The following is a 57,671-nucleotide window of genomic DNA, read 5'->3' as shown; positions in this document are numbered from 1 at the left end:
GGGCCTGATCGAGTGGTGCCGCAAACATCGGGGAACCCTGGAGCAGCATCAGCTGCTGGGTACCGGTACTACCGGGAGCCAGATAGAGGCTGCTACCGGAATGGCGGTGGAGAAGCTGTTCAGCGGCCCCATGGGCGGGGACCAGCAGTTGGGCGCCAAGATCTGTCAGGGAGAAGTGGATATCCTTATCTTCTTCTGGGATCCCTTTGAGCCCATGCCCCATGACCCGGACGTCAAAGCGCTGCTGCGTATCGCAGCGGTGTGGAATATTCCGGTGGCCTGTAATGCCAGTAGTGCGGATATGATGATCCATTCCGAGCTGATGACACGCAGTTTTCCCCGGCAAGTACCTGACTATCAGGGCTATCTGGCCGCCCGGAAAGGGGAATTGGCTGTTTGATTTTTAAGCTTCCTCGCTGAGGCTTAAGTCTAAGTCATTGATTTTTATGGGGTAAATTTGGCGCGAAAAGGTTGCACTTGCATTGATGGCCATTTCCCGGCAATCTTCCCCACCTGATTAGACCGGGTAACCGGCGAATTCGTATTAAAAAACTGTACGGTGTTTTATGAGTAGACGACGCGGTAAGGCCGTAGAAGAAGAAAAGGCCGATATTGATCTGACGCCCATGCTGGACGTCGTGTTCATCATGTTGATCTTCTTCATCGTGACGGCATCCTTCGTAAAAGAGAAGGCGCTGGACGTAAACGTGCCCGATCCTAATGAGACTGAAAACACGCCGCCGAATCCGGACAAGCAGAATATTCTGCTGACCGTGAATTCAGCTGACGAGATCTGGATGGGTGCCAACCGTATCGACAGCCGTGCAGTACGTGCCCGTATTGCCCAGCTCTTTGCGGAAAACCCGCAGGCGATTGTGATTGTACGCGCGCACAACAAGTCCAGCGCGGACACCTATGTCACCATCGCTGACGCCGCGAAAGAAGTGAATCCGAATATTCAGGTTTCACTGGTACCTTACGAAGACAAATAAGTTTTTACAGGTCCCGTTTCTCGCAGAAAAAAGCCAGCTTTATGCTGGCTTTTTTTGTGCCTGATTTTTCGCTCTAGATGTTCGTTCTAAATGTTTGGGCTAGTAGTGCTGTGGCAGGCCCGTCCAGGCCCCGGCCGGCGGAGGTTTCGCCGGCCGGGGCCTGGAGCTGAGGGGAGCTCAGAGTTCTGAGCGAATCGCCCAGAGATCCGGGAATACCGGCTTGAACAGGGTGGTCTGCAGGTAGCCCACGCCGCTGGAGCCGCCGGTGCCCATTTTGCTACCGATGGTACGCTCGACCATCTTCACATGCCGGTAGCGCCATTGCTGCAGGGAGGTATCGATATCCACCAGGGCTTCACAGATATCGCTGACCAAGGGGTCGTTGCGGTAGACGTCGATCAGAACCTTCTGTACGGCGTGGGATGGCGGGGCAACCTGGCTGAAGTCGCGGTTCAGCTCGGCGTCTGGTATCTCGTGCCCCTCGTGGCTGAGGAAGCGCAGGAATGCGTCCCACAGGGTGGGGGCCTCCAAGCGTTTCTGCAGGCGCTGGTAGTGCTCAGAGCCCGGCTCGTAGTTGCTGAGCTTTTTCGCATCCTTGGCACCATACAAGAACTCCAGCTCGCGAAACTGGTAGGACTGGAAGCCGCTGGCCGTGGACAGGCGATCGCGGAAGGACGAGAACTCCAGCGGCGTCAGCGTCTCCAGAATATCGACCTGCTGAATCAGGGTGCGGTAAATGGCATCCACACGCTTGAGGGTGTGTAGCGCCCGGTTGCGTTCGCCAGCGTTGAACAGGCGCACCAGGAAGTCGAGTTCGTGCAGTAATTGCTTGAACCACAGTTCGTAGCTCTGGTGAATAACGATAAACAGCAGTTCATCGTGCTCCGGCCCCTCGGACAGGGGGTGCTGGCATTGCAGCAGTTCATCGACTTTCAGGTAGGAGCTGTATGTGACCGTCATGGCTGGCGTATTCCTGTTTGACACCCCGACCGAAATGTCTGTACCGGTATCAGGGGTTTTGTGAATCTGAATTTGCTTAAAATTGCATAACCTTGGCCACATTATAAGGTCTGGCTGTGCCTTTTTGGAAAAGCAGTTTTTGATCGAATACCTGTACTTGCGTACCCAGGCCCCTTCCAATCCGTAACCCAAAATGATCGATTCGGACCTCGTGCTAGAGGGTAGGGTGGCTACACTAGACACCACTACAGAGATGACCGGCGTGTGCAGCCTTGTTTCATCGCAACAGACGTCACACAGACAGAGATAACGACAGAATACGCGGAGCCCCTTATGCAGAGCACATGTGCAGAAATTCAGGCCCAGGTTACCGATCGGGTACTGGAGATCACCATCAACCGCCCCGAGCGCAAGAATGCACTGACCATGGCGATGTACTCGGCAATGGCAGATCTGCTGAACAGCGCCGCCACTGACCCGGGGATTCGGGTAGTGATCCTGACCGGGACCCACAGTGGCACCGGCGGTATGTTTACCAGCGGCAATGACCTGACGGATTTCCTCGGTGGATCTGCCAGTGGCGAGGAATCTCCGGTTTTCCAGTTTATGAAGGCGCTGTACGAATTCCCCAAACCGGTGATCGCTGCGGTCAGTGGCGTCGCGGTAGGCATCGGTACCACATTGCTGCTGCACTGTGATTTATCCATTGCTGATGACAAGGCGATCTTTCAGATGCCCTTTGTGAATCTGGGGCTCTGCCCTGAGTACGCCTCCAGCTTCCTGCTGCCTCGCATCATGGGGCACGCCAAAGCCTCGGAATTGCTACTGCTGGGTAAAAAATTCGATGCCCAGACGGCGGCCGATGTGAATATTTGCAATGAGGTGGTCTATTCCGGAGAAGCGCTGGGGCGGGCTCGTGAATACGCGCGGGAGCTGGTCACCAAGGCGCCGGAAGCGGTGCGCCTGACCAAAAAGCTGCTGCGCCAAGGTACCTTTGAAAAGGGGATAGAGGTTATCCGCGAAGAGGCGGGTCACTTCCAGGCGCGATTGCAATCCGCGGAATTTCGCGAGGCGGCCACCGCATTCATGGAGAAACGGCCTGCAGATTTCTCCAAGTTTGACTGAATGCGCTCTAGTAACAGGGGGCTATTGGTTGCGTTATGAGCAATAGCGCAATCCGTATTAGTTGGGATTTATAATCTTTAAAAGGTCGCCTTAAGGCGGCCTTTTTTCTTTCTATTGGATGTCAGTGGTATTTATTTCCAATAGTTTGAACTGATTTGGGTTTTTGTGGCTTGTTAATGGCCGGGTAGCTATTTTACTGTTACAAAACGGACATGATTATCAATTCGCGAATCGGGTACACTCCTAGCTGTTTGGCCACAATCCGCCGGTGGCTCCGCTGACGATATGTACAGTAATACGATATGTACGGTAAATAGGTTCAGCAAATAAGATCCAAAACGGTCGGTGCTTCTAATTCGCATTCGCGCAGGTGTTCTGCCGCAACCTGGCTTTCAGGACCATGAATACAGAAATTCGCTTCCCCCTTTCTCTGTCCGCAATACCCCTGATCCTGTGTGTCTCACTGTTCCTGGCTGTGCTGCTCATGCCTGCGGTGACCGTGGGACAAGTGGTTACGGATACCCAGATTGGCGCAGCGCTTACCGACATCCGCACGGTGGAGAACGGCAGCCAGCGCACCGGGCAGGCCGCCATCTGGCATGATGCCAGCGATCAGGCGGGCCTGGAGGACGCGCAGCGGGCTCTGGCGGCAGGCGACTTTCAGCCGTTGAACAGTGCCGGGTCCACTGGGCTGAAAAAGGGGAGTTACTGGTCCTACTTTGTTCTCCGGAACACCACGGCAGAAAGTGTCAATCTGAACCTGGAATATGTGGATCACCAGCTCATTCACCTGCAGGCCTACGCACAGCGTGGGCCAGCTGCGGAAAATTCCAGTTTTGCTGAAATTGCGCGTATGGATATGGGGGCCCCTTTTGCCACGCGACCGGTGTTTCACAATCGTTTTGTGGTACCGGTTACCATGGCCCCTGCGGAATCCGTGGCTTTTCTGGTGCGTTTTGACTCGGAAGAGGCCGGCTTTGTGTTCCCGTCCATGCGAATCTGGACACCGGAGCAGCTGAACAAGGTCCATACCGGAGAAACGGCAATCCTGTCGTTCCTGTTCGGCGGAATTGCCCTGATTTCCATTTTTGCCCTGATCGTAGGTCTCACCACCGGGGAAATCAGCTTCTTTGCTTATTTTGGTTACGGTCTTTCGAAAATCGTCGCCTGGGGCACAATTCTCGGATTTACCCATCAATACCTGATTCAGAATGAATTCCACTGGAGCTATATGTCGGCTGCCGGTGCGGTCAGTATTCTCTGTGGTGTGATTTTTGATCGCCTGTTCCTGCAGACCCGCAAATATACCCCGAAGCTGGATTACATCCCGATCCTGATGATCATCAATGCTGGGGTGCTGCTGGTCAGTGCCTTGCTGCAGATCAAAGCGGTAGCGCTGATCAGTATTACCCTGGCGCTGTTGCTCTACCCTGCGGTTACCGTGATCGCGCTGGTGCGCTGGCGACAGGGCTCCAGTGAAGCGGTGGTTTTTGCTGTGGGCTGGACACTGTTGCTGTCCGGGCTCTTCTACCAGGCCCTGCGGGATCTGGGTTATGTCGAGCACAACCTGGTGAATTACTACCTGCCGCCGCTGAGCTCCTTCATAGAAATGATCACAATCATGGCCGCGATGGGAATCAAGTTACGCCGTTTGCGCATGCAGGGGCTGGAGTCTGAGCGACAGTACCGTCGCCACCTGGAGCAGTCGAAGGTCAAGCTCGAAGGGCTGGTGCGCGCGCGAACGGAGGAGCTGGAAAAAGCCAAGCAGCGGGCGGAGCTGGAAGCGCGCACCGACCCTCTCACGGGGATCCGCAATCGCCGCAGCTTTCTTGAGGACGCCGCACTTTGTGCCAAACGGGCCGTGCGCAAGGGAGAGCCGGTCAGTTTGTTGATGTTTGATATCGATCACTTCAAAGCCATCAACGACAACCACGGCCACGGCATTGGCGATGAGGCCCTGCGGGAGTTCAGCCGTACCATCCAGACCAAAATTCGTGAAACCGATGTCTTTGGTCGTTTGGGCGGGGAGGAGTTTGCCCTGCTGATTACCGAGACCAAGCCGGATTCCCTGCACACCGCGGAGCGTTTGCGGGACAACATCGCCGCCATTCGTCTGGAGTGTCCGGCGGGCAGCCTGCAGTTTACCTCCAGTATCGGCGTGGCCCACGGCGATGGCCTGGAGAGCGGCAAGGCTGACAGTGTGTATAGCATCGAGCAGTTGCTTCGTCAGGCCGATCATGCCCTCTACTGCGCGAAAGAGCGCGGGCGGAACACGGTAGTGGAATATACCCCGGAGAGTGTCGGTACAGTGGAAGAAACGGGGCGTGTGGTGACGGGTGTCGTTCATCCCGAGCCGGCTTGAAAACGCTGCTCGATTAGGCGGGCAATCTTGACAATTACCCGTTTCAAAAAAGGGACAGCCAAATGGCTGCCCCTTTTTTTTGACCAATCGCGGTAGGTAACTTGCTATTGAACAATCTTGATCCACTCACCAGCTTTGGGTTCGCCACGGGGGTAGTAACCATTCAGCAACCGTAATTGCTCTTCCGCGTATTCGCCGATTTCCATATGGCGAGCGAGGGACGAAAAGGTGGTTTTATCATTGGCCTGCACATAGCGCACCCGCTTGATATCCGGTTGCACCACATCCGTTTTGCGCAGTGGACGGAAGCTGCGAATACTGGTCAGGAACAGATTGTCGTATTGCGAGGCCGCCTCGGTATCTTTGGGTTTTTCATTCACCTTGCCCTCCAGAATGTACTGGCGGCTGCCGTAAAACAGAACGGCGACACGGTCCGGTGTGTCGGCATTTTCCAGCGGCAGTTTTCCGGTATGCCCCTCCAGCTGATATTGGTTGAGCGCCTCATCCTGTTCCAGGGTGCGTACATCGTAGACACCGCGCAGGGCCATATCCGCAGGCTGATTGCCATCCCGCTTCGCGACCTTGATGGTGATACTCGCAGACTTATCGGGGGCAGTTCCCACAATTGCACTGCGTTGATTTTCTACCGCCCACCCCTCGGGGAACAGCAACGAGAAGCCAAGGCTCTTGTGATTGAAGCGATTCTTTTCACTCTCCTGCACATTGGTACCGTACACCAGGCCTTCGGTTTTCTCGCGATAGTATTCCACCTTGGTAATTTTCTTGTCTTCCGGCAGGTCTCCTGCGGCCTCGACCACTTCCCGCAGGCGGATGTCATTACGGGGGTGGGAGGAGAAAACGCCGTGGTAGGTCGTCTGTTTTTTACCTTCTACACGTGCGCGGCGGCGGGCAAAGGTTTCCTGATCCTTGAGCAGGGCGATTACATTGATCATGGATTGGGGATCGTAGCCGGCGTTGTACAGATACTGGGCACCGAAGCGGTCTGCTTCCAGTTCCATATCGCGACCGTAGCCCTTGACGGCGGCGGTGCTCCACAGGTTGGTGACATCTCCCACCACACCACTACCGGTCACCAGTACCGAGAGTACCGAAGCAACCCCGGCGCCGGTGGCAGCGGTTTTCTGGCGCACCGCGTGGCGGGCGGTAATATGCCCCACCTCATGGGCCAGAACTGCGGCCATTTCTGCTTCTGACTGCAGATAAGTCAGCAGTCCGCGGTTGATATAGACATAGCCGCCGGGCAGTGCGAAGGCGTTGATGTCCTGGCTGTCGATGATGGTGAAGTGGTAGGTAAGGTCGGGCCTGTCACTGGCCTTGGCAACCTTTTGCCCGACGTGCTCTACGTAGGCCGTAAGAATAGGGTCATTGTAAACCGGGGTGCTGGCGACCAGCTTCTCGTGCATTTCGCGCCCGATCTTGATTTCCTTTTCTTCCGACATCAATACCAGGTCCGGCCGGTTGGTGGCTGGATTAAATGCGCAGCCAGCTGCAGTTGCCAGCAGGATGGCTGCCAGTAGTTTATTGAGTGTGTGCATCTGGGGCTCCTGTCGTTATTGTCTCCAGTGAGGGGGCGCCGCGTTAGCGGCTGGCGGATTGTGGTGGCAGCAAAAATTCCTGCAGCTGTGCCGCCATGCCTTTACAGGCATTGTTCTGTACTCGTGCAATCAGCGGGATAGGTACGACAATGGCAGGCATATAGGAGGTACCCTGGGCATCGGCGCTGATTTTTCCGGACAACTCCTGGTCGCGGAAATCCCAAACCGATGCTTCGTAATCGGACTCCTTGTCCCAGGTACCGAAACCGAAACAGCCGGCGCCGGCAGTACCAATAGAGCAACCGATGGAGCCGGCACTGGACGTGGTCTCGGTGGAACCGTCAATCCAGACAATGTATTTCACCCCGTATTTCTCCATGCGGTCGCGCACATCAGGAATATCCATCAAGCGACTCAGGGATTTGATGTGCATGGGCGCGGTGCGCGGCTCAAACCAGGGGTAGAGCGCGTCCACAAACTGCTGTTCGGGAATGATATTGACCCCGGCCTTGGGGTTGTGGAGGGTATTGCCCACACAGGAAATCAGGTCTGGTTCGGTTTCGTAATCACTGGAATGACGGCGACCGAGAATTACCACGGAATCTCCCAGCGCCAGCTCGCCGGAACTGCGGCGATACTCATCGATTACCACGGTGGTACAACCACTGCTAAACAAAGCCAGCAGGGATAGGGAAAACATCAGGGTCAGAAACTTCACCGGTAGACTCCTTGGAACCTTGCTCCATTTTCGAGTGAGAAGCGGGCCGTTACCGCGCACCTCTCTATATGCCATTACTCGTTAATTTCCGTTTTCATGCTCAGGGCGCGCTGCTTATCGGCAATAAATGCCTGTAGTTCCGGCACCCGGTTAAAGCCCGTGTACAGGGTCGCACCCGCATCGCGCAGGGCTACATTGATGGCCTGAGCCAGTGCAGCCTCCTGTGACTTGAGGAAGGCGGTAGGGGTTTTTCCGTAGGCGGTGATCACCCATTCGGCCACAGAGTCGCCCTGCTGGTTGTAGGCGTGCATGTCGTATTTGATCCACACCTCGAAAATATTGACCCGGGTTTCCCGCGGCATGGTGAATTGCAGTTCGCGCACCTCCGGCACAATGACCAGGTCTAGTCCTTGTGGAAGGTTAGAAGGATACTGGGCGAGATTGATGGTCTCTTTAAACATGGAACCGAGTACGGTTTCGAACAGGTTTTTCTGTGCGCGCCCGGTGTCGATGTTCCACTCATCGCGGTCATCGCGATTTTCGCTATAGGTGAATTTGCGGAAGTCATCGCTCAGGTAGACACCCACCGTCAGTGGGTGTGGGCTGCCGATGGGTGCGGGAAATTCGCCGTCGACGGCAACGGTGTGCGCGCAGGCCGCCAGTAAGGTCGACAGCAGTGCTAGGCTTGCCAGTCGGCCGAGCCGGGTTGTTTTATTGATCGCGCCAAGTCCATTTAACAAGCGATTCATGATGAGCTCCAGGGCTTCTCTCTGGGGTTGCTGGCAACCCCTTTTCAATTGCATCCCGCTAACGGAAGTCGTTCAGTCCTACAAAGGTGCCGCCATTGCGATAGGTCAGCTCACGCATCAGGGCGGCAAATCGCAGGCCGGTGGTTTGCAGGTGTAGCGGCCGTGAAAACTGGATCGGGAAACCGATGGCGTGAATGCGCACCATACGTTCGTTTTCGCCTCGCTGCGCATTCACCCGGTCTACCGCCATCATCACGTTGCGGATCGATTTACCGGTAAACTCGTCACCCAATACATAGATGCTGATTTTCTTGTTGGGGTCGTAAAAGGTTCTGACCGCTTTCTGGATGCCTTCCACCGGGCTGGAATTACTGAAAGGGTTCCAGGAGCGCAGGCGATCTAGTACCGCCTTGCGACGTCCGGGTGTATCCGGAATCCACTTGTTGCGATAGTTGGAGAACATATAGTCCCCCATATCGTTCATCACCTGGATGCCCTTGACGTTGGGGTAGAGGTTCAGGGTGTTGACCATCTCCTCGATCATGCGGTCCCAGCCGTAGTTGAACATACTGCCGGAGGTGTCGATGATGAACAGCACATACTCGCTATCCACCGGGATACCACCGATGACATTGTTCTTGCGCTGGTAGTTCTCTCCCAGCAACCGTTTCATTTCCTCGGTCATGCTTTGCAGGGCGATGGTCAGTTCGCCTTTCAATTTGCCTTCTTCACTTTCGCCCTCGGTTTTCCTGGCGTACAGGGCTTGTAGGGTTTCCAGTTCGCCTTTCAGTTTGGCGATGCGTTTGGTTTCTATATCCAGCTGCTCTTTTTTGGCATTGAGGTCCCGGTTGAGAATGGTGGTCTCACCGCGGATTTCCGCCAGTTGTTCCTGTAGTTCCTGTACCTGGCCGTCCAAGTCAATTTCCGCTTCCTCAAGCACTATGGGTTCAACGGTTTTGGCGATCATCAGTAGCAAAACGATGGCGCCAAACCCGCAGCAGATGACGTCGAGGAAGGAGATGCTGAACTCTTCCTGTTGCCGCTTGTTGCGTCTCTTGCTCATGGCCAGTCCTTTGAGGGTGCGAGGAAAGAGCCCTGGGTTTCCATGGCCAGTTTCCAGTATTCACTGGCGGCGAAGGGGTCGCCTTCCATGGGGGCCAGGATCACATTGACCGGAATACTCTTGGGCAGTGCTTTGACCGCGCTGCGGAATAACTTGAGGCGCTCCTTGCCGGAAATTGTGTTGCCCCTGGGTGCTTTGAGCCCCTGTGTCGGCAGCCCGTCGGTGATCAGGATGATATTGTCCGGTAGTGGCGACATACTGTTCACGGCGTTAAAAATCCGCTCCAGGCTAGTGCCTTTTTCCGGGACTACGGTGTCGAGGGCCTTAATGACATTGTCCATCTGCCCACGGTCGTCCACGTTCAGCCAGCGGTCTTCGGTACCGACGATGGCGGCGCGAAACCCGGTATTGAAAGTGTAGATCTGGTACTGGCTGTCTTGTGGAAACTGCGACACCAGCCAGGACACTGTCTGTTTAGCGCGACGCCATTTTTCCGTGTCCCGTTTTACCGCGTCCGACATATTGCGCGTGCGGATCACTTTGATCAGTTCATCCCCCAGCATACTGGCGGAAGAATCCAGTAGTATCAGAATACGATCGCCGCCGAGGCGCAACCCGGTGAGGTATTGGCGGTCGCCATCGCCAACAAATTTGCGCACATTGTTGCCGAGCTTTTTGTTTTCTTCTTCCAGTTGCTTTTTCGCCTGTTCAAGCTTCTTCAGCTTGTCCTGCAGGCGCGCAATATCCATTTCATCGGTGCTGCTATCGACTTCGGCGATGTTGCCCTTGACCTCTTCAATCTGCTCCATGATGCGCCGCGCCAGCCCTTGGGTAGTGGCAAGTTCGTCGCTGGTGGTGTCCAGGGTGTTACGCGCCAGCACCATATGCTCGCGGCCGAACTGGACTTCTTCCTGCAGCAGGTTCACTTCTGCCGACAGGTCCAGGTTTTCAGCTTCGATGTCGTGGTCGGAGCCGTGTTTGATGATCAGAAAGATCAACGCCACGGCGCCGAAGCCGCAGGACATGATGTCCAGAAACGACAGGCTGAAGGTGGTAAACCGCCGGTTTTTACGCGCCATAGTGCTCCACACTGATCGCAGTAATTACGTCTTCAAAGTTCGCCACGCCGATGCGATCCCCTGCGGTGAGGTTGACGGGGGCGGCAATCTGCTCGCCGTTCAACATCAGCTCTGCTCCCGCATCTACCCGCAGGGCAAGGCGCCCGGCATGATTGGTGATGGTGGCTGCGGGGTGGCTGGGGGGCGTTGGCGTGACATTGAATTTCCCTTCCTGCCAGCTCACAAACAGCGGTTGCTGTGCCGCAAGGGCGCGATGGCCGTAGAGCAGGTGGGTGGCACCGGCCTCCGCGGCGGCATTCACCTGAATGGCAATTTCGTCGGCGGGTGCCGCGCTCACTACCGTAACCAGGCGCAGGTTGCCACTGTCGCTGTGAATTTCCTGCCAGCGCTGTTCTATCGCTTGAGCCACGGCATTGTGGGGCAACAGGTGAATGCGCTCTGCCAGTTGCGCGCCGCCGGGAATTTCCGCCCAGCGGTGTGAAACGAATACCACGCTGTTGGATTCCGCGAGATTTTCAATCATCGCGCGTACCCGGGACAGAATCGGCGTGCTCGCGTCCTGTAACTGGCGCAGGCTGACCTTGGCCGTGCGATCATCCAGTTCAGCCATCACCTCGCCCTGGCGCATGGCTTTGGCAATCCACTGGGGGAGCATGTCGTACAGTTGCTGTTCGGCTTCTGCAGAGTGCAGGGGGTCGAAGCGGCACTGCATGATGAAGGCATCGGTAAAAATTCGGGCCCAGGCCTCTTGAAAGTGCTGCAGGCCGGCGTCAGTAACCGTTTCTGCAATATCCAGTTCCGCTTGCTCGTGTACCGCAATGCGACTGACCAGCGTCTGGTGGCGGTGCAGTTCGATATGCAGGTGAATCCCCCGCGGTGCGCAACTGCCGATACAGGCGGTGGCGGTATCCACCAACGCCACTGAATTGAACGGACTTTCTTTTACCACGCCGAGCAGCAGCGCCAGCTGTTCCCGGGTAAAGTTGCCGGGTACCGCCAGGGCAATTTCATCCGGCAGGTCACACAGGCCGGCGATTTCTTTCAGGTGACAGAAGGCCAGGTCTGCATGATGGCGGCAACCAGAATTGTCGGACTTTACCGACTCCAGGCTGAGACGGCGCCAGAACTGGTGATTGACTTGTGTGGGATGGCTGCGGGCGCGCATCAGTGCGGCGGTGCCGGTTAAAATTTCGCGGTTGTTAATGATGGCTACCCCGGGGCTCTCCACCACTTCGTTGGTGCCATCAAAAATACGCAGGCCGCAGTCGTTGATTTCCAGTACACCTTTGCTCATGGGAGCTCCTGTTTAAGTGCCGGGTATCCGTTTCCCTGGATACCTGCGGATTGTTCCGGGGGGCGTTTCAGGTCGCCGTAATCGTGTTCGCCTCTGGCGTTAGCTGACTTTCAAAAAGCGCAGCAGTTTGTTGTCACAATAATTTTGGGTATCCAGCACCAGGCGTTCCTGCATCAATTGCAGCTGGTGGGTAAAGAACATGATCACGATACTGATCACCAGGGCGATAAACGTGGAGTTGAAGGCCACACCCAGGCTCACGGTTACCCCGGCGATATCGCCCTCTACCGCGCGGTGTGCTTGCGCCAGTGCCTCGCCGATACCGCGTACGGTGCCGATGAACCCGATGGAGGGGATGGCCCAGGTGATGTAGCGCACCATGGCCAGCTCGCTGTCGAGGCGATCCCCTTCGGTTTCACATACCTCTTTTACCGAGTTGGAAACGGCGGCCACATTGCGCGTCGAACCGAATCGCTGCAGTGCGGTGAGCAGTGCGCGGGGAAGCAGAAAATTGCGTTCCTCTTCCGGCAAGGCCTGTATCGGTCGCGACAGATCCCGGGCGTCTTCCGGCAGGATGGGGGTTCCCTCGCTCACATTCAGCAGTGCCTGGTCCAGCAGCTTGCGTTCGCGCATGCTGCGCCGGGCCTTCAAGCCCATAATGGCCATAGCCCAGAGCATCAGTACGAAACAGGCCTCCTGTTCGTAGTCGCGCATCACGATGTACAGCGAGCGCTGCTGTATGTAGGTCTCTCCGGCCTCTTCCCGGGCCATCTGCTCTGCGATCAGTGCATCGGCGTTGGGGCGGATAATGGCAACGTAAATGGCGTGTACCAGGATGATGGCCCCGAGCAGGGCAAACAGCTGGAAGACAAAATCTGAAGATTTGAATTTCATGGGATTTCCCGCTTTTTGTAGGGCCATTCCTTTGGCAAAGGGCCCGGGTATTGCTCTGTCTATTGATATTCGGTCTGTTAGTGTTCGGTCTGCGTTCTATCTGTGGTTGATCGTGGAGCTAGCTGCCGGTCCGATGGCAGCCAATTACCGGCTCCCCGGGTTAGATATCCACCGGGTAGGAGACCGCCAGGTCTTCCGATACTTCTTCCGATGCTTCGTAGCTATCGGCACTCTCTGCGCTTTGCGCCCGAATCTTGGGCGCAGGCTTTTTCTTGGTGACCGAGACTGGCTGCGCGATAACTTCCGTATTTGCCGTTTCTTCTGCGCTCTCTTTTACGCTCTCTTTTGCGCTTTCTTCTGTGTTCTCCTCGGCAATCAGTGCCGGCGCCGACAGCGCCAGTAGCAAGACGCCGGGCAGAGTGAAAACACGCGTTATCTTCAACATACTTTTCCTCGCCATAACCGTTGCTCCTGATATTGTCTGGAGACTGCCATTCAGGCCCGTTAATTAATCCAGCGCGCGACGCGGAAACCGATGTCGTCCCGGGGTTCGGCACCGTAGTCGCGGTAGGAGAGACGCAGCTCGGTGAGCCCCGCGTGCTTCCAGCTGGAACCGCGCACTACGTGGTAGTCGCCATCTTGCGGACCCACGGGGTTTTCCTCTTCTTTCAGGGACAGGCCGGTGCCGACGGTATAGAGATCGTGTATCCACTCCGACACATTACCGCCCATATCAAACAGGCCAATTGGGTTGGGGCTGAAGCTGGCAACCGGGGCGGTTGCTGCATAACGGTCGTTGTAGGTGCGCAGTACCGCGGGCACTATCTGGCCGGCGCTGCTGTCGGCGAAGTTGCCGGAGTTTTTGCCCACGGGTAAGGATTCACCCCAGGGGAATTTGCGCATGGCTCCGCGTTCGTACCGTGCGGCCCAGGCCCACTCTGCCTCGGTGGGCATACGGTAGCCATTGGCGCTGGCATCGAAGCCGACCACGCGCCCCCGTTCAGCCCGGTAAACCTCTTTCAAGCCATCGCGAGCGCTCAACCAGTTGCAGAAGAGGGCGGCGTCATTCCAGCTGATATTGACCACCGGAAGGCTGTCATTATCGAGGCTGACGCCATTGGTGTGGCTGGAGGAATGCATGCGCTGGTAGCGGCGATATTCGCGATTGGTAACCTCGGTGCTGCCGATATAGAAAGGCCGGGTCAGGGAAATCTTGCGCAACACTTCATTGGCGCGTCGGCCCTGTTCGCGGCGGGAGGAGCCCATGGTGAATTTTGCGTTGGGCCGCATGAGCAGCATTTTGCCGCCGGCACCGTGGGTAATTTCCGCAGCGACATTGCTCCAGCGTGCCTGTTCACCGGTCAGCAAAACCGCGCGCACGCTCTGCTTGAGTTTGCTGGAGGGCACGATGGTGGTGGTGTAATCCTCGTAGCCCGCCTTGCGCACGGTGATATTGTGGCTGCGGGTGGGCAGGGTGAAGGTTTGTCCCGCGGTACCGACGAGCTTGCCGTCGATAAAGACCTGGGCCTCTGCGGGGCTGCTGGTGATGGATACCTGGCCGAACACGGCGGTCAGCTCCACATGCATGTCCTGCAGGTCATCGGCCCGTACATCCACGGACCGTTCTACGGTGCTGTAACCATCCATAAAGAAGCGCAGCTGGTGACGGCTGTTGGACGCCAGTGACAAATCCAGCGGTGTCTGGCCGCGGTACTCGCCATCCACGGTAACACTCGCGCCAGGCGGGTTGCTGGCGACGCGCAGAGTGCCATCGGCCGCAGCGAGATCCACGGTTGCCAGTGTCTGGTCCACACCGGCAGTGACCGGTACCGGCAGTTGTACGGTTTTGTATTGCGGTAGCGATACCTCTACCACCCGATCCCCTTGCACCAGCTCCGCTGTCAGCGGCGTAGTGCCAAGAATTCGCCCTTCTACGCTAACGGTGGCGCCTGCAGGGGTGCTGGTGATGTGCACATTGGCCCAGGCGGGGCGCAGGTTGGCGGTGAGGGTCTGAGTGTTGTCCAGGCCTTCGATTTCAATTTCTTTGCTAAATGGCAGGTAGCGCTCGGTGAGAATGGTAATGCGCTTGCGACCGGCGGGAATGGATTCGGCCAGGCCTTCGCTGCTTTCCACTTCGGCGCCGTTGACCAGAACCCGTACCGGTACCTGTGGCTCTGTAACCACCCGCAGATGACCGGGCAGGCGCTCCAGGTTGACCGCATGGCGGCTGTTGCTGTCACTGCTGACTTCCACTTCGCCGCTCTGAGGCAGGTAACCGGTGGCGGATACGGTGTAGCTGTAGTGGCCCGGGAGAACCAGGTGGCCGTCGCCAAGGGCAAGAGCCATACCGCTGACGGAAACCTTCGCGTCCGCCGGCTGGGTTTCAAATATCAGTGAGCGCGCGACCAACAGGTAAATCAACATCAGTGCGCCGAGTAACAAACAGGTGGCGACGGCAATCGCTTTGGGGGAAAGCAGCAGTTTATTGCTACCGGAGGTCACCGGAGCAGGGGTAAATCCAATCGGCTGGATGACGGACGCATCTTCGTTGGCCGGCTCGCTGTCGCGAACGGGAACCGCTTCCTTGGCTGTCATTTATGGTTTCCTGTTACTGCGTACTTATTGATTTTCCGTAGGCTCTGTTTTCCGGACTTCCTTTGTCCTGGTCTTTGGCGCACCGGAACACTGCCGGTTCAGGTGGAGAGCCAAAGATGGAGCCGCGCATTTCAGCTTAGCCCGCTCTGGCGATTGCAGCCTGAACGGGGGCGTTTTTGGCGTTGATTTTTCTGTTTTCCCGACACTGGGGCGACACTTTCGTCCACTCCACCGAAACGCGCTCGCGCGTCGCAAAGGGGGAAAAAAGCTGGTACAAAATGACCATTGAGTGACAGAGGAAATGGTTGGCTGGTCAGAAAAATCAGCGGTGGAAGCCGCGGACAGTTACCTCAGAAAACCACAAGTCAGTGGTGAATCTGTGTGCTTTTTGATCTGTCCGCGGGGTGTGGGTTCAATGCTCAGGAATTATTGGCGCTGTTAATTTTTTCTGCACACTGAATGGTGACCGTAGGCGACTCACCGGTAGGATCAACGACAAACTCTTGTCGTACATCGCGGTATCCCTGGCGCGTGCCAACTGCGGTGTAGCGGCCTGGTTTTAGCGCTATCTCGCGCTCGGAAAAGTTACCCAGTTTGCCAACGTGGTAAATGGTGACCTGGGTGCTGGCATCCGATTGCAATAAAACCGTAATGGGTATCAGGGATTTCGTCAGTGCGGATTCGAGCGCGTCAATCTGGTTTTGTAGGCGTGGTGTGTCCGTCTTGAGCGCGCGCGCGTCCGCGAGAATTTTACGGGCATGCTTATTGCGCGCGCCCTGGCCCAGGGTGAGTGGATCTGCCAGCAGTTCCTGCAGCTGGTCGTCGAGTTTCGCGCGCGCTTCCGAGCGGGCTTTGCCAGTGAGTGCTTCCACCAGGCTGCTGTCCTGGGCAATCAGCTTGCGATATTTTTCTGCGGCCTTGTGCCACTCCTCAAGCTGCTCCTTTTCAGCGGCGCTGGCAAACAGCCGATCGATTTTGGCCTGGGCGATACCATTGTTGGCGTGGGCTATACCCACATCGGGATCACTGGCCTGCGGTTTCAGCTGCTTTGCCTTGGCGAAAAAGTTCTTCGCTTTGTCGAAATCATTGTTGGCGATAGCGCTATAACCGGCGGACATGGCTTCGCTATAGTCTCGTTCAAGAATTGCAGCGGTCACCTGTGGCAACAGTGCTTTTGCGGCTTCGGTATCACCATCGATACTCAGCGCCTGTTCCAGTTCGGCTTTGGCTGTATCCAGTGCATTGTCGGAAAAGGCCTCTTTACCGGCGGTAAAATGCGGCCACACCTCTGGCAGTAGCGCTGCGCGCTCCTTGCCTCTGGTGCCGCGCGGGTGCCCTTCGGAAATGGTCAGGACCAGGTCGAAGGCTTTGCTCGCCGCCGCGGCATCGCCGGTATCGAGAGCGCTGTGCCCGGCAGCCAGGTGTGATTCAATCCGCTCGGGAATGCTGTCGCGCAGCTGTTGCAGGCCGGCCAGTGCCTGGCGGTACTGTTCCAGCGCTTGCATGAATTTGCGCTGGCGGTAGATGCCATCCGCTTCTTCCGCCAGGGTGCGTGCGGCGAAATACTCTTCCGCCGCCCAGGTTTCCACTTTTCGTTCCAGCAGCTCTTCCTGCAATTGCAGAATTTCTTGCAGCACCTTTTGGACATCGCGGCGCTGCTGGGTGATTTCCGCTTCGCTAAAAGGCGATTCCTCTATTTTGTTCGCGAATTTTGCGGTTGTTGCCGTGCCTGATGCATCCTTGGCGACCGTTGCGCTTACCGGAATTTCTGGCGGCTCGACAACCTGGGGTAGCACCCAGAAGACGCCAATCAGGGCGGTCAGTGTGCCTACTCCGAGCAATATCGGTGTGAGCCTGCCACTTGCGCTGGACCGTTTTGCTTGAGCGGACTGGTTGGCCTGCGTGTTTCCCCCGGGGCTATCGGGCTGGGATTCACCGCCGAAGGAAAAGTCGGCGGGCTGAATATAAGACTGATCTTCCGATGATGGATCGCGGTGTTGCATGGTTTTTCCGCACTGTTCGCTGTTATTTTGCATTTACCGGCACCAAGTCCCTGGTGCCGGTACCGGGTCACAGATCTGGTTGCGGGCTGCCTTCCGACAGAAAAGGCAGCGCCCAGACAATTTTAAATATCGCGCATACCGCCGGTTTCTGCCTGATAAATTTCCTTCAGCAGTTCGCGCCACTGGCGGTACTGGTTTTCCACCGAGCCGGAGAGCGTAACGGTGCGGTCTTCCAGCTCGACAATACGTGGCTCAACTTCGGCTTCCATGGAATCGCCCAGTTCCTGCAGTGCCTCGATATGCATTTTGGCTTCGGAACGGCGGTCGAAGCCGCTTTTCACCAGATAGCCACCGCCAGCTACCGCCACATTGCCGGCCTGTCGCGCTGCGCCACCGCCGGCTCCGGCTGCGGCAATACCGCCGACAATGGCTGCGACACCCATGATGGTGTTATTGCGGGCCTTGCGTTTCAGTTCGCGCATTTCTTTCACTTCTTCGTAGCTCATGGCACGCCACTCCTGATAGGGCATTTCCATGCTTTTTACGAAGGTGTCGTAATATCCTTGCAGCGTATCCACAAACAGATAATCCCGTTCGCGGATCTGGCGTACCCGCATCAACATGGGGTCGTCGTTGGCGGGGAGGGCGGTGAGCTGGTAGAGGCCTTTGTCGTCCTCGACCAGATAGCGGTCAAAGGCGCCGGGCGAAAAACTGCGAGCAAACTTGATCTCGGAAATGGTGCGCAACTCGGCGATGTATTCGTTGGACAGTTGCTGCCGGTAGACCAGCATGTCGTTGGAAATCCGGTTGTACACGCCCTGGAAAGCGTCGCCCTCTGTGGGGTGTTTGCGGTCGTAGGCGTAGTGTGATGCCTGCTCGGTGTACTGCTTGGTAAACCACACTTGGCCGCGGGAATCGACCACCGTGACATCTACTGTCAGGGTTTCACCATCGGACTGCACAATGGTGCCTGTTACCGTGACGTCGATATTGGTGCGTTCGCTGGGAATTACCCGCACCGCGCCCCAGCCCTGACTGGATTGCACGGCACCGGCGAGCGTCACTGCGATATAGCGCGATTCTGCGCGGCGCAGTTCCGGAAAGACCAGATCATCCTCTTCCGGTGCTTCCTCCTGTTCCAGCCCCGCGTTGAACTGCACTATGCCCACATCCAGCAGACGGTTTTCCGCAATGGTCGCGTCTTCCACCGTGAGCGGTGTATAGGCGGTAGTGCGGACTTCGGTGGTGGTGCAGCCGGTCAGCACCAGCAGGCCGGCTACCAGACTGCACAATGTTGTGCGTGTGTGTGAGAAAAACATAGAACTACTCTCCCTGATGATTGCTCATCCTTATTTCTGAGATTTTTTATATTTCCGATACTCTTCCCAGAGTCTTTCCTGCAGTTCCGGATCGGACTCGCGCATGGCCGCCTCGCGAATCTGGCGGGCGACCACATCGTCGTCGTCCCCGGAGGGGATATCCGCGGGTACCACTGTGGCGGTATTGGTGTGGTTGAATTCGCCCTTGCGGCCCTTGGTTGGCAGGCCTGGACCTGTTGCCTGGCCGCTGGAATTGTTCTGCTCCGGACCACCGCCTTCACCGCCTTCACCGCCCTCACCACTTCCTGCCGGCGGTTGGCCACCAAACTCCTCTTCAGCGGTGGCAATCAGGTCCTCCAGGGATTCACCCGGGGGTACTTCATCCTCCGCGGCGGCTTCTTCCTCGGCGGAGGCCGGGCGGTTACGCACATAGTCCCGCTCGCGCAGAATCATGCCGTCGTAACTGGCCATGGTGGATTCAAACTGGCCTTCCAACTCCGCGACCCGTTCGGCACTGCTCATAGGCGCTTCATTGGGTGCCGAGCTGCCGCCGCTCGGGGGGCTGCCGGCGCTGGATGCACTGGCCGGGGCGCCACCGCCAGAAGGACCGCCACTGGCGGATGCCTGGGCACTCGCGGGCGAACTATTGGACGGGGAGCTGTTGGATGGCGAGCTACTGGAAGCACTGCTCGGTGCACTACTGGAGGCACTGGCACTACTGGCGGATGCGCTACTGGACGAACTGCTGCTCGAAGAAGAGCTGCTTGAAGCGCTGCTGGAAGAACTGGACGACGAGCTGCTGGCGGTCTGCTGTTCTTCGGAGAAATCGATTTCATCCGGCGGCTCCCCCTCGCTGTTAGAGGAAGGATCCGGTGGCATACGGGATTCGTCGGGACGGCGGTCCGAATCGCTGGATACCGGCGTCGACGGATTGTTGCTGGCGGTAGGATCTTCTGCGCTGCTGCTGGATGAGCGCGAGCGGCGCTGCGACTCTTCGCCATTGCGGGACGATGCGGTGCTGGCCTGCTGACTGGAGCGGTCGCCGGATTCGATACTGGGCATCGAGGTGTTCGGTTGCGCTCTGCTGCTGGCGGTCGACATGCTCGGGCTGCTGCTACTGGGCGAGCTCGGCGAGGGCATACTGCTGGCCGTCGATGGGCTCGACTTGGACTGACTGCTTGAGGAGCTGGACGACTGTGATTGCGACTGCGATTGTGAAGAACTCGAAGAGCTCGATTTGGACTGTGATGGTTGCGCAGGAGGCTGCTGTTGCGTCTGCTGGTTTTTACAGCCGCTGATAACCGCCGCCAGTACGACTACGGACGCCAAGGTGTGCCAGCGAAGTTTTTGCTTGGCCGCGGATGCGGGGGTAAAGCGGTTTGCGATCTTCCGTAATGCCATTAGCTTTCTCCTGATGCGTTCACGGGTCGCCGTGAAACACGACGACCCGCTGTTGCTGTATGTCTGTTCGACAGTTTTCAATCGTTGTGGTTTAGGTGGCAAAACCCTTTTACTGCCAATTTTTCCAAACCTTTTACGATATCCAACCAACCTCGTTACATCAGTCGAACACAGTCCCTTTCCTTAAAATCTACGTTCAATCAGTCAAAGACAAATTTCTGCACAATGCCGGTGGTTTCAACCGGCTCACCGTCTTCAAAGCGGGGGCGGAATTTTGCCCGCTTGAGAACATTGCGCACCCGCGAACGGATGCTGACCTTGTCTTCCGGCTGCGCGCTGATGATCTGAATATTGCGCGCCTTGCCAAACGCCGTTACATCGTAAGACACGGTGACATAGGAGTTGGCCAGTGCCTCCCTGTCCTCATCCAGCAAAGGCAGGGTGGGCAGGGCCGCCGGTCTTCCGAAAATATCGTCTATTTCCCGGTTGGTTGCGCCGTTGTCCCACAGTGCCTGATAGGCCTCGCCGTAGGTCTTGCGCGCGGAATGCCACTTGTTGAACATCATGTACCAGTCACCCAGCTCTACTTTGGCCTTGGCCGAGGCCGCCGGCGGTGATGCCGGATTTTTCTGGTAGACATCCATGATCTTGGTTATCGCCGTTTTACCGGAGCTGAAGCTGTTCATCCGGTAGTGATCCAGCTGTGCACGGCGATCCGGCGGCATGCCACCGCCCGCAAAATTGGTGTTGATCACCACCGCCTCCTGGGGCTCACCGGAGTATGTCGCCAGGTAGTAGTTGGTGGCCTTCAGTCCCCGCAGCGCTTCCACCAAGCGCAAATCATTGGCACCGAAATTCTGCGAAATGATATCGACCGCCAGGGCGTACAAATTGGTGGCATTGATCAGGTGTTCGAACAAGGTCGCGCCCTGCTCATCGATGTATGCCTGTAAGTGCCAGCTGCTCAACTGATTGATGATTGGCAGCATGCGGGGGTCTTTTTCTCCGTAATTTTTTGCGTGCAACCAGAACAGGTATTCGTGGTTGTCGTTGGCATCTTCCCATTGGTTCAGCGCAATCTGGCTTTCGATCATGCGCTCGATCATGGGTACCTGGTTCAGGGAATAGAGCCCTTCGTTGACGCGGTTGATCAACATGGCGCGACGAAATTCCGCAATGGCTTCTTCGTGGGCGCCACTGCGCTGGAGTGCACTGCCAAGCCCCATCAGTTGTTCATCGATACCGGCGCCGTAGGCACCGTATTCGGCCTCCATGTCTTCAATACGCTGACGGTAGTCATCGGCTGCCTTTGACGGGCGCAGCTGTCGCTTGGGTTTCTCCAGTGGTTTTGAGGCGGCCTCTATATAGGCTGCCGGCGGAGCCTTGGCATTGTTTAGGGCAGAGTCGAGGGCAGATACTTCATCTGCCATAACAGAGCCACACAGCAGAGCTGAGGCTGTAAACATCAAGCCGATAGCAAATAAGTTGCTGGATTCTGTCTGTGTCACGATTGAACCACTTCCATTCCATGTTGTGCCTGACCTGTCCGCAACCTGGTGACAGATGTGCGAGCAAGCTCGAACTCCGCGACTCTTCCGGTGTTTGCAGGGCTGCCATATGGCGGCCGCGCTAAAACTCCGGTTGCACGGAAACTCTCTCCCTGACGTGTGGTTCGTTCACTTTCCTGCCGGTTGCCCGGTGTGTTGTCGATATCGACGCTGGACTTTGGTTCTGCGAGGGCGTCGCAAGCCAAAAAAATGGCATTGGATTCCCTTGCATTTGGCAGACACCGTCCATGTATTTTGAGTATAGCCAACGAATTTTCGCCCCATTGATTCTGCGAGTGGGGAAGGGCGCCAGAGGTCGATGACGCTATTGTTTCTGGTGTTTGGCTGCTACTGAAAACCGAAGTAATACCGCAGGCAGAGAGTCGATTTCAGGGATGCATTGAGTCTGGCAGCCCGGTGGAAGAGGAGAGGGATTTAATCGCCGATCGCACAAAACCCCGTGCCATTAATTTTCAGGAGGTGGGAATTTCTGTCCGCGTTGTCGCGCATCTAGAGCCGGGTGCGCCACTCTGTTGTTAATGGGGTCTACAAGTGACAAGCCGCGGGTAAACCGAAGCGGCGCTGACTGAGGCAGAATTTTGAGTCAGGCGCTGATGGAAGGGTGCTTGTCGGTAATGCCGTAGGCCTGCGATGATCATCCTATAATCTGATCTTTGATCTATCATTTGTTGCTGATTTTGTTGCTGCTGTGGTATCTGTATTTGGATTGGGCGTCGATTCACGCCATAATCCGCTGGTTTGATCTGATTCTGTGCACTTTCAGTGGGAGAGCTTTGTGAGCATAAAAATACAACCTGAAGCCATTGCCAGCCTGAGAGGCTATGAAATGCCGGAAAGGCTGGGGTTTGGTACCGTCATGGCCCCGGTGATGTTTCGGGCACGTTTTCAGGACGGTCGCTGGAGCGATGGCGAGCTGGTCCCTTACGGCCCTCTGGCCCTGGACCCTGCCGCCAAGGTGCTGCATTACGCCCAATCCTGCTTTGAAGGTTTGAAGGCCTACCGCTACGGTGATGGCGTGGGTCTGTTCCGTCCTGAGCGCAACGCGGCCCGCATGGCCCACTCTGCCGAGCGTCTGTGCATGCCGCCGGTTCCCGAGGCGCTGTTTATGGCAGCGGTAGAGTCAGTGGCCGCCCATTGCGCCAATCTGATTCCCGGCAATAGCGGTGAATCCCTGTATCTTCGCCCATTCCTGATGGGTACCCAGCCGGATCTTTCGGTAACGGCCAGCCGCGCCTACGAGTTTTATGTCATTGCCAGTCCCTCTGAGGCCTACCATGCGGGCAATATGCGCTTGTGGGTGGAGCGGGAAGACAGCCGTGCTGCCGTGGGTGGTACCGGCGACAGTAAGGTCGGCGGCAACTATGCGGCCTCCCTATTGAGCATCGCGCGCCTCAAGGAGCGGGGGTATGACCAGTCCCTGTGGCTGAATCCTGGCAACCGCCACACCATTGACGAGCTGTCGGGTATGAACTTCTTTGCGGTGATGGATGGTGCCCTGCACACGCCGGCATTGAATGGATCGATTCTCGAAGGGGTTACCCGGGATTCCCTGCTGGACCTGGCCCGGGATCTGGGGATCGAGGTGTACGAGCGGGAAATGGACATCGACGACCTGTTGGCGCTGGTGTCTTCGGGCACCTGCAGTGAAGCATTTGCCTGTGGTACTGCTGCCATTGTCAGCCCGATCAGCGAACTCGGCGATGGTGAACAGCGCTATCGCCTCAGCGAGGCCCCGGGTCCGATTGCCGATCAGTTGCGGCGGGCACTTCTTGATATTCAGGAAGGTCGCGCGGAAGACCGCTTCGGGTGGATGCAAAAAGTGCCACGGGTGAACGTCTGACGCATCATTTTTCGGGCGGGCAAAAAGACTGGCGGATTACATCGCGTAGCGGAAAATAAAGCCGCCAGTTGAAGTTTCCACAAGCCCCTTCGAGTGTTTCGGTAGCACTTCTTAGAATGCGGTTGTTTCCTGCGGAAACGACCGCATTTTTATTTGTCCCTTTTCTTACCAGTGCGTTGACTTGCATGACCGAGGTGTTACAAATTTATAGTGCTTCAAAATGATGCCGCGAAAATAATTACCCGCTGGGATAAAAACCGGTATCTGTTGTTTTGACGCTGGCGTTCGCGCAGTTGATGCGTGGGCAATACGCAAATAAAATGCGAATAAAAAACTGGAACTGTTGGGAAAAGCCTTTGGCGGTATCCCTCACTTTGACAAGTAGTATCCAGATCAATTTGAGACACAGGAGTCTGTGGCTCCTGAAAAGGTTCTCCCTTACGGCCAAAAGCCGGGTTCCTCGCGAGTGAGGAGAATGGGAATGCTGAATCATCTCTATGGCCTGATGGTGCAACCTCGTAGGCAGTGGCAGGAAATTGCCGGCATGTCTGAAAAAGGGCTCAACCGTCAGATTCCTTACGTCATCGTACTGGCATTATTGCCGGCGCTTTGCTGGTATTTTGGCACCACGGAAATCGGCTGGAACATTGGTAGCGGCAGGCCAATACGCACGCTTACCAGTGATAGCGCCTTGTCCCTGGTTGCTGTCTTCTACGTCACCATGATTCTTGCGGTGATTGCCGTCGGCTACTTTATTCACTGGATGGCAAAAACCTACGGTGCAAAAAGCCATCCCATGAAGGGCATGGTTATTGCGGGCTTTACCGCAACTCCCATTTTTATCGCCGGTGCTGCGGGCCTCTACCCGGTTCTGTGGCTGGATATCCTGTTAGCTACCCTGGCCGTCGCCTACGCGGTGTACCTGCTGTACGTGGGTATTCCCATTGTCTTGAATGTTTCCGAAGAGCGTGGCTTCTTGTTTGCCAGTGCCGTGGTCACTGTGTGCCTGGTCATGGCGGTGGTCGTGATGGTGGCGACGGTACTCTTCTGGAGCTTTGTGGCGGCACCGGTATTCCAGCACTAGTGGTTTGCCCGTTGGTGATTTAGGCCAGACTGGCCTGGGAGTTACCTTTACCCCTAAATGAAAACCCGCACAGGCTGGGCCTGCGCGGGTTTTGTCGTATGTGTGGGTGGGGAGATCCTCGGGTACCCGGCTATTGTCAATTTTCGACTTGGCAGTCAAAAATAGTCTGGTTAAAACGAGACAGGGTTCCCGTTTGTCTGTTGCTGCCTTTTTGGGCATTGGATACTATCCGGCCAATGGCAGTTGACGTGTTCTGCGCTTTCAAATTGGTACAAACGTACCAAATAATAATGGGGCAACCAGAATAGTCACGAAACCAACGGTAGTGGTAGATACCGCTGTGGCCGCCAGGGGCCCGAATCGGGAGTAGGGCCGCGCACGAAAAGCGCACTTAACGTGTAAGAAAACAAACATAACAGTCAAAAAAAACATAAAGGAAAGCGGGAGATTCCATGAAAGCACCAATGAAACTGGGTGTGGTTCTACTCACAGCACTGGCGGCCGCCTGTTCTCAGGACAATGGCACCAGCAAGGGCGCAGATACGGCCGCGGCGAGCGTTTCCGCGGATTTCCAGAAGCAGCTGCTCAAGCAGCTGATCCAGGCTCAGCCCGGCGATGTGATTGAAATTCCGGAAGGCCGTTACCAGCTGAATCGCAGCCTGTCGTTGAATGTGGACGGCGTGACCATCCGCGGCGCCGGCATGGATAAAACGATCCTGTCTTTTAAAGACCAGATTCAGGGGGCCGAGGGCCTGTTGGTCAATGCCAGTGACTTCACCCTCGAAGGACTGGCCATTGAAGACACCATTGGCGATGCCCTGAAAGTCAATGAAGGCAAAAACATCATCATCCGTAATATCCGCGTAGAGTGGACCAACGGCCCGGCAACGGAGAATGGTGCCTACGGTATTTATCCGGTACAGACTGAAAATACCTTGCTGGAAGGCAACGTGGCCATTGGCGCTTCCGATGCGGGTATTTATGTGGGGCAATCCCGCAACGTGATCGTGCGTAACAACCGCGCCGAGTTTAATGTTGCCGGCATCGAGATTGAAAACACCATCGGTGCCGATGTCTACGACAACATCGCTACCAACAATACCGGTGGTATCCTGGTATTCAATATGCCTAACCTGCCGCAGCCGGGGCACAGTACCCGCGTCTACGACAACAAGGTGTTCAAAAACAATTACGAAAACTTTGGCCACGAAGGCACGCCAGTTGCCGCGGTGCCTGCGGGCTCCGGTATCGTGATCAACTCCAATGACAATGTGGAAATCTTCAACAACGAAATTTCCGATAACGATACCGCTAATGTGATTGTGAGCAGCTATTTTGCGGCGGGTTACTACAGCGACAAGTCTACCCAGGAAAACTTCGACCCCTACCCGGAAGGTATCTACATCTACGACAACACCTTTGTCGGTGGTGGTACCTCTCCGGATCATATGGAGCTGAAGGCGCTGAAGATCGCCAAGTTCGGCCTCACCGGAAGCCTGCCTGACGTACTCTGGGACGGCGCTATCGACAGCAAGAAGATGGTGGATGGCCAGTTGCCGGAAAACCTGAAACTGTGTATCCAGAACGAAGATGTCGGCATCATCAATGTGGACATGCAAAACAACTACAAAAACATCACTACCGACCTCTCTGCCCACCAGTGCAACCTGAAAAAATTGCCACAGGTGGTGCTCGAGTTCGATAGCGAACAGGAAAAACCTCAGGGAGAGCAACACGCAAACAATGAGGTAGCCGATGCATAAGCTGCTGTTGCCCCGCTGGTTAGGGGGCGCAGTGCTGACTTTGATGCTTGCGGGGTGTGGTACACCCCGCGACGCGGTCACACTGCACGAGCGCAATAGCGTTCCTGATAACCTGAGTGACTGGCATTTAGTGGAATCCATCGACGGCGAGCTGTCGCTGAACGATGGTGTCACCCCCTACGACCTGAATACCGCCCTGTTTACCGACTATGCGCACAAGCTGCGGACCGTGTGGATGCCGCAGGGCAGCAGTGCGGAATACGGGGAGGAGGACTTTGAGTATCCGGTGGGTACCATCATCAGCAAGACCTTTTACTACCCGCTGGCGGCGGATGGCACTGTGTTGCGCACCGATGATTATTCCCAGGACTTTTCTCAGGGGTATGCGGAAAGTGGCCTGAACCTGAAAAAGGTGAAGCTGATCGAAACCCGCTTGCTGGTGAAACGCAGTGACGGCTGGCAGGCCCTGCCGTATGTGTGGAATGACGCTCAGACGGAAGCCGTGCTTGAAATTGCCGGTGATGCCAAGCGCCTGCAGCTGACCAATGCAGACGGTGGCAGCGAAGCTTTTACCTATGTGGTGCCTGATTCCAACCAATGTGCCGGTTGCCATGCGGACAATCACACGCAAAAAGCGGTCCGCCCCATAGGTCCGCGCGCGCGGCACCTGAACAAGGATTTCACCTATCAGAGCGGCAGCGAGAATCAGCTGCTCTTTTGGCAGCAGATGGGCTACCTGAGCGGTATGCCAGAGCTCGCACAGGTACCGCATAATGTGAGTTACAGCGATACTACGGCCTCACTGGAAGAGCGCGCCCGCTCCTACCTGGATATCAACTGTGGTCACTGCCACAACCCCAGTGGTGCCGCGGATACCTCCGGGTTGATGTTGTACAGCGCTGAGCAGGATCTGCGTCGCCTGGGGGTGTGTAAGCCACCAGTGGCGGCGGGCACCGGCTCAGGTAACCGCCTGTTTGCCATCGTACCCGGTAGTCCTTCGGATTCCATTTTGAATTTCCGTGTGGAATCGACCAGCCCTGGCGCCATGATGCCGGAGCTGGGGCGCAGCCTGGTACATGAAGAGGGCACCGAGCTGTTGCAGGAATGGATTGCCTCAATGCCCGGCAACTGCAGCTGATCGACACAGGGCGGCAACCGGTGGTTGCCGCCAGCATTCCAGGTTTGCAAGCTGGAGATATTCCGGATACAGCGGATCCAGTAACAGGCCGGTTTCCGCCTCCTGCCTGCGTTCATAGTCTTCCAGCAATGCCACATAGGTGCGGAAGCGAGCCTGGATCTTGCGCACGTAATCGAAGGGTTCCTGCCCCCTGGCGTAACCGTAGCGGGCTTTCTCGTAATATTTTTTCTCTGACAGTAGCAACATGGCGTTTTCCACGTTGTTAAACCAAACCCTGCGATCCCAGCCCTTTTCTTCCGCCAGATCTTGTGCATCGTAAACATGTCCCAGCCCCGCGTTATAAGAAGCGAGGGTGAACCACATCATGTTTTCCGGGCTGATGCCTTTATCTTCGAACTTGCGATGTAACCATTCCAGATACTTGATGCCGGCGCGCACACTGCTTTCGGGGTCAAACAGGTTTTTTTCACCAATCTGCTTGCCGGTATCCGGCATCACCTGCATCAAGCCGCGGGCACCCACCCAGGATTTGGCCTTGGGGTTGAAGGTGCTCTCCTGAAACATCTGGGCGACGATGAGGCGCCAATCAAAATCGTATTTGTCGGCATATTTCTTGACGAATTTGTCGAACGGGGAAATGGTGCCGTTCTCATTGACTTCATTGATTTCCGGTCGGGTTTTCTTCGGGGAATCAAAATACTTTGTATAAAGTATTTTCATTTTTTTCTGGGTGCTTTTCTTGTCAAAGAATTTGTTGACGGCTTCGCGCAGTTTCGGGTTTTCCTCCCGGATCAACCACACATAAACGTTGTCGTCTTCGTGCAGGTCGATCAGCGCATCAATATTGGTGCGCCAGCTGTGCTCGAGTTTGACGGAGACATTGTCGGCGATGGTCAGGTCGTATTCGTTGTCGGCCACCTTGTCGATGATCTGCTGTATGTTCAGTTCCTCTGGCGCCAGTTCGATTTTTACCTCAGGTATCTGCTTTTTGAGCTTCAGCGCGACATCGTAGTGGTTGCTCGACTTGCGTACGTGAATGGTTCTTCCCGCGAGGTCCTTGAGACTGTCGATCTTGTCGTTTTCCTCTCCGACGACAACAACCTTCTCCTTCATGTAGGGTCGGCCGAAATCAACCCCCTGGTTGTCTCTGCGCTCTGTAGCGGACAGCAGACTGGCAGCGATATCCGCTTTACCTTCCACCACCATCGTCAGTAAATCTTCGTGGGTGGGGGCAACCACAATTTCCAGGCGAACATCCAGGTGCTTGGCGAAGTCTTGGGCCAGCTCGTATTCGTAACCCATGACACGCCCTTTCCACATGTAATAGGTGCCGGGGTGGTTACGGGTGACAACGCGCAGGTATCCGCGCTCCTTGATTTCATTCAGGTCGCCGACCGAGCGCGCTGAGGTACGCTGGAGTTTATGGTCCCGTACGAACTTGTTCACAGCCTCGGTCAATTCCGGGGAGTCTTTGCGCATCGCCCAGGCCATCTGCCGCTCACCGGGAAAAACGTAGTTTTTCTGCAGATTGTCCTTGAACTGGTCAACCAGGTCGAAAACCTGACGCTCGACTATGGTGTAGTCCAGGTGGCCTTCTACGACATCAATCACCAGCTCGACGTAGTTTTTTTCGACGACCTTGAGTTCCACTCCCGGGTGTTTCTCGGCAAACGCGCGTGCGTCGGCTTCGTAGGCGGTACCTTTGGTTACCGCCAGTGTTTTTCCCTTGAGGTCTGAAGAGTCAGTGACGGCTTCCGCATCTTTTCTCGACACCAGAATGATCTCGGTATTTGCGGTGGGGATCGAAAAATTCATTTCCTGCTGGCGAGCCTCAGTAATCACCAGGTTATTGGCAATGATGTCGCCTTTGCCGGCTTCCAACAGGGGGATCAACTGGTCAAAGTTTTCGGCGTAGAGCACTACGGGTTCCAGACCCATGTGGCGGGCCATACGCTTGGCGGAATCCAGCTCGATATCCTGCTGGGTGGCGGCGCGGTGCAGGGAGTCGGTATTTGAAATGTCGACGAGAATGCGCAGTTTCCCGTGTTTGCGAATGGCTGCTAGGTCTCCCATTTCCATGTAGTTATCGTAGGCGTTGACCGGGTATTCACCGGTGGTTTCCGGTGCCCAGTTGGCTTCCGGGCGCAGGTCGCCTTTTTGCGCTGCGCGCATGACATTTTCATCTGGAGGTGTTTTCGCGTCAGTATCGTCAGGTTTACTGGCAGAAGGGATAGAGGCATCGGCGTCATCGATGGCCTCGCTGTTTGCCGGCGCCTGAGCGGCGGGCTGCTCAGGTGCACCTTCCGCTTTTTCGCCCCCGGATTCCCGTTGGCAGGCAGACAGGGACAGCATCAGCGGCAGCAGGCAGCAGAGAAACCCGCGAACAGAAAGCAAGTTCATGGTACGTCTTTACATCATCCAATAGCTTTCCTGACAGTCTAGCTGCGGACTCGCCGGTTAGCCGGATTACCTCGGCGTCGGCGCCGAAGCGCTTTGTGTGCCAGTCGGGCGGGCTGCCACAATGCGCCAGGGAGTGTCAGAAAGGCCAGGGTGACATCATCGGACTGCTGCTTGTGCGCATCCAGCAGCGCTACGTAGGTTCTGAATCGCGCCTCAATTTTGCGGACGTAATCATAGGGCTCGCGACCGCGTGCATATCCGTAACGGGCTTTGCGGTAGTATTTTTTCTGGGATAACAGCAACATGGCATTCTCCACGTTGCCAAACCAGACCTTCCGGTCCCAGCCTTTTTCTTCCGCCAGATCCTGCGCATCGTAAACATGCCCGAGCCCGGCGTTGTAGGAGGCTAGGGTAAACCACATCATATTTTCCGGGCTGATCTGTTTGTCTTCAAATTTCCGGTACAGCCACTCCAGGTATTTCATACCCGCGCGGACACTGGTTTCGGGGTCGAACAGGTTTTTTTCGCCGACTTGCTTACCGGTGTCGGGCATGACCTGCATCAGTCCGCGGGCACCGACCCAGGACTTTGCCTTGGGGTTGAAGCTGCTCTCCTGAAACATCTGGGCGATAACCAGCCGCCAGTCGAAATCAAACTCTTTGGCATACTTTTGTACCAGTCCATCAAAAGGCGAGATTTCCCCTTTTGCGTTGAGCTCCATGATTTCATCGCGCGACGGCCTGGGGGAGTCGAAATACTTTTTATAGAGCTGTGCGCGCTTTTCGATGGTTTTCTTTTTCTCCAGGAAATGATTGATGGCCTTTAACAGTTTTGGATTGTTATCTCGGACCATCCAGCTGTGTGGGTGATCGTCGTTCAGGTCGAGGTCAAAGTGCAGGTCGTCGCGCCAACTGCGCTCCATGTTGACGGTAATGTCATCGGAAAAGGTAACGTCATACTCGCCGGTGGCGATGTGATCAAAAATTTGCTGGATATCCAGGTTTTCAGGAACCAGTTCGAGATTGACCCCGGGAACCTGCTCCTTGATCTTCTGAAACAAGTCAAAGTGACTGCTGCCTTCTCGCAGGTACACTGTGCGCCCGGACAGGTCGGACAGTGTTTCCAGTCCTCCCTCATCGCCCTTTTTCTTGAGGGAGACCACTCCGACTTTTGCCATATGGGTGGGGCTGCTGAAGGTCATGCCCTGGGATTTACGCCGCTCTGTCGGTGCCAGCAGGTTTGCGGCTACATCGGCCTTTCCATCCTCCAGCATTTGTATAAACGACGCGTGATCCGGTACGACGATAACCTCGAGGCGAAGGTCCTGGTCTTTGGCAAAGGCCTCCAGTAACTCGAATTCATAGCCCAGTACGCGGCCTTTCCACATGTAGTAGCTGCCGGGGTTGTTGCGTGTAATGGCTCTTAATACGCCGCGCTTCTTGATTTTATCCAGGTCATCGACCACCCGCTTTGTCGATCTTGTCAGCTTGATATGGCGGATTTTGTCGTTGATTGCCTTCATCAACTCCGGTGAGTCTTTGCGGATGGCCCAGGCGATTTGTAGCGGCTCGGGGAAAACGTGATTTTTCTTTAACTCATCGCGAAACTGCATTGTCTGGCTGAGGGCGGCATCGTCGAGAATCGTGAAGTCGATATCTTTTTGCGCCACCTCAACCGCCAAGTCCACATAATTGGTGTCAACCACCTTGAGCACCAGCTCTGGATGCTCATTGGCAAAGCGCTTGGCCTTTTCTTCGAATACGGTTCCCCGGGTAACCGCCAATACCTTACCTTTCAGGTCTGGCTGTTTGTCGATATCCGGTGTGTCATTGTGTGAAACCAGTACCAGCCTGGTATTGGCGACCGGGGTTGAAAAGTCGATCAGAGCTTTGCGTTCATCGGTAATGACCAGGTCATTGGCGATAATGTCACCTTTGCCCTGGACCAGGTATTCGATTAGCTGTGAGAAATTATTGACATGCAACACCACCGGATCCAGTCCGAGTCGGGCTGCCAATCGTCGCGCCTGGTCGATTTCCAGATCCTGGCGGGTGGCAGCACGGTGGAGCGATGCGATGTTGCCGATATCCACAAGAATGCGTAGCTTGCCGTGCTTCGCGATGGCGCTCAGGTCGCCTTTTTCGTCGTAATTTTTGATCTTGTCGATGGGGTATTCACCGGCGAGTTCCGGGGACATGACCGGGCTGTCGGGGTCGGTGAGTAGTGAGATTTTTTCGTCGTCGGGGTTCGCTGGATTTTCTTCTGCGCGGTCGCCGGTGTCCTGGTCGTTGTTCGCCGTTGCGGTGGCTTCGCTCTCCCCCTTGTCGGGCACTGCTGGCGCCTGCTTATCGCACCCCGTCGCCATCCATGCCAGGGCGAAAGTCAAAAATATGACGGCGCAGCGATACGTCAGCGTGGTTTGTGACCTGTCCGAGTACATCTGTATTCCAGGCGGTTCCTGTGATGTTGGGGCGGCCCTGGTTGGCTACCTGGCAACGCCGGTACTTTTACCATCGGCGTCTTTTCAGTTTAGACCGGGTGGCGGCCGGTGGTGCCTGGGTTGGCTGCTGAGAGTTGCTGTTGGAGGCGGGCAGGAGACAGTGCACAAGGCGGCGAGAAGTATGACCGGTGGGAAAAAAATGCGGGGATGCCGGATGTGAAACGCGGTGGCCAGTGCAACCGGCAGCGCAGGCAATGACTGCTCCTGCGGTGCCGGTTTGGGGGTAGGGCTGGGGGGGCGTAAGGGGATCGTAACGGTGTGTCGGCGGACCGGTAGTTTAAGTACTTGCCAGTGGTTGCTGGGCGTCTTCTTCAACTTGTGCCGGGATCAGTCCTTTGATCATCATCGTCACGGTGCGCTCCAACAACGGCGAGTCCAGTGACACGGCGTTGCTTAACACCTGAAATTCCAGATTGAGGATTGTGCCGTGCACAATCTGGGCTGCCGCGCGGGAGTCCGCGACCTGCAGCAGGTCAAAGAACTCCACAATCAGGTTTTCTGTGGCCTGGTTGGCCATGCGCACCGCACGGGTCAGTTGCTCGTTGCGCAACGCCTCATTTTTGAATGCCAGCTCAATGACTCGATGATCGCGGTTGCTAGCCTGGGCGCGAATATGGGATAGCACAAAGCGAGTCAGTTGTTGGATCAGGTGGCGACGTCCGGCGGGGGAGACCAACTGCTCTGGCGTGAGCTGGCGCGCGGCGCTAAAACTCTCTTCCTGTAGATGCCGGGTTTGATCGATATTTTGTTCGACAAAGTAGGTGAACGAATCACTGATCAGATCGTCCAGGTCTTTGAAGTAATAGGTGGTTGCTGCGAGGGGAACGGCTGCTTCTTTTGCAACGGCACGGTGGCGAATACCGCGGATTCCTTCTTTGACAATGAGCCGCAGGGTCGCTTCGAGGATGGCTTTCCGGCGTTGGCGGCTATCGGCACGCTGGGCTTTGCGCCCTTGATAGACCAGTTCAGACTTTCCATTGTCTAAAGTCATGGTGCGGGTAATTCCTTTGGAGTAGTAAGCAGTGAGCTATCGAATATCAGGTAATACGAAATCCAGATGAAAATAGCGTTGTATGAACGTGGGCGACGTTGCCTGTACCGACGTGGCCTAAACATAGTTTCCCGCTCTCAAAGTGCAGCAGTCTTATCGTTATGCGATCAGTCTAACGAATATCGCGGGCTTATCGCCATGAATAGATTCGACTGGTAAGACACGCTGGAACGGACGGCTATTTTAACGATGTGCGGGGGCTTAGCTACTCATGAATGGCGGATTGTGAAGTAAATCCCATTACATTTTATTACAGCAGAACGTTATTTGAAGGATGCTTCGGAAAGTAGACCAATTTGATCGTGAGTCGCATAAATTGGCCTGAAAGCAACGGCCAATTGGTCATGGCGCAGATGTAAAAAGCCGACACAGGGTCGGCTTTAAAAGTTGAATAAATTATTCCTGGTGACACGCTAATAATTCAACACGCTGAGAATGCATTGTGCCAATTATTGCGGGTTGGCACCGTCACTGAATTTTCCCAGTCGTCCTTACCCTTTTACTGCCACTGACAATGTTCACACTGGCCATACGGCGGCGTTCAATACTGGCATCGATGGCGTTTTTCGCGGCGATGAGAAGGCCGGCGACGAGAAAGGCCCCGGGTGGTAGAACTGCAACCAGGAAGCCGCTGTAATCCTGCCCCAGCACCGGCAGTGTCCAGTTGGCTGCCACCGGGCCGAGCAGCAGGTCCATATCACTGAACAGGGTGCCGCGGCCGATAATTTCCCGCACTGCGCCAATCACAATCAGTACTGCACTGAACCCCGCGCCCATCATCAGTCCATCCAGCAGTGAAGGCAGTACCGGATTTTTACTGGCAAAGGCATCGGCGCGGCCCAGAATCGCGCAGTTGGTGACGATCAGCGGAATAAAAATCCCCAGCACCAGATAGAGCTCGTAAGTGAAGGCTTTCATCAGCAGCTCGGCACAGGTCACAAAGGTGGCGATGATCATCACCGAGGCGGGCAGGCGCACGGTTTCCGGCATCTGGTGGCGCACCAGGGACACGGCGAGGTTGGAGCAAGCAAGTACTGCGGTGGTGGCGAGGCCGAGGCCAATGGCGTTGACCACCGAACCGGTAACGGCCAGCAGGGGGCAGAGCCCCAGCAGCTGCACCAGCGCCGGGTTGTTTTTCCACAGGCCATTGTGGGTGATTTCCCGGTAGTCGGGTGTGGGGCGCGGAGTGGCCATCAGTTATTCTCCGTTTCTGCTGGCTGCGGCGGTGGGGATTGCTCAACTTCCACCGCGCGCTTGGATACTGGTGCGCTGAAGATCTGCTGGTGGTGCTCGGCCACAAAGTCGAGCACCTTGCGCACCTGGTTCACCACCGCGCGCGGAGTGATGGTGGCACCGGTGAACTGGTCGAAGGCGCCACCGTCTTTCTGTACCTTCCACTGATCCCGCGCGGGGTCCTGTAGCGACTTGCCGTTAAACGACAGTACCCAGTCGCTCTTTTTGACTTCCACCTTGTCGCCGAGCCCGGGGGTTTCCGCATGGTTGGTGACCCGCACGCCGGCCACAGTGCCATCGCGGTTCACGCCCACCAGAATGCGGATGGGACCGGAGTAGCCATCCGGCGCTACGGCGGGAATGATCACCGCATTGATGGTGCCGTCCGTTTCCCGCGCCAGATTGATATTGGCTTCCTGTTTCAGCCCCAGCAGCGCCCAATACTGTCTGGGAATGGGGTAGGTATCTACCAGCAGATCGTTGCTGTGGCGGTCGATGGGGATGATCTCCAGCAGCGCCCTGGCGGAGGCCTCGCGAATGGCGTGCTCAATGGGCTCCCTGGTGGTGATCTGGGTGACCGCGAGGGTGCCCGCGGTGACCAGGGCAAACAGGGCGAGAATGGCGGCGTTACTACCGATGGAGCGCTTCAGCATCACTGTTCCTCCAGATCGGTGGCCTTGCGCGCGGCCTTGTGGCCGTAGGTGCGGGGCAGGGTGTAATTGTCGATAAAGGGGGCGGCGAAGTTCATCAGTAGTACCGCAAAGGCCACCGCATCCGGGTAGGCGCCCCAGGCGCGAATCACGAATACCAGTAGGCCGACGCCGGCGCCGAATATCAGCCGGCCCTTGTTGCTAGTACAGCCGCTCACCGGGTCGGTGACGATAAAGAAAGCACCCAGCATGGTGGCACCGGAGAAGAGGTGCAGCAGGGGTGAGCCTTCACTCAGGGAGCTGCCGCCGTCGTAGAAGACCACCGAAAGTGCGGCCAGGGTGACGAGCATGGCCGCAGGTGCGTGCCAGGTAATCAGGCGGCGGAACAGCAGGAAGAGGCCGCCCAGCAGGAAGCCGACATTGGCCATCTCCCAGCCCACGCCGGCAATAGCGCCTTTGCTGAACATCGGCTCCATCTCGTAGAGCTGGGACAGGATGGTGGACTGGTTGTGGCGCACAATTTCCAGCGGGGTGGCGCGGGTAAAGCCGTCCACATTCATACCGCCGAACATCAGCGACAGGGTTTCATCCAGCCCCGGTGTACCCTGGATCAGCTCCGCCGGCGCCACCCAACGGGTCATCTCTACCGGGAAGCTGATCAGCAGTACCACGTAACCCACCATGGCGGGGTTGAAGGGGTTGTAGCCCATGCCGCCGTAGAGCTGTTTGGCCAGGACGATCGCGGTAAAGGCGCCCACTACCGGCAGCCACCAGGCGCAGTAGGGGGGCAGGGCGATGCCCAGTAGCAACGCGGTGACCAGGGCGCTGTAATCCTTCAGGTAAAAGCCCACCGGGCGCTTGCGCAGTTTCATCACCGCCGCCTCGGAGGCCAGCGCGGTGATCACACAGAGTGCAATATTGAACAGCACACCCACCCCGAAGTAGACCACCAGCGCCAGTACGCCCGGGATGGTCGCCGCGGCCACCTGCAGCATCACTCTGGATGTGCTCTGGCCGGAGTGGGCGTGGGGGGAAGTGATTCGCATCAGGGACATGGTGATTCTCTAGTTTTCCCGGTCAGGCCTGGCGCTGTTTGTCCGCCAGTTTTTCCTGCAGTTTCGTCAGCGCGGTTTCGAAGGCCGCGCTATTGGGGTCGTCTTCACTACGTGCTTTTTCCAGTCGCGCCTGGGCTTTTTCCACCCGTTTTTTCAGCGCTTCAATCTCGGAGGCCAACTTTTCTTCCGGACTCTGGCTGGCGCGGGCGGCCGCCGCGGCCTTGGCCCGGGCAATGGCATCGCCCGCGGCAGACGAAGAAGCGCCGGCCACGGTGAGTTTGTCGTCGGTGACGCTGGGTGACTCGGTTTCTGCCTCTGCCTGTGATTGCTCTGCAGGTTGGGGGGCACTGGCGGCCAGCTTTTCGGCTTCTGCCAGTTTGTCGCGGGCTTCCTGCAGTTTCAGCTCGGCAGTTTTGAGCTGGGCTTCGAGCTGGGCCTTCTGTGCTTCGTCCGCCTCGGCGACCTTGCCCTGCATACGCTGAACCCGGTGTTCGGCACTGGTGAGGGTGCGTTGGGCGCGGGCCAGTTGCTGCTCCGGGGAGGCCTGCTTCGCCTTTACCCGGGCGAGGGCCGCGGCCACCACATCCGATTCCTGCTTGGCGGCTTTCGCTTCCGGGCTATCGGCATTCTGTTCCCGTTGCTTACGGGCTTCCTCTGCGGCCTTCTTGCGTGCCAGCCGTTTGGCTTCTTTTTCCTGCTCTGCTTTTTCCAGGCGCAGCTTGCGGTATTCGAAGCGCTCGCGGGCGCGGTCTGCCTTTTCTTTTTCCAGGCGCGCCTCACGGATATCGCCCTTGGCAGCGCGGTAATACTGCACCAGGGGAATACTCGATGGGCACACGTAGGAGCAGGCGCCGCACTCGATACAGTCGAACAGGTTGTAGGCCTGGAGTTTTTCCCGGTCTTCTGCCCGCGCATACCAGTACAGCTGCTGCGGCAGCAGGCTGGCGGGACAGGCTTCCGCACAGAGGCCGCAGCGGATACAGGCCTGGGCCGGCGGCGGTGGCGGCAGCTCTTTATTGGTGGGCGCGAGAATACAGTTGGTAGTTTTCACCACCGGCGCGTTTTCGTCCTCGATGGTGTAGCCCATCATAGGGCCACCGATGACGATACGCTGCAGTTGTTTTCGGTCCAGTCCGTGGTTTTCCAGAATGTGGCGGATAGGGGTCCCCAGTGGCACCTCGATATTGCGCTGCCGCTCGAGGGACTCGCCCACCACCGTGGTGACGCGGCTGATCAGCGGCTCACCGAGTGCTACCGCCCGATACACAGCGCGCGCAGTACCCACGTTCTGGCACACGATGCCAACATGGGCTGGCAGCCCCTCGTTGGGTACCTCGCGCCCGGTGAGGATTTCGATCAGCTGTTTTTCGCCACCGGAGGGGTATTTGGTAGGGAAAACGACCACGTGGAAGCGGGTGCCTTCGGCCGCCTTTTTCATCGCCTGGATGGCTTTCGGTTTGTTGTCTTCAATACCGATCAGTACCCGTTCTGGCTGATCCAGCAGGTGTGCGAGTATTTCCACACCCTTGACGATTTCTTCTGCGCGCTCGCGCATCAGCATATCGTCCGCGGTGATATAGGGTTCGCACTCGGTGCCGTTGATGATCAGGGTATCGATCTCTGCACCGCCGCGGGGGTTCAGTTTGACCGCGGTGGGAAAGCCTGCGCCGCCCATGCCGGCGATACCGCAGTCGCGGATTTGCTCCAGCACGTCATCGATATCGCGCTCGGCGTAGTTTTCCAGCGGATTGAGCGCACACCATTCATCGCGGCCGTCGGTGCGGATCTGGATACAATCTGCCACCATCCCCGAGGGGTGCGGCACCGCCATAGGCTCGATGGCGACGATTTTGCCGGAGGAAGGCGCGTGCACCGGGCAGCTCACCGGGCCGTCGGCCTCGGCAATTTTCTGGCCCTTCAATACCAGGTCGCCGAGCTTCACCAGTGGAATGGCGGTGGCGCCGATGTGCTGGTTCAGCGGTACGATCAAATCTTCCGCCAGGGGAATAGTGCCGATGGCTTCACCGGTACTCTGGTGTTTGTTCTCGGGCGGGTGAATACCGCCGTGGAAGTCGCTGATCTTCAGCTCCCGGGACAGGTCCCGTGCTTTTTCACTGGCGATCAGGTGGGCTTCGCGGGCAGCGCGGCGCTCGCTGGCGCTCTGGCGTTCATCTACCTGGCTCATGCTGCACTCCGGTCACTGGGGTGCAGATCGGGGCGGTCGCTGGCGATCAATTGAATTCCGTCTTTGGGTTTATGCGGGTGCCACTGTTGCAGTTGTGTTTCCAGCGGCACCATATCGATACAGTCCACCGGGCAGGGCTCCACACACAGGTCACAGCCGGTGCACTCGTCGACGATGACCGTGTGCATCTGTTTGGCGGCGCCGACAATGGCGTCTACGGGGCACGCCTGAATGCACTTGGTGCAGCCGATACATTCCGCTTCACGGATAAACGCGACTTTCTTGACGTCTTCCACGCCGTGCTCGGCATCCAGTGGCGTGGCTTCCACGTCCAGCAGGTTGGCCAGCTCGTTGATGGTGGCCTGGCCCCCCGGAGGGCACTTGTTGATGGCCTCGCCATTGGCTATGGCTTCAGCATAGGGGCGACACCCGGGGTGGCCACACTGGCCGCACTGGGTCTGTGGCAGCAGGGCGTCGATCTGGTCGACAATCGGGTCACCCTCCACCTTGAAGCGCACCGCGGCAAAACCCAGCAGGGCGCCAAATGCCAGTGCCATACCGCCGAGAATCAGCAGGGGCGTGGATACTTCAGACAGCCATTCCATCGTCGCCGACTCCTTATACCAGCCCGCTGAAGCCCATAAAGGCCAGGGACATCAAGCCCGCGGTCATCATGCCGATGGCCGCCCCCTTGAATGGCTTGGGTACATCCGCCACCGCCAGTCGTTCGCGCATCGCGGAGAACAGAATCAGTACCAGAGAAAAACCTACCGCAGCGCCAAAACCGTAAAGCGTGGACTGCACGAAATTGTTTGCCTTCAGGGTGTTCTGCAGCGCCACACCGAGCACCGCACAGTTGGTAGTAATAAGAGGCAGGAAGACACCGAGTACCCGGTAGAGCAGCGGGCTGGTTTTCTCGATAAACATCCGCGCAAACTGCACCACCACCGCAATCACCAGAATGAAGGAAATGGTGCGCAGGTACTCCATGCCAAAGGGCTCGAGTAAGTAGGTGTTCACCAGGTAGGAGCAGATGGCTGCCAGCGTCAGCACAAAGGTGGTAGCGCCGGCCATACCGATGGCGGTTTCCAGCTTGTTGGAAACCCCCATAAACGGGCAGAGGCCGAGAAACTGTACCAGCACATAGTTGTTCACCAGAATGGTGGAGAGCAGGATGACGGTGAATTCGGTCATAGTGATTCCGTTCGGGCCACCGCATTGGCCCCGGGTACTGAGTTGGCGTAGTACAAAATTTGGGCACCTGTTAAACAAGACTAGCAAGTTGCCCGTTTGCGGGCACTTGCCTGCAGTTGGCGACAGGCGGCGCATTGATTGAAATTGGGGCGGTATTATGGGGGAGGGGCAGGGGGGCTTCAACAACGGTCGGTAGCAGTACACCCTTCAGGTCCAGGCGCGGCAGGTGCGCTGATGGCGTAAGTGTCTACTTACGAGGGCTATTTCACGAAAAGGTACTTCGGCTGAGCGAGCATTACTCCTGAGGCGCTGCTCCCGGCGGCCCGGAAAATGGGGTCGCGCAAAGATGATCCAGTGGACCCACCCGCGGCGTACTATCAGCGACTAATCTGCATGTGAAATTCTGCATGATAAATATTGTCAGGCGATGGCAAATACCGGGGGTAGTATGGCACTCAACAACGGGCTAAATAGCCATAAGCGTTATCGCTTTCGGTTGACTTGGGGCCTGCTGGGGTGTTTTGCGCTGTTACTGCTGTCGATTGTTTTTGGTCCCTACAGCGCGCACATCCAGTTCCTGCCCGACGAATCCAAAAGCTGGTACTACTGGCAGTTGCCCGAGTCCTCTACCTGGGCTCTGGTTACTGCCTGGGGTGGCTATGCGGCGCATCAGCTGTTTCACTGGTGGATCATTTTCCGGGCGCGGCAACTGCGCGACCACCAGGGGATGGGCTACACCGATGGCCTGCATCCCATCAACGTACTGGCACTAGTCGGCAATATCTTTTTCATCGGATTGCACATAGTGCAGAGCAAGCTTTTCTATGACGGTCTGGCGCAGACTGTGCCGGTATGGTCATCACAGTTTGCGGTCATTTTCCTGCTGGTCATCGTCCTGATTATGGAAAACCCTCGCCGGGGCCTGTTCTTTGGCAAGCGGGTTCCGATCAAGCACACGGTGGTGACCTGTCTAAAACGCTATCACGGTTATTACTTTTCCTGGGCGATTCTCTACACCTTCTGGTACCACCCGATCGAGTTGACCCTGGGGCACCTGCTCGGCTTTTTTTACCTGTTTGCATTGCTGTTGCAGGGCAGCCTGATGTTCACCCGCAGTCACCGCAATCGCTACTGGACCTTTTTCCTGGAAAGCTTTGTCCTGATTCACGGTGTGGTGGTCGCTTACCTGTCACCGTCACAGGGCTGGTCTGCTGTTGCCATGTTCTTTACCGGCTTTCTGGGGATGCTGGTTATAACCCAGATCCATGGCCTGGGGTTGTCGCGGAGAGTAGTTGCAAGCATCATCGCCGGGTATCTGTTGACTCTACTGGGGTTGATCGGCAGTGGTGTGATGAGCTGGCAACTGCCACTGCGGATTCCCCTCGGGGAATACGGTCTGGTCCTGATCGTCAGCCTGCTGTTATGGTGCGTCCTGGCCCTAATCGCACGGTGGCGGGGTGCTCAATTCGATGCGACGAATACACGAATAAATAGAATTTGATCCAGGCGATTGGTGAGTTGTTGACACTGGGTAAATGCTCATTAGGAAGTACTATGTTGAACATTCATGTTGACGATTTGAGCGGTAATGAAATCGCCGCATTCCTGCAGGCGCATATTGATGATATGCGCGCCACATCTCCGCCGGAAAGTGTGCATGCGCTGGATCTGGATGGCCTGCGCCAGCCGGACGTCACCTTCTGGTCTGCCTATCTCGATGGCGCCCTGGTGGGCTGCGGTGCTCTAAAGGAACTGGGCCCGGACCACGGCGAAATCAAATCCATGCGCACCGGTGCCGAGGCGCGAGGAAAGGGAATTGCCACTGCGGTGCTGCAGCATATCCTCGGAGAAGCGCGCAAGCGCGGCTACACCCGCCTGAGCCTGGAAACCGGTTCCATGGATTTTTTCAAACCGGCCCACCGGCTGTACTCTCGCCACGGATTTGAACTGTGTGCGCCTTTCGCAGACTACAGGGAGGACCCAAACAGTCTGTTTATGCGCATTGCGCTTTAACCTGAAACGATCGCCGAAAGAACTGGCCACAATTCATTAAATGACCCGGAGTAGATCAATGTCCGACAGCAGCTACACACCACCGAAAGTCTGGAAATGGGACAGTGAAAGCGGGGGCCAGTTTGCCAATATCAACAGACCCATCGCCGGCCCGACCCACGACAAGGAACTGCCCGTGGGCAAGCACCCGATGCAGCTCTACTCTCTGGCGACCCCCAACGGCGTCAAAGCCTCGATTATGCTGGAAGAGCTTCTGGCGCTCGGGCATGCGGGTGCCGAGTACGATGCCCACCTGGTCCGCATTACCGAAGGTGACCAGTTCAGCAGTGGCTTTGTGGATATCAATCCCAACTCCAAAATTCCCGCGTTGGTGGATCACAGCACCACGCCGCCCATTCGCGTGTTCGAATCCGGTTCCATCCTGTTGTACCTGGCGGAAAAATTCGGCGCCTTCCTGCCCCATACCCCGGAGCAGCGCACCGAGACGTTGAACTGGCTTTTCTGGCAAATGGGCTCGGCACCTTTCCTGGGGGGTGGCTTCGGGCATTTTTATGCCTATGCCCCGGAAAAATACGAGTACCCCATTAACCGTTACGCGATGGAAGTAAAGCGCCAGCTGGACGTGCTGGATCGACAACTGGCAGTCCACCCGTTTATTGCGGGCAGGGAATACACCATCGCCGATATGGCCATCTGGCCCTGGTATGGCGCGGTGGTGAATAACGACGCTTATGACGCGGCGGAGTTTCTGGATGCGGCCAGCTACAAGAACGTGAATCGTTGGGTTAAGGAAATTGGCGATCGCCCTGCAGTACAACTTGGCAAGATGGTGAACCGGACCTGGGGCGAGCCGTCACAGCAATTGCACGAGCGGCATGACGCCAGTGATTTTGAGTTGCGTACGCAGGACAAGATTGGCGATGCAGCGGGCGAATAAACGTTTTCTCCGCTAATTAATTTGGGGCCCTAGAGCGATTTCAGTAATTGCTCCAGGGTCTCCCCAATCCCCGCACTCAATTTCAAATCCAGCAAATCATCGGCCCGGGTACGCCCGAGATTCAGCGCTGCAATCGGTTTGCCCCACTCCTTCGCATAGCGACAGAAGCGAAACCCCGAATACACCATCAGTGACGAGCCCACCACCAACAGTCCATCACTCTGCTGCAGCGCATCCAATGCCGACTGCACCCGGGTCTTCGGCACATTGTCCCCAAAAAACACCACGTCCGGTTTCAGAATGCCGCGACAGTCCGGGCAATCCGCCACCTGAAAACCGCTGAAATCCACCTCCAGGTCGGCATCCCCGTCCGGCGCTGTGTCTGCGGTGTAATGTCGAAACGCCGGATTGAGATCGTAGCTGCGGTCGTGCACCGTCTGCCGGTTGGCGCGGTAATCACATTCCATACAGCGAATTTCATCCGCGCGCCCGTGCAGGTCGACCACTTGCTGGCTGCCTGCCCGCTGGTGCAAGCGGTCCACATTCTGTGTCACCAGCAATTGCACATGCCCACGGCGCTCCAGTTCCGCCAGGTGAAAGTGCGCCGGGTTCGGTGCCGAATTGCGGATCACCGGCCAGCCGATCAGTGCCCGCCCCCAGTAGCGCTGGCGCGTGGCTGCGCTCGCCATAAAATCCCGGTGATCCACTGGCGGTTTGCGTTTCCACTCACCTTTGTGGTCGCGGTAGTCGGGAATACCGGAATCGGTGCTCACCCCGGCGCCGGTCAATACCATCAGGCGCGGGTAGCGGTGAATAAAATCCACCAGCTGCGCGGCGGCCAGCTCGGCAGAAGTGCCGGGTGGCGCAACGGTGTTGTCCGTGCTGGATTCAGAAGAGGAAATGGTGCTCAGGCTCATGGTACGGGTCTCGGGTCTGGACCGGTATTGTAGCGAGTCTGGCAGGGAAAGGTTGCATCGGCATGACGCTGGCGACAGGGCCGCCGCCAGCGTGAATCAGGAGAAAACGGGGGCAGTTAATACATTTTGTAAGGCAGGAACTTGCCCGACATCACCATATTCACCCGGTCACCCTTGGGATCTTCTTCCCGCTGAATATCCATGGAAAAGTCGATGGCGCTCATGATGCCATCGCCGAATTCCTCGTGGATCAGTTCCTTGATGGTGGTGCCGTACACATTCACCAGTTCGTAGAGGCGGTAGATCAGCGGGTCGCTGGGCACAGCGGTGGGCAGTGAGCCTTTGTAGGGCGCGATCTGCAACCAGGCCACCGCCTCGTCGCTGAGATCAAACAGTTCGCCAACCACGGCGGCCTGCTCTTTGCTCAACGTCATCTGCCCCAGGCAGGCGGCAGTGGTCCACTCCTTGGACTGGCCGATGGCATCGGCCACTTGCGCCCACTTCAGGTCCTTACGAACCTTGGCGACGAGAATCATGTCGGTGACTTGCTGACGGTTACTGATCATGGGGTTTCTCCTTGAAAGAGTACTTTTCGGGGTTCACTGGGTGTTGGATATCAGGTTTAACAGATAAAAAATTACCAGCAGCAGAATGCCGCTGACTGTTTGCCAAAAGCGCACCGGGTAACGCTCGATCAGCGGCGGCCGGTTTGCGCTCTGGTATTGCGGGTTTGGGTGGCGCAGTTCATAGACGAACTCTGAAAGCGCCTCATGGCGGTGCAGGGGATTGGGTTGCAGTGCTTTTTTCAGGGGGGCATCAATCCATGCGGGAATTTCCCGGAATTCGCTCAACACGCTGCGATAGCGCAATTTGTGCTGTGCTGACACGGTTGTGCAGCGCGCTACCCCGGTGCCATAGGGAAAGGCACCGGAAAGCAGGTGGTAGGTGAGTACCGCGAGTGAAAACAGGTCCGAGCGCGGTGTGCCCATATCCCCGAGAAAATACTCCGGTGCCGAGTAGATAGCGGTGCCGAGAATCAGCTGTCCATTTTCCGCTGCGGTTTCCGCGATGCCCGCGACCCGGGCAGAGCCGAGATCGATCAGCGTGACGGTGCCGGCGCGGCTGATCATGATATTTTCCGGACGCAGGTCCTGATGCAGAATTTCCGCACGGTGTAACGCCTGCAGTCCCCTGGCGAGCTGCTCGACAATACCGCGTACCTTTTCCAGGCTAGGCTGTGGGTTGTCGATCATCCACTGGCGCAATGTCTGGCCCTCGACCACTTCCATGGCGATATACAGATAGTTGCGTGGGCGGTGGGTGGTGGCAGCGCGAATAACGTGCGCACTGTTGACGCGCCGGGCGACCCACTCCTCCATAAGCAATCGCTCCAGATGGCCCGGATCATCGGCAATATCCACCGAGGGCGCCTTGAGAATAACCCGGGTCTTGCTCGCGGTATCGGTGGCCAGGTACACGTGGCTGCGACTGCTTGCGTGTATCTCGCGCTCGATGGTGTAGCCATCAAAATGTTCGCCGGCTTTCAGCAGCGGTGGAATGGGCAGGCAGCCAGCTTGCTCGATGAGCGCGGGCACCTCTTCCGGAACTGCGGTGACCCTGACCAGTTGCACCGTAAGGTTGTCGCTACTGCCATTGGCCAGTGCGGCTGCGATCAGGGTTTTGGCACTGGTGTCGAGGCAGGCCGACGGGTTGTCCAGGTGTTGGATCAGGGCCCGTTGCGAAAGGGACTCGTGCACGCCGTCGGTGGTAAAAATAAACAGGTCGTCGGGTTCCAGAGTGAGCCTGCGGTAATCCAGTTCCAGGTGTTGTGTTACACCCAGCGCGCGGCTCAGGTAACTGTTGTGTTCACCCAGCCACTGGCGGTGGTCGTGAGTGAGTTGTTCCAGTGAACCGCGGCGCAAGCGATAGATGCGCGAGTCGCCGAGGTGAAATAAATGGGCTTCGGTGCCTTTGAATACCGCGGCACTGAAGGTGCAGACGTAGCCCTTGTCTTTATCAAAACGAAAGGGGCTCTGCTGGGTCTGGCCATAGAGCCAGGCATTGGTGGCCTTGAGCACCTGCTCGGCGGCGTTCTGTACACTCCAGCCGTCGGAGGTGCAGTAGTAATCGTCGAGAAAACTTTTGATCGCCGTTTCACTGGCAATGGCACTGACACTACTCGAACTGATACCGTCGGCAATCGCAACCGCCGCACCTTTCATGCCCAGTAGTGGCTCTGGTGGCAGGTAGGCACCACAGTGGTCTTGGTTTTCCGCTTTAAGGCCGGCACTGCTGTGCTGGCCGACATCCAGTAAAAGAGAATTGTTCATAAAAAATAAGCCCCGCGAGCAGCGGGGCTTTGCGTGACCATCAGGCCAGAGCTTCTTTACCCGTTGCGCTGCTCTTTGCAGTCAACTGGCGCTTGGGTGCGGTTTTGTAGTGGGTGGTGAAGAGTGTCAGGCCGGTAAAGGCGAGACCGCCGACCAGGTTACCCAGAGCTGTGGGGATTTCGTTCCAGATCAGGTAATCCATCACCGAGAAATCACCGCCCATCATGATGGCCGTGGGGAACAGGAACATATTCACCACCGAGTGCTCGAAGGCCATAAAGAAGAACAGCATGATTGGCATCCACATGGCGATGACTTTACCGCTCACATTGGTGGAGATCATTGCACCCACCACGCCCATGGATACCATCCAGTTACACAGCATTCCGCGCAGGAAAATGGTAAACCAGCCGGCGGCACCGTATTCCGCGTATCCCAGGGTGCGAGCCTCGCCTACGGAAGCGAGCTTGGCGCCGACGGCACCGGGTTCCGTGTTAAAACCCATGGTGAACACGAACGCCATCATCACTGCAACAGTCAGCGCACCGCCAAAGTTGCCCACAAACACCAGCCCCCAGTTGCGCAATATACCGCCCCAGGTGACGCCTGGGCGTCTGTCGAGCCACGCCAGCGGCGCGAGTACAAATACCCCGGTCAGCAGGTCGAAGCCCATCAGGTACAACATACAGAACCCCACCGGGAACAAGATGGAACCGACGAGGTGGGAGCCGGTGGCTACCGCCACAGTTACCGCAAAAACGGCGGCCAACGCGAGAATGGCACCGGCCATATAGGCGCGAACGAGGGTGTCGCGGGTGGACATGTAAATCTTCGATTCCCCCGCATCGACCATTTTGGTCACAAATTCTGATGGAGCGAGATAAGCCATGGTGATCACCTTTTTGGAAGTTGTTGGATCGGGAATCCACCTGTGCGGGATTCGCAATAAACCGAAAGTTGCGGGTCACTGAGAATTCCGAGGCACAAAAAAAGCGCCCACACAGACCGGTCGTTGCCGGAACGTGATGGACGCCTTTATCCAGTGTATTTGGTTGTAGCGGGCTTTCGCCCAGAAAGAGCTGCGCAATTCGCTGCGCAATATCTTTACACCAGAGATAAAAGCAATCTCGGTGCCAACTTTTCAATTCGGTGTGAATCGCGTGAAAAACAGGGGACCGGCGCAGGAATATTGAGGAAGCTGGCGCTCTCTCCCGTTAATTGTGCACTATTTTGGTGCTGTGGAGTCCGCGGTGCGCAAGAAAGTTCTCACGCCGAGCTCACCCCGGCTATGCCGAACCAAACGTGTTGCGCTGGGCTGGAATGTTTATTGCTGAATCAAGGTTACCCATTCTGGTTTAGCCGGGAGCCCCGATATGCCCAAGCACAGTGAAGATGCTGAACAGTTTCTGTTGGCCGCAAAGCGCGCAGAGATTCAGGCGCTGCAACGGCTTAGCGGAAGTTGTGAGCTGGTGACTACCGTATCCGACCTGGTGCACCAGCTACAGCGGGAGCGGGGCATCAGTAATATCTACCTGGTTTCCGCAGGTTTCAGATTCAGTGCCCTGCGTGACACCCAGGTTGAATGCTGTGGCCAAAGCGAGGTCGCCTTCCGCCGCTTGCTGCACGATCGCTATTTACAGGCAGACCGATGCCACAATCCCCAGGATATGCGCTTACTGAACAGCATTGCCTACTCACTGCACGGCCTGGATGAATTGGTGGAATTGCGCCGGCATATTGATGCCTTTGAAGTCAGCGCCCTGGAATCCACCGATGCCTTTTGCCGGCTGATCGCCGGCCTGTTGTCGGTGGTGTTCGAGGCCGCCGATGTGGCTGATGACCCGCAGGTAACGCGGTTGCTGGTCGCCCTGTTCAATTTTATGCAGGCCAAAGAATTTGCCGGACAGGAGCGCGCCTGGGGCGCGATTGGCTTTACCGGCAGCCAGTTTGACGAAAGCCTGCACCACCGTCTTTCTCACTTGCAGGCCTGCCAGCTGCGCAGCCTGGAACTGTTTTCCGAGTATGCCGGGGAAACCGAGCTGGCGTGCTGGCAGACCATCGAGGAGAGCCCGGAGACACGGGATTTACAGCGCCTGCGCCTGGTCATCGCCGGCCTGAAAGACGGCGAGCCGATTGCGGCGGATATCAGTGAAGTCTGGTATCAACTGGCCACTGCGCGTATTGATTCCATGCATCGGTTGGAGGACTCCATGGCCGCGCGTTTGCTCAAGGTGAGCCGCAAACGGGTTGCCGATGCGCAGTCGGAACTGGGGCATCACTATACGCAGTTACAGCAGATGAAATCCGCCGACTGGAGCCGTCTACCGGCGCTGGCGGTGTTGTTTGATCCCCAGGTGCCGGGGCTTTATGGCAGTGATTCCACGGCCGGAGTGCCGCCCTTGCACGGCCAGAACCTGGCGCATTCGCTCTACGGGCTGATTCGTTCCCAGGTCGCGCATATTCACCGCGTCAGTGAAGAACTGGAGGAAACCCGCCGCGCACTCACCGAGCGGAAACTGGTAGAGCGCGCCAAGGGCGTACTGATGCGCAGCCTGCGATTGAGCGAGCAGGATGCTTATCGCACCATGCAGCAGCGGGCGATGGAAATGAATCTGAAGCTGGTGGATGTTGCGGCGAAAATTATTCAGGTTGGGGATCGGCTTGGCGAAGACCCCAGAAGCCATAGCAGCGTTGCGGACAAAGCAGCTTGCTGACAATTCAGTAGGACAGTTTAAAAGGCCCTCTCAAAAGGCCCTCAAGGTGAGATACCAGTTGAGCAACGTTCGCGGTGCCGGCGTATTGTAGAAACGCTGTAATACAAACCCCGCGGCAAACGCCAATCCCATGACCAGAGGCAGGGGGACGCGCTGTGCCTGCACCAGCGTTTGGGCCCGCTGTTGTTCCAACAGTTGCAGGGCGCAGCGGCGCTGATGTTCCAGCGCCCGGCGGCGGCTTTCAATCTGCCGGTTTAAAGAGCGCAGTGACATCGTTAAGCGCCTCTCTGGCCTGTTTGCGGGATTCGTCGAAGCCGAGCATTTTTTTGAGGCTGTTCATCGACAGCAGGATGCCTACAACAATCAGACATTGCGACAGCAGAAAAATACCGAAGCCGATATACACCGACTGGAAAAAGTAATAGCCCAGTAATCCCAGCCCCGCACACAGGCTCACGATCAGCGCCACGGCCAGGAAAAACAGGAACAGTAGGAGTACGACTATCCGCTTGCCCGCACTGAGCGTGCGCTGAAACTCCAAGTGTACCAGGCTGGTAAAGTTTTCTGCCCAGGCGGAGGCGAGGGTCATGGTCGCCTCGGCGCGATCCATCAGTGCGTTCAGTTCGGAAGCCAGTGGCGGTGGTGGCGTTTCTGTCGCATAACCGGGACCCGCGCCATCGGCGTGATCCCGGCCGTCCGTGTCGTCGGGTTTTCTCGATCGATCAGAACCGGGCATCAATCATTCCTCTTGGCATAGCCGTTACTGTTCTTCTCCAGCGGGATGTCCTTGTGAATACCCGGGAAACCGAACGGTGTCGATACAGGCTACTTGATACTGGCTACTTGAGGATTTTTGCAATCAACCAACCGGCGGCGAAGGCACAACCGACACTGACCAGCGGGTGCGCCTTGATGGAACTTTCCGCCCGCTCGGCGACGTCGTGGGCCCGTTGCTTGCCCTTTTCCATGGTGTTGCGGGTGCTGGCTTTTACATGGTCTGCGGTCTCGCGGGCGCTGGCTTTAACGTGGTCTGCGGTCTCGCGGGCGCGAGTCTTCATGTGTTCAGCGGTATCGTGTGCTGCTTCACCGGCCAGGTTGTAGGCCTGGTGCAGTTTCTCTCGGCCGGAATTATGGGGGGCTTTTGCGGTTGCCATGAGGCTCTCCTTCAACAACAGTCAAGGTGAACCAGTATCCTAGGGTGCGAGGGGTCTTGTGGGCAGGGAGAGAGGTGGGGATGGTGAAATTGGTCTCACAAGCCCGTGGCCTTATAACCAAAGGGCATCGTTAAGCTCCAATTACCCTTCAGACACTGCGCCAATCAACAATGTTGCTGACTACGCCGTCAAGCAGGCGCTGGCGGCTCTCGCGGCTGATCCAGGCATTGTGTGGTGTGATGATCAGGTTGGGGATATCGTCCGCGAGCAACGGGTGATCCGCCGGTGGTGGTTCCACACTGAGTACATCCAGCGCAGCGCCGCCAATCTCGCCTTGTTTCAGCGCTTCCAGCAGTGCCTGTTCATCCACCAGGCCGCCGCGGGCGGTGTTGATCAGGAAGGCCGTTTTTTTCATGGCCCCGAGAAAGTCCGCATTTACCAGCTGGTCGGTCTGCTCGGTGAGTGGGCAGTGCAGGCTGATGACATCGGACTCTGCGAGTAACTCCGCAAGCGATACCCGCCCGGATTTCTTCTCCCCGGTAAACGATTCCGCGATCAGAACATTCATGCCCAGGGCTTCACCCAGCTGCGCGACTTTCTGTCCCAGATCGCCGTAGCCGATGATGCCGAGATTTTTCCCCGCCAGTTCCACAACCGGGTAATCGAGTCGACAGAAAATCGGCGATTGGTTCCAGCGGCCCTGTTGCACATCGCCGGCATACTGGTGCCAGCGGGTGGCGAGGGCGAGCATCAGGGCGAGGGTATGCTGGGCGAGGGAGCTGCCGGTATAGCCGGCGACATTTTTTACCGGAATGCTTTTTTCAGCGGCGGCTTCGAGGTCGATGTTGTTGGTGCCGGTGGCACAAACGCAGATCAGTTTGAGGTTGGGGGCGTTTTCGATCAGCGCGCGGTTGAGCACCACTTTGTTGCTGATCACCACGTCCGCATTGGCAATACGCTCTGCGGTTTGCTCCGGTAACGTGGTTTCGAAATATTCCCAGTGGTCGAGAGAGCCTTCCAGCACTGAGGTGTCCAGCTCTTCCAGTTTCATGGTGAGGGTGTCCAGGAATACGCCGTGCATACAGTCCCCTTTGGAATCAGTTTCTCAGTGGTGCTATTAACCTAGCTCAGTGGCGGTGCCGCTACCGGGTGCAGCCTTGTAAGACACGCCGTAAACCCATCCCTGGGGGCTCTTCCGCGAGGTCCCTCTCGCGGAAGGTCTTACAAGGCTGCACCCGGTATCGGCACCTTCGCATCGGATTTCAGTGGTAATTTACATCACTCGCATACCAGGCTGCGCACCGGCGTGGGGTTCCAGAATCCACAGGTCTTTGCCACCGGGGCCGGCGGCCAGCACCATGCCTTCGCTGACACCGAAGCGCATTTTGCGCGGGGCCAGGTTGGCGACCATCACGGTGTGTTTGCCGATCAGGTCTTCCGGGCTGTAGGCGCTCTTGATACCGGCAAACACGTTGCGGGTTTCGCCGCCCAGGTCCAGGGTCAGGCGCAGCAGTTTGCCCGCACCTTCCACGTGCTCTGCGTTGGCAATCAGGGCAATACGAAGATCTACCTTGGCGAAGTCGTCGAACTGGATCTGCTCTGCCAGCGGGTCGTCAGCCAGTGGACCGGTGACGGTTTTGGCTTCTGCCTGCAATTGCGCGAGAGATTCCTTGGCCGCTTCCTGCATGGCATCTACCTGTTCTTTTTCCACGCGCTGCATCAACGGTTTGAATTTGTTGATGGTGTGGCCAGCCAGCGGGGTAACGGCGCTGTTCCAGTCCAGTGCCACGCCGAGGAATTCTTCGGCTTTTTTGGCGGTGTCCGGCAGTACCGGGGCCAGCCAGGTCATCAGTGCACGGAACATGTTGACGCCCTGGGAGCAGATCGCCAGCACTTCGTCTTCCTTGCCTTCTTCTTTCGCCAGGGACCAGGGCGCCTTGTCGGCGATCCAGGCGTTGGCGGCGTCGGCCAGGGCCATGATTTCACGGGTGGCGCGGCTGTATTCGCGCGCTTCAAAGTATTCGGTAATACGCGGCGCGGCTTCTACAAACTGGTTCCACAGGCTCTCGTCGGCAAGTTCTGCGGACAGGGCACCACCGGTCTTGCTGACAAACTTGGCTGTGCGCGAAGCGATGTTCACGACCTTGCCCACCAGGTCGGAATTCACCTTGGCGATGAAGTCGTCCAGGTTCAGGTCCAGGTCGTCGACACCGGCGGTCAGTTTGGCCGCAAAGTAGTAGCGCAGATATTCCGGGTTCAGGTGATCCAGATAGTTACGTGCATTGATGAAGGTGCCGCGGGACTTGGACATCTTTTTGCCATTGACGGTCAGGAATCCGTGCACGCACACCTTGTTAGGGGTGCGGAAGTCGGCGGAGTCGAGCATGGCCGGCCAGAACAGCGCATGGAAGTTGACGATGTCCTTGCCGATGAAGTGATACACCTCGGCACTGCTGTCTTTTTTCCAGTACTCCAGCCAGTCCAGGTTGTTCTGGTCGCAGTAGTTTTTCAGGCTGGCCATGTAGCCGATGGGGGCGTCCAGCCAGACGTAGAAATATTTGCCCGGGGCATCGGGGATTTCAAAACCGAAGTAGGGCGCATCGCGGGAGATATCCCACTCCTGCAGACCTTCGTCCAGCCACTCGGACAGCTTGTTCGCCACTTCACTCTGCAGGGTGCCGGAACGGGTCCACTGCTTCAGGAAGTCGGTGAACGCCGGCAGGGTAAAGAAGAAGTGCTCGGACTCTTTCTCGATGGGGGTGGCACCGGAGATGGCGGAAATCGGGTTGATCAGTTCGGTGGGGCTGTAAGTGGCACCACAGGCTTCACAGTTATCGCCGTACTGGTCTTCGGTTTTACATTTCGGGCAGGTGCCCTTGATGTAGCGGTCTGCCAGAAACAGCTCTTTCTCCGGGTCAAACGCCTGGGTAATGGTGCGTGAGGCAATGTGGCCATTCTCGCGCAGGCGCTTGTAGATCATCGACGACAGTTCGCGGTTCTCTTCCGAGTGGGTGGAGTGGTAGTTATCCACACCGATCAGGAAGTCGTTGAAATCCCGCTCGTGCTCCGCCTGCATATTGGCGATGTGCTGTTCCGGGGTCAGTCCCAGCTGCTCGGCCTTCAACATGATGGCGGTGCCATGGGCGTCGTCGGCGCACATGTACAGGCACTGGTTGCCGCGGGCGCGCTGGAAGCGGGCCCAGATATCGGTCTGGATGTACTCGAGAATATGGCCCAGGTGCAGGGAGCCGTTGGCGTAAGGCAGGGCACTGGTGACGAGGATGTTTCTGGGCTGATGGTCGGTGTGAGACATCTTGAATTCCAAAGGCTGCGAGACTGATATTGAGACGGACATTGAGACTGACGTTAGTGGCGGCACCGGGGCGGGAGCGCTACAGGGCTCCGGGACTGGCGGCTGCCGCGGGGCATGGCCCGAAAAGAGCGCGGAATATAGCAGAAATGGGGCCTGCAAGGCACCTGCAGCGGGAAAGGCTAGGCTTGTCTTGGCCGCGGACCTTCCCCACAATGCCGGCCGAATTTGAGTGCCAGCGAGGATCGCAGAGTGACCGACCATCATCATGACCACGAACATGACCACGAAGACATCCCGGAAGAGGTCCAGATCCAGCTGGAGCGGGTCGCGGAGCTCATCGGTGCCCTGGAGGACCCGGCAACCGGCTTGCCGCTGGATCAGCTGGAGGCAGATATTGAGGTGGGCTATGAGGACGGCACCGTCTACACCGGCGTAACCTTGGGTTATCCCTGTGCCAGCCAGCAGGAAGCCTGGGCACAGCGTATCCGCGCCGTCTGTGAACCGGCGCTCGCAGCGGGTGCACTGGCCGGCGCAAGCATTCAGACTGATCTGTTTTTCGAAATTCCGCGTACAGACATGGGTGAGGTGCCCGAGTCACTGAAGGCGGTGAAAAATATCATCGCGGTTGCCTCCGGCAAGGGCGGTGTGGGCAAGTCCACCACTGCGGTGAACCTGGCCCTGGCCCTGGCGGCCGAAGGCGCCTCGGTAGGCCTGTTGGATGCGGATATCTATGGCCCCAGCCTGCCGACCATGCTGGGTACTGAGGGACTGCGTCCAGAAGTAAAAGGCGGCAAATTCTTTGTGCCGGTTCCGGCGCAGGGTATCAGCACCATGTCGTTGGGCTACCTTCTTACGGAAGATACGCCAGCGGTATGGCGCGGCCCCATGGCCAGCGGTGCCCTGAACCAGATGCTCACCCAGACCCTGTGGGGCGAGGGCGCTGAGGGTGAAGAGCTGGATTACCTGGTGGTGGATATGCCCCCGGGCACTGGCGATATACAACTGACACTGTCCCAGAAAGTGGCGCTGTCGGGGGCGGTGATCGTTACTACGCCCCAGGATCTGGCACTGGTGGATGCCATTAAAGGGGTGGAAATGTTCCGCAAGGTATCGGTGCCGGTACTGGGTATTGTCGAGAATATGGCCCTGCATACCTGCTCCAACTGCGGCCACCAGGAGCCGATTTTCGGCACCGGTGGTGGTGACAAAATGGCGGCGGACTACCACACCTGTCTGCTGGGCCGTTTGCCGCTGGCCATGTCCATTCGCCAGCAGGTGGATAGCGGAGCGCCGTCTGTTGTTGCGGAACCGAACGGTGAAGTGGCGGCTCTGTATAAAGAGGTCGCGCGCAAAGTGGCGGCGCAAGTCTGGTTGGGCTCGGGCGACGAGGGATCAATGCCAGAGATTGCGCAGGATTAGATGTAAAGTTGGGCTGGTTGTGAATATGCAGAGTGTCACGCCAGCCCGGTTCAGGAGATATTGCCTTGAGCTTTCAAATTCGCTTTCTACCCGACACCAGAATTGTATCTGTGGTGTTTTTTGGTCCGGTGGATCTCGAACAAAAGCTGGCATCTGCAGGGCAGGTGGGCGAGAAGTACGGGCACCTGCACCCGCTGCGGGTGCTGGTTGATGTACGCCAGGCCGAAATAAAACTGACCCTGGAAGAGCGCAAACAATTCGGCCGCTTTGTCGCGGAGCATACCGGTACCAGCCACGGCCGCGTCGCGGTACTGCACTCTCTTGAACACAACCCCAATCACACCATCGACCAGGCGGCTCTGGCGGCCGGCCTGACGCTTGCGGAATTTCTTACCGAGCGCGCAGCCGAAGAGTGGTTGCTCTCTCACTGAGAGGTCTCCGGTCCGCCGCTCTCTGTGCGCCAACCTCAACCCCCATGGTTTTTTCACGCTAACGCCCTTCGTTCCCCCGCCTGTCAAAGCTTCTCCCGTCATTTTTCTCTTTAGTCCGACAATATTGGTACGCGTGAACCAAAATTGGTTTGAAAAGTGCTTACTGATTGGTTGGGCTAACAGTGTGACCGTGTTTGCGCTTTTGAGTCACAAGCCCTGCTGCCACATGGGGTTTTTGACTGCTTGGTCTAGAATGTGCACGCACAGCGGAAATGGCAAGTTTGCCACTTCTGGCCTGTGTCCCTCAGGGAAGTGTCGGCGGTACGGATTGCATTGGGGTAATTGCGGTAATGAGTTTTCAGATCCGATATGACAATCAGAGTCGGGTAGTCACCATGCTCCTGTACGGAGAGGCTACCTACGAAAACCGGATGGAAGCGGTGCGCCAGCTGGTGGCGAAATACGGCCATTTCAAACCCTTGCGGGTACTTGCGGATGTGCGCCGGGTCACCAAGATGTCCATGACACTCGAAGAGCAGCAGCGCTATGGTGCCTATATCGGTCAGCTGCCGGCCCTGCAGGGGGCCCGCATTGCCATGTTAAACCGGGCACAGCTCAACACCACCGCGGTTATGCGCAACCATGCGAGGGTCGGGGGACTGGAGTTGTTTTCTTTTCTGACGGAAGCGGCTGCCATGAGCTGGTTGACCAGCTCTGCCGAAGTGCCCACCTGAGCAGGCACTTCATACATCCCATGCGTCCATAAAAACCAGGAACTAGAAACCAGGAACCAGTGTCAGGAGCGCTGTGCCTGCTCTGCCTGTTGTCGACGCAGCGCCTGTTTGTGCTGGCGGCGGGCCTGGGTAGTGGCCTTGGCATCCTGCCCCAGGTGGTTCTCACCGCGGGTCTTGGCCAGTTGAATCTGCTTTTCCCGCTCGCGGAAGCGCGCCTTGTCCGCCTCGGAAACCGAATCGTGGCAATGGGGGCAACTGACGCCCTGCTCAAACAGTTCCGATTGCATCTCCTCATCGGTCACCGGCATGCGGCAGGCGTTGCACTGCTGGTAGCTGCCGCGCTCCAGATCGTGGTTGACGGTAACCCGGTCGTCAAACACAAAGCACTCGCCTTTCCAGAGGGTGTCTTCCTTGGGCACTTCTTCCAGATATTTCAGGATACCGCCCTGCAGGTGGTAGACCTCGTCGAATCCCTGTTCTTTCAGGTAGGCGGTGGACTTTTCACAGCGGATACCGCCGGTGCAGAACATGGCCACTTTTTTGTGCTGCTGCGGGTCCAGGTGGTCTTTCACATACTGGGGAAATTCGCGGAAGGTGGTGGTGTTGGGGTTTACCGCGTGCTCGAAGGTGCCCACCTGCACTTCGTAGTCATTGCGGGTGTCGATCAGCAGTACCTCCGGGTCTGAAATCAGGGCGTTCCAGTCCTGAGGTTTGACGTAGGTACCCACGGTGTGGCGCGGGTCGATACCCTCGACGCCCATGGTGACGATTTCCCGCTTCAGTTTCACCTTGCTGCGCAGGAAGGGCATTTCCCCGGTGAAGGATTCCTTGTAATCCAGCGTTGCCAGGCGCGGATCGGATTTCAGGTAGGTGAGCAGGGCGTCGATGCCCGCGCGGCTGCCGGCGACAGTGCCGTTAATACCCTCGCGGGCCAGCAGTAGGGTGCCGCGTACCTCGTTATCGAGGAGCACTTTGAGCAGCGGTTCACGGAGGGATTCAAAGTTTTCGAGCGCGACGAATTTGTACAGCGCACAGACGACGATGTTCATGCTGAGGTCCTTATGCAGGCCGGAACGTAAATCCGGGGCAATGGGAGAAACGGGTTTTTAAGGTGATTCGAAAAAATCGCCGCGCATTCTAACGAAATTTCCCCACGCTGTCGTACACTTTTTCGACAGTGAAGGACAGGCCTTGACCGATGATTCACAAGTTGTCAGATTGGCCGCCAACATTCCCCCCAGCCCCACGGATACCAGCGAGGTTCTCCCATGGCCGATGACGACTTCACTCCCAAAGACTCCCCTCTCAGCCGCAGCTACGGCGATGGCAATCACACCGTCAGTATCGACATCTATGAAGATGGCGAGGGCGGCTGGCTGCTGGAAATTGTGGATGAGAACAACAACACCACGGTGTGGGAAGACGCCTTTGACACCGACGAAGAAGCGTTACAGGAGGCGCTGGATGCCCTGAAGGAAGAGGGCGTGGGGGCATTTATCGGGCCGGTGGAGGCAAGCGGCAGCTGGGAGGCGCCGTGACCACATGACCACAGGGTGCGCGGGCGTCTAGTTTCGCGCGCCACCTGCCGCAAGAGCGATTGCAAATAATAACCGCCGGCCCCTGCAGGTTTTTCATGGCCTGCTAAGGTTATACATAGAAGGGAATCGCGACAGTGTAACAGCACTACCCAATCGTGGCGCCGCCATCGGGCATCAAGGAAGTTTGCCCTGGCGGCGCCGACTGTTACCGCGGTCTGCAGATGTATTAAGTGTGGTTGCTCTGCATGAAAAAATTCCTTCCCCTCCTGGCTGTCCCCTTATTCTGTTTTTCTACAGTAATGCCTGCCTTTTCCGGCATTGAGCTGAAGCTCTCGGATAACCGTACCATCAACGTTGACCTGGCAGAGGCGCGGCTGATATCGGAGCTGAAAGGCTACG

The 57,671-nt window shown here is 57.0% G+C and carries 51 protein-coding genes (2 of these 51 running past the window's edge); 18 read left to right on the top strand and 33 right to left on the bottom strand.

All coding sequences use genetic code 11. The features are described from left to right. Together GRX76_RS17455 and GRX76_RS17450 are read left to right on the top strand one after the other, a co-directional pair. Window positions 1–400: the 3' portion of a methylglyoxal synthase gene (locus GRX76_RS17455; RefSeq protein WP_160154468.1), read on the top strand. It extends 71 nt beyond the left edge of the window; only the last 400 of its 471 coding nucleotides appear in the window; its start codon lies beyond the left edge, outside the window; the stop codon is at window positions 398–400. 166 nt (window positions 401–566) lie between these two features. Then, window positions 567–992 (top strand): biopolymer transporter ExbD, encoded by a 426-nt coding sequence (locus GRX76_RS17450; RefSeq protein WP_160154467.1) that lies wholly within the window; start codon window positions 567–569, stop codon window positions 990–992. 177 nt (window positions 993–1,169) lie between these two features. Here the strand turns inward: GRX76_RS17450 and GRX76_RS17445 are convergent, their stop codons facing one another. Further along, window positions 1,170–1,952: a tryptophan 2,3-dioxygenase gene (locus tag GRX76_RS17445; protein ID WP_160154466.1), complete on the bottom strand. Its 783-nt coding sequence runs from the start codon at window positions 1,950–1,952 to the stop codon at window positions 1,170–1,172. Between the two features lie 333 nt (window positions 1,953–2,285). On the opposite strand from GRX76_RS17445, the gene GRX76_RS17440 reads away from it, so the two are divergent. Beyond that, entirely contained in the window at window positions 2,286–3,077 is a 792-nt protein-coding gene (locus GRX76_RS17440; RefSeq protein WP_160154465.1) for an enoyl-CoA hydratase, read from the top strand. Window positions 3,078–3,477: 400 nt separating this feature from the next. Then, the gene (locus GRX76_RS17435; protein ID WP_236250453.1) at window positions 3,478–5,439 is read left to right on the top strand and encodes a diguanylate cyclase; all 1,962 of its coding nucleotides are present in this window, start codon (window positions 3,478–3,480) and stop codon (window positions 5,437–5,439) included. 104 nt (window positions 5,440–5,543) lie between these two features. Here the strand turns inward: GRX76_RS17435 and GRX76_RS17430 are convergent, their stop codons facing one another. The 12 genes from GRX76_RS17430 to GRX76_RS17375 all read right to left on the bottom strand — a co-directional run bounded on the left by GRX76_RS17430 (window position 5,544) and on the right by GRX76_RS17375 (window position 19,231). Next, a complete protein-coding gene (locus GRX76_RS17430) occupies window positions 5,544–6,995 on the bottom strand; it encodes a M48 family metalloprotease (protein WP_160154464.1) in 1,452 nt (483 codons plus the stop codon). A 43-nt stretch (window positions 6,996–7,038) separates the two neighbouring features. Next, window positions 7,039–7,713 (bottom strand): hypothetical protein, encoded by a 675-nt coding sequence (locus tag GRX76_RS17425; RefSeq protein WP_236250452.1) that lies wholly within the window; start codon window positions 7,711–7,713, stop codon window positions 7,039–7,041. Between the two features lie 74 nt (window positions 7,714–7,787). Next, on the bottom strand, window positions 7,788–8,462 hold the full coding sequence (locus GRX76_RS17420) for a hypothetical protein (protein WP_160154463.1): 675 nt from the start codon (window positions 8,460–8,462) through the stop codon (window positions 7,788–7,790). A gap of 58 nt (window positions 8,463–8,520) precedes the next feature. Next, entirely contained in the window at window positions 8,521–9,525 is a 1,005-nt protein-coding gene (locus tag GRX76_RS17415) for a vWA domain-containing protein (RefSeq protein ID WP_160154462.1), read from the bottom strand. After that, window positions 9,522–10,604: a vWA domain-containing protein gene (locus GRX76_RS17410; protein WP_160154461.1), complete on the bottom strand. Its 1,083-nt coding sequence runs from the start codon at window positions 10,602–10,604 to the stop codon at window positions 9,522–9,524. The genes GRX76_RS17415 and GRX76_RS17410 overlap by 4 nt, the downstream gene beginning before the upstream one ends. Beyond that, a complete protein-coding gene (locus GRX76_RS17405) occupies window positions 10,594–11,898 on the bottom strand; it encodes a hypothetical protein (RefSeq protein WP_160154460.1) in 1,305 nt (434 codons plus the stop codon). The genes GRX76_RS17410 and GRX76_RS17405 overlap by 11 nt, the downstream gene beginning before the upstream one ends. A 99-nt stretch (window positions 11,899–11,997) precedes the next feature. Then, the gene (locus GRX76_RS17400; RefSeq protein ID WP_160154459.1) at window positions 11,998–12,792 is read right to left on the bottom strand and encodes a MotA/TolQ/ExbB proton channel family protein; all 795 of its coding nucleotides are present in this window, start codon (window positions 12,790–12,792) and stop codon (window positions 11,998–12,000) included. 160 nt (window positions 12,793–12,952) lie between these two features. Then, window positions 12,953–13,237, bottom strand: a complete 285-nt coding sequence (locus GRX76_RS17395; RefSeq protein ID WP_160154458.1) for a hypothetical protein — start codon at window positions 13,235–13,237, stop codon at window positions 12,953–12,955. A 59-nt stretch (window positions 13,238–13,296) separates the two neighbouring features. Beyond that, window positions 13,297–15,387: a PEGA domain-containing protein gene (locus GRX76_RS17390; protein ID WP_160154457.1), complete on the bottom strand. Its 2,091-nt coding sequence runs from the start codon at window positions 15,385–15,387 to the stop codon at window positions 13,297–13,299. Window positions 15,388–15,806: 419 nt separating this feature from the next. Continuing rightward, window positions 15,807–17,423, bottom strand: coding sequence for a hypothetical protein (locus GRX76_RS17385; RefSeq protein ID WP_236250451.1), 1,617 nt, complete (start codon window positions 17,421–17,423; stop codon window positions 15,807–15,809). Between the two features lie 89 nt (window positions 17,424–17,512). Then, window positions 17,513–18,709: a hypothetical protein gene (locus GRX76_RS17380; RefSeq protein ID WP_160154456.1), complete on the bottom strand. Its 1,197-nt coding sequence runs from the start codon at window positions 18,707–18,709 to the stop codon at window positions 17,513–17,515. Window positions 18,710–18,739: 30 nt separating this feature from the next. Further along, on the bottom strand, window positions 18,740–19,231 hold the full coding sequence (locus tag GRX76_RS17375) for a hypothetical protein (protein ID WP_160154455.1): 492 nt from the start codon (window positions 19,229–19,231) through the stop codon (window positions 18,740–18,742). Window positions 19,232–19,241: 10 nt separating this feature from the next. Between GRX76_RS17375 and GRX76_RS17370 the strand changes: the two genes are divergently transcribed. After that, a complete protein-coding gene (locus GRX76_RS17370; protein ID WP_160154454.1) occupies window positions 19,242–19,739 on the top strand; it encodes a hypothetical protein in 498 nt (165 codons plus the stop codon). Window positions 19,740–20,310: 571 nt separating this feature from the next. On the opposite strand, the gene GRX76_RS17365 is transcribed toward GRX76_RS17370, so the two are convergent. Then, window positions 20,311–21,540, bottom strand: coding sequence for a hypothetical protein (locus tag GRX76_RS17365; protein WP_236250450.1), 1,230 nt, complete (start codon window positions 21,538–21,540; stop codon window positions 20,311–20,313). Window positions 21,541–22,453: 913 nt separating this feature from the next. Here GRX76_RS17365 and GRX76_RS17360 point away from each other — a divergent pair. The 4 genes from GRX76_RS17360 to GRX76_RS17345 all read left to right on the top strand — a co-directional run bounded on the left by GRX76_RS17360 (window position 22,454) and on the right by GRX76_RS17345 (window position 27,503). Further along, on the top strand, window positions 22,454–23,518 hold the full coding sequence (locus GRX76_RS17360; RefSeq protein ID WP_160154452.1) for a branched-chain amino acid aminotransferase: 1,065 nt from the start codon (window positions 22,454–22,456) through the stop codon (window positions 23,516–23,518). A 481-nt stretch (window positions 23,519–23,999) separates the two neighbouring features. Further along, entirely contained in the window at window positions 24,000–24,602 is a 603-nt protein-coding gene (locus GRX76_RS17355; RefSeq protein WP_160154451.1) for a Yip1 family protein, read from the top strand. A gap of 452 nt (window positions 24,603–25,054) precedes the next feature. After that, window positions 25,055–26,365 (top strand): parallel beta-helix domain-containing protein, encoded by a 1,311-nt coding sequence (locus tag GRX76_RS17350; protein ID WP_201276856.1) that lies wholly within the window; start codon window positions 25,055–25,057, stop codon window positions 26,363–26,365. After that, the gene (locus GRX76_RS17345) at window positions 26,358–27,503 is read left to right on the top strand and encodes an SO2930 family diheme c-type cytochrome (RefSeq protein WP_201276855.1); all 1,146 of its coding nucleotides are present in this window, start codon (window positions 26,358–26,360) and stop codon (window positions 27,501–27,503) included. Before GRX76_RS17350 ends, GRX76_RS17345 begins: the two co-directional genes overlap by 8 nt. On the opposite strand, the gene GRX76_RS17340 is transcribed toward GRX76_RS17345, so the two are convergent. The 9 genes from GRX76_RS17340 to rsxA all read right to left on the bottom strand — a co-directional run bounded on the left by GRX76_RS17340 (window position 27,480) and on the right by rsxA (window position 39,772). Further along, window positions 27,480–29,903, bottom strand: coding sequence for a transporter substrate-binding domain-containing protein (locus tag GRX76_RS17340; RefSeq protein ID WP_160154450.1), 2,424 nt, complete (start codon window positions 29,901–29,903; stop codon window positions 27,480–27,482). The two genes, GRX76_RS17345 and GRX76_RS17340, sit on opposite strands and share 24 nt — an antisense overlap. A gap of 38 nt (window positions 29,904–29,941) precedes the next feature. After that, complete coding sequence (locus GRX76_RS17335) at window positions 29,942–32,236, bottom strand: transporter substrate-binding domain-containing protein (RefSeq protein ID WP_236250449.1); 2,295 nt, start codon at window positions 32,234–32,236, stop codon at window positions 29,942–29,944. A gap of 445 nt (window positions 32,237–32,681) precedes the next feature. Next, window positions 32,682–33,395, bottom strand: a complete 714-nt coding sequence (locus tag GRX76_RS17330; RefSeq protein WP_160154448.1) for a TetR/AcrR family transcriptional regulator — start codon at window positions 33,393–33,395, stop codon at window positions 32,682–32,684. 528 nt (window positions 33,396–33,923) lie between these two features. After that, entirely contained in the window at window positions 33,924–34,649 is a 726-nt protein-coding gene (locus GRX76_RS17325; RefSeq protein ID WP_160154447.1) for an electron transport complex subunit E, read from the bottom strand. Continuing rightward, window positions 34,649–35,341: an electron transport complex subunit RsxG gene (gene rsxG, locus GRX76_RS17320; protein ID WP_160154446.1), complete on the bottom strand. Its 693-nt coding sequence runs from the start codon at window positions 35,339–35,341 to the stop codon at window positions 34,649–34,651. Before rsxG ends, GRX76_RS17325 begins: the two co-directional genes overlap by 1 nt. Continuing rightward, on the bottom strand, window positions 35,341–36,393 hold the full coding sequence (rsxD, locus tag GRX76_RS17315) for an electron transport complex subunit RsxD (protein WP_160154445.1): 1,053 nt from the start codon (window positions 36,391–36,393) through the stop codon (window positions 35,341–35,343). The genes rsxG and rsxD overlap by 1 nt, the downstream gene beginning before the upstream one ends. Before the next feature lie 22 nt (window positions 36,394–36,415). Beyond that, entirely contained in the window at window positions 36,416–38,578 is a 2,163-nt protein-coding gene (gene rsxC, locus GRX76_RS17310) for an electron transport complex subunit RsxC (protein ID WP_160154444.1), read from the bottom strand. Continuing rightward, window positions 38,575–39,183, bottom strand: coding sequence for an electron transport complex subunit RsxB (gene rsxB / locus GRX76_RS17305; RefSeq protein WP_160154443.1), 609 nt, complete (start codon window positions 39,181–39,183; stop codon window positions 38,575–38,577). Before rsxB ends, rsxC begins: the two co-directional genes overlap by 4 nt. A gap of 13 nt (window positions 39,184–39,196) precedes the next feature. After that, window positions 39,197–39,772 carry an electron transport complex subunit RsxA gene (gene rsxA, locus GRX76_RS17300; protein WP_160154442.1) on the bottom strand — a complete coding sequence of 192 codons (576 nt, stop codon included), beginning with the start codon at window positions 39,770–39,772 and terminating at the stop codon, window positions 39,197–39,199. A gap of 448 nt (window positions 39,773–40,220) precedes the next feature. Between rsxA and GRX76_RS17295 the strand changes: the two genes are divergently transcribed. The 3 genes from GRX76_RS17295 to yghU are packed head-to-tail and all read left to right on the top strand — an operon-like array spanning window position 40,221 to window position 42,722. Further along, window positions 40,221–41,273 (top strand): hypothetical protein, encoded by a 1,053-nt coding sequence (locus GRX76_RS17295; RefSeq protein WP_201276854.1) that lies wholly within the window; start codon window positions 40,221–40,223, stop codon window positions 41,271–41,273. 53 nt (window positions 41,274–41,326) lie between these two features. Beyond that, entirely contained in the window at window positions 41,327–41,785 is a 459-nt protein-coding gene (locus GRX76_RS17290) for a GNAT family N-acetyltransferase (protein WP_160154441.1), read from the top strand. A 58-nt stretch (window positions 41,786–41,843) separates the two neighbouring features. Then, complete coding sequence (gene yghU, locus GRX76_RS17285) at window positions 41,844–42,722, top strand: glutathione-dependent disulfide-bond oxidoreductase (protein ID WP_160154440.1); 879 nt, start codon at window positions 41,844–41,846, stop codon at window positions 42,720–42,722. Window positions 42,723–42,751: 29 nt separating this feature from the next. On the opposite strand, the gene GRX76_RS17280 is transcribed toward yghU, so the two are convergent. The 4 genes from GRX76_RS17280 to GRX76_RS17265 form a co-directional block, all read right to left on the bottom strand. Beyond that, window positions 42,752–43,639 carry an NAD-dependent protein deacetylase gene (locus tag GRX76_RS17280; RefSeq protein ID WP_160154439.1) on the bottom strand — a complete coding sequence of 296 codons (888 nt, stop codon included), beginning with the start codon at window positions 43,637–43,639 and terminating at the stop codon, window positions 42,752–42,754. A gap of 116 nt (window positions 43,640–43,755) precedes the next feature. Beyond that, window positions 43,756–44,205 carry a cyanase gene (gene cynS, locus GRX76_RS17275; protein WP_160154438.1) on the bottom strand — a complete coding sequence of 150 codons (450 nt, stop codon included), beginning with the start codon at window positions 44,203–44,205 and terminating at the stop codon, window positions 43,756–43,758. A gap of 33 nt (window positions 44,206–44,238) precedes the next feature. Next, window positions 44,239–45,969, bottom strand: coding sequence for a bifunctional protein-serine/threonine kinase/phosphatase (locus GRX76_RS17270; RefSeq protein WP_160154437.1), 1,731 nt, complete (start codon window positions 45,967–45,969; stop codon window positions 44,239–44,241). A gap of 40 nt (window positions 45,970–46,009) precedes the next feature. Next, entirely contained in the window at window positions 46,010–46,858 is an 849-nt protein-coding gene (locus GRX76_RS17265) for a formate/nitrite transporter family protein (RefSeq protein ID WP_160154436.1), read from the bottom strand. A 484-nt stretch (window positions 46,859–47,342) separates the two neighbouring features. On the opposite strand from GRX76_RS17265, the gene GRX76_RS17260 reads away from it, so the two are divergent. After that, window positions 47,343–48,683, top strand: a complete 1,341-nt coding sequence (locus GRX76_RS17260) for a nitrate- and nitrite sensing domain-containing protein (RefSeq protein WP_160154435.1) — start codon at window positions 47,343–47,345, stop codon at window positions 48,681–48,683. Window positions 48,684–48,713: 30 nt separating this feature from the next. On the opposite strand, the gene GRX76_RS17255 is transcribed toward GRX76_RS17260, so the two are convergent. The 5 genes from GRX76_RS17255 to metG form a co-directional block, all read right to left on the bottom strand. After that, on the bottom strand, window positions 48,714–48,956 hold the full coding sequence (locus tag GRX76_RS17255) for a hypothetical protein (protein WP_160154434.1): 243 nt from the start codon (window positions 48,954–48,956) through the stop codon (window positions 48,714–48,716). Then, complete coding sequence (locus tag GRX76_RS17250; protein ID WP_160154433.1) at window positions 48,925–49,419, bottom strand: hypothetical protein; 495 nt, start codon at window positions 49,417–49,419, stop codon at window positions 48,925–48,927. Before GRX76_RS17250 ends, GRX76_RS17255 begins: the two co-directional genes overlap by 32 nt. A gap of 103 nt (window positions 49,420–49,522) precedes the next feature. Then, a complete protein-coding gene (locus tag GRX76_RS17245) occupies window positions 49,523–49,837 on the bottom strand; it encodes a DUF883 family protein (protein WP_160154432.1) in 315 nt (104 codons plus the stop codon). A gap of 148 nt (window positions 49,838–49,985) precedes the next feature. After that, the gene (locus tag GRX76_RS17240; protein ID WP_160154431.1) at window positions 49,986–50,918 is read right to left on the bottom strand and encodes a D-2-hydroxyacid dehydrogenase; all 933 of its coding nucleotides are present in this window, start codon (window positions 50,916–50,918) and stop codon (window positions 49,986–49,988) included. A gap of 192 nt (window positions 50,919–51,110) precedes the next feature. Next, a complete protein-coding gene (metG, locus tag GRX76_RS17235; RefSeq protein ID WP_160154430.1) occupies window positions 51,111–53,150 on the bottom strand; it encodes a methionine--tRNA ligase in 2,040 nt (679 codons plus the stop codon). A 249-nt stretch (window positions 53,151–53,399) separates the two neighbouring features. Between metG and apbC the strand changes: the two genes are divergently transcribed. The 3 genes from apbC to GRX76_RS17220 all read left to right on the top strand — a co-directional run bounded on the left by apbC (window position 53,400) and on the right by GRX76_RS17220 (window position 55,734). Then, the gene (gene apbC / locus GRX76_RS17230) at window positions 53,400–54,569 is read left to right on the top strand and encodes an iron-sulfur cluster carrier protein ApbC (protein WP_236250448.1); all 1,170 of its coding nucleotides are present in this window, start codon (window positions 53,400–53,402) and stop codon (window positions 54,567–54,569) included. 65 nt (window positions 54,570–54,634) lie between these two features. Further along, the gene (locus tag GRX76_RS17225; RefSeq protein WP_160154429.1) at window positions 54,635–55,000 is read left to right on the top strand and encodes a hypothetical protein; all 366 of its coding nucleotides are present in this window, start codon (window positions 54,635–54,637) and stop codon (window positions 54,998–55,000) included. Between the two features lie 350 nt (window positions 55,001–55,350). Then, entirely contained in the window at window positions 55,351–55,734 is a 384-nt protein-coding gene (locus tag GRX76_RS17220; protein ID WP_160154428.1) for a hypothetical protein, read from the top strand. Window positions 55,735–55,796: 62 nt separating this feature from the next. On the opposite strand, the gene GRX76_RS17215 is transcribed toward GRX76_RS17220, so the two are convergent. Next, window positions 55,797–56,783 (bottom strand): rhodanese-related sulfurtransferase, encoded by a 987-nt coding sequence (locus tag GRX76_RS17215; protein ID WP_160154427.1) that lies wholly within the window; start codon window positions 56,781–56,783, stop codon window positions 55,797–55,799. Window positions 56,784–57,002: 219 nt separating this feature from the next. Here GRX76_RS17215 and GRX76_RS17210 point away from each other — a divergent pair, with 219 nt between their 5' ends. Both GRX76_RS17210 and GRX76_RS17205 read left to right on the top strand, forming a co-directional pair. Next, window positions 57,003–57,272 carry a hypothetical protein gene (locus GRX76_RS17210; RefSeq protein WP_160154426.1) on the top strand — a complete coding sequence of 90 codons (270 nt, stop codon included), beginning with the start codon at window positions 57,003–57,005 and terminating at the stop codon, window positions 57,270–57,272. Window positions 57,273–57,571: 299 nt separating this feature from the next. After that, window positions 57,572–57,671: the start of a hypothetical protein gene (locus tag GRX76_RS17205; protein ID WP_160154425.1), read on the top strand. Its footprint extends 518 nt past the window's final position; 100 of the gene's 618 nt are visible here — the first part of the coding sequence; its start codon is at window positions 57,572–57,574; its stop codon lies off the right edge, out of view.

Source organism: Microbulbifer sp. ALW1 (genome assembly GCF_009903625.1).
In the GTDB taxonomy this organism is placed as follows: Bacteria; Pseudomonadota; Gammaproteobacteria; order Pseudomonadales; family Cellvibrionaceae; genus Microbulbifer.
Note: the sequence above shows the minus strand (reverse complement) of the source record. Positions and strands in the feature narration are given on the sequence as shown.

Coding starts and splice junctions, on each gene's coding strand:
- GRX76_RS17450 (WP_160154467.1), top strand. CDS start 567: ATGAGTAGACGACGCGGTAAGGCCGTAGAAGAAGAAAAGGCCGATATT.
- GRX76_RS17400 (WP_160154459.1), bottom strand. CDS start 12,792: ATGAAATTCAAATCTTCAGATTTTGTCTTCCAGCTGTTTGCCCTGCTC.
- GRX76_RS17440 (WP_160154465.1), top strand. CDS start 2,286: ATGCAGAGCACATGTGCAGAAATTCAGGCCCAGGTTACCGATCGGGTA.
- rsxC (WP_160154444.1), bottom strand. CDS start 38,578: ATGAGCCAGGTAGATGAACGCCAGAGCGCCAGCGAGCGCCGCGCTGCC.
- GRX76_RS17385 (WP_236250451.1), bottom strand. CDS start 17,423: ATGCAAAATAACAGCGAACAGTGCGGAAAAACCATGCAACACCGCGAT.
- GRX76_RS17290 (WP_160154441.1), top strand. CDS start 41,327: ATGTTGAACATTCATGTTGACGATTTGAGCGGTAATGAAATCGCCGCA.
- GRX76_RS17355 (WP_160154451.1), top strand. CDS start 24,000: ATGCTGAATCATCTCTATGGCCTGATGGTGCAACCTCGTAGGCAGTGG.
- GRX76_RS17345 (WP_201276855.1), top strand. CDS start 26,358: ATGCATAAGCTGCTGTTGCCCCGCTGGTTAGGGGGCGCAGTGCTGACT.
- GRX76_RS17435 (WP_236250453.1), top strand. CDS start 3,478: ATGAATACAGAAATTCGCTTCCCCCTTTCTCTGTCCGCAATACCCCTG.
- GRX76_RS17395 (WP_160154458.1), bottom strand. CDS start 13,237: ATGTTGAAGATAACGCGTGTTTTCACTCTGCCCGGCGTCTTGCTACTG.
- GRX76_RS17420 (WP_160154463.1), bottom strand. CDS start 8,462: ATGAATCGCTTGTTAAATGGACTTGGCGCGATCAATAAAACAACCCGG.
- GRX76_RS17270 (WP_160154437.1), bottom strand. CDS start 45,969: ATGAACAATTCTCTTTTACTGGATGTCGGCCAGCACAGCAGTGCCGGC.
- rsxD (WP_160154445.1), bottom strand. CDS start 36,393: ATGTCCCTGATGCGAATCACTTCCCCCCACGCCCACTCCGGCCAGAGC.
- GRX76_RS17405 (WP_160154460.1), bottom strand. CDS start 11,898: ATGAGCAAAGGTGTACTGGAAATCAACGACTGCGGCCTGCGTATTTTT.
- rsxA (WP_160154442.1), bottom strand. CDS start 39,772: ATGACCGAATTCACCGTCATCCTGCTCTCCACCATTCTGGTGAACAAC.
- GRX76_RS17240 (WP_160154431.1), bottom strand. CDS start 50,918: ATGCACGGCGTATTCCTGGACACCCTCACCATGAAACTGGAAGAGCTG.
- metG (WP_160154430.1), bottom strand. CDS start 53,150: ATGTCTCACACCGACCATCAGCCCAGAAACATCCTCGTCACCAGTGCC.
- GRX76_RS17365 (WP_236250450.1), bottom strand. CDS start 21,540: ATGGCAGATGAAGTATCTGCCCTCGACTCTGCCCTAAACAATGCCAAG.
- GRX76_RS17250 (WP_160154433.1), bottom strand. CDS start 49,419: ATGCCCGGTTCTGATCGATCGAGAAAACCCGACGACACGGACGGCCGG.
- GRX76_RS17375 (WP_160154455.1), bottom strand. CDS start 19,231: ATGAGCAGTGCCGAACGGGTCGCGGAGTTGGAAGGCCAGTTTGAATCC.
- GRX76_RS17445 (WP_160154466.1), bottom strand. CDS start 1,952: ATGACGGTCACATACAGCTCCTACCTGAAAGTCGATGAACTGCTGCAA.
- yghU (WP_160154440.1), top strand. CDS start 41,844: ATGTCCGACAGCAGCTACACACCACCGAAAGTCTGGAAATGGGACAGT.
- GRX76_RS17340 (WP_160154450.1), bottom strand. CDS start 29,903: ATGAACTTGCTTTCTGTTCGCGGGTTTCTCTGCTGCCTGCTGCCGCTG.
- GRX76_RS17430 (WP_160154464.1), bottom strand. CDS start 6,995: ATGCACACACTCAATAAACTACTGGCAGCCATCCTGCTGGCAACTGCA.
- GRX76_RS17260 (WP_160154435.1), top strand. CDS start 47,343: ATGCCCAAGCACAGTGAAGATGCTGAACAGTTTCTGTTGGCCGCAAAG.
- GRX76_RS17380 (WP_160154456.1), bottom strand. CDS start 18,709: ATGTTTTTCTCACACACACGCACAACATTGTGCAGTCTGGTAGCCGGC.
- cynS (WP_160154438.1), bottom strand. CDS start 44,205: ATGATCAGTAACCGTCAGCAAGTCACCGACATGATTCTCGTCGCCAAG.
- GRX76_RS17280 (WP_160154439.1), bottom strand. CDS start 43,639: ATGAGCCTGAGCACCATTTCCTCTTCTGAATCCAGCACGGACAACACC.
- GRX76_RS17215 (WP_160154427.1), bottom strand. CDS start 56,783: ATGAACATCGTCGTCTGTGCGCTGTACAAATTCGTCGCGCTCGAAAAC.
- GRX76_RS17210 (WP_160154426.1), top strand. CDS start 57,003: ATGGCCGATGACGACTTCACTCCCAAAGACTCCCCTCTCAGCCGCAGC.
- GRX76_RS17350 (WP_201276856.1), top strand. CDS start 25,055: ATGAAAGCACCAATGAAACTGGGTGTGGTTCTACTCACAGCACTGGCG.
- GRX76_RS17295 (WP_201276854.1), top strand. CDS start 40,221: ATGGCACTCAACAACGGGCTAAATAGCCATAAGCGTTATCGCTTTCGG.
- GRX76_RS17245 (WP_160154432.1), bottom strand. CDS start 49,837: ATGGCAACCGCAAAAGCCCCCCATAATTCCGGCCGAGAGAAACTGCAC.
- rsxG (WP_160154446.1), bottom strand. CDS start 35,341: ATGCTGAAGCGCTCCATCGGTAGTAACGCCGCCATTCTCGCCCTGTTT.
- rsxB (WP_160154443.1), bottom strand. CDS start 39,183: ATGGAATGGCTGTCTGAAGTATCCACGCCCCTGCTGATTCTCGGCGGT.
- GRX76_RS17220 (WP_160154428.1), top strand. CDS start 55,351: ATGAGTTTTCAGATCCGATATGACAATCAGAGTCGGGTAGTCACCATG.
- GRX76_RS17330 (WP_160154448.1), bottom strand. CDS start 33,395: ATGACTTTAGACAATGGAAAGTCTGAACTGGTCTATCAAGGGCGCAAA.
- GRX76_RS17265 (WP_160154436.1), bottom strand. CDS start 46,858: ATGGCTTATCTCGCTCCATCAGAATTTGTGACCAAAATGGTCGATGCG.
- GRX76_RS17325 (WP_160154447.1), bottom strand. CDS start 34,649: ATGGCCACTCCGCGCCCCACACCCGACTACCGGGAAATCACCCACAAT.
- GRX76_RS17415 (WP_160154462.1), bottom strand. CDS start 9,525: ATGAGCAAGAGACGCAACAAGCGGCAACAGGAAGAGTTCAGCATCTCC.
- GRX76_RS17410 (WP_160154461.1), bottom strand. CDS start 10,604: ATGGCGCGTAAAAACCGGCGGTTTACCACCTTCAGCCTGTCGTTTCTG.
- GRX76_RS17255 (WP_160154434.1), bottom strand. CDS start 48,956: ATGTCACTGCGCTCTTTAAACCGGCAGATTGAAAGCCGCCGCCGGGCG.
- GRX76_RS17390 (WP_160154457.1), bottom strand. CDS start 15,387: ATGACAGCCAAGGAAGCGGTTCCCGTTCGCGACAGCGAGCCGGCCAAC.